The following is a 57671-nucleotide window of genomic DNA, read 5'->3' as shown; positions in this document are numbered from 1 at the left end:
TGTAACGTGAGCAACATATGCTGAACGTGACATGTTTGGAGTATTGAAAAGCTGTGATGTACGAAGTGCATAACATACATTTACATTACAGTTACAGATAGCGAAGATTTTGTTCTCGCCATCGATATTTGTGATCTGGTGAACGAAGCCGTTGTCCTCAGCCTGCTTGAAAATCTCAAGAGCTTCTTCACGAGTGATGTAAACACCACCCTTGTTTGTCTCAACAACGTAGTCTGCCATATCACCAACTGCGATACACCATCCTTCTGGATCATCAGCGCAGCCCTCGTCATATGTCTTTCTAGAAAGACGGCAAGAACATGGTGACTTAGCATACTTTCCTTCGTATTTATCGAGCCAGTAAGAAATCTTCTCAAGTCCGATTGCTTCCTGCTCCATTGAAATAGCGTCCTCTACAGGGATAACGTGCATACCAATACCAGCGCCTCCTGGTGGTACCATGTGTGTAAGTCCCTCAAGTGGAAGACGGCTCATTCTCTCAAAGAAACGTCCCATCTCAGGATGCTCAGCCAAGAAATCCTGATTCATATTTGAGAACTCTGCAGAACCTGGAACGAACATAGGAAGTACCCACTGCTTTTCGTGAGCTTCGTTCTCATAGTTCCACTCTAAAAGACCTGTCCAGCTAGCTTTCTCAAGTCTTTCCTCAAGTGTCTTTTCATCAAGGCCAGTGATTTCAAGAAGTTCCTTGAATGTCTTTGGCTTTCTAATGCCACCCATAGAAAGTGCAAGCTCTGCAATTTCCTTTGTAGGTGCAAGATTTGCTACAGCCCAGTACTCTGGATCGTACTTTGTAATCTTCTGAAGACCAAGCTTGATTTTAGCTCTATCTGTGATTACCTTTCCAAGCTGAAGAATTTCTGGACGTAAATCTTCATCCTTTAAATCATTTACCCAATCAGGATAAAAATCGCCCAAATTGTCTGGTCCGATACCCATATTAATTTCCTCCTTTAATTGCCCTAAAAAAAATAATATTTATACTTCCCTCAAAAAGTCTCAATTCCAAGCATTAAGCCTGCCACTGCTGAACCTGGCCCCTCAACCAGTCAATCCACTCATCGAATCCTTCGCCAGTTTTTGCTGAAACAAAGATAACCTTTGCATTAGGATTAAGACTGTGGATTCGTTCCACAACAGCCTCCTTTGAGAATTCGCTAAACACTGGAAGTGTGTCGCATTTGTTGATAAGCACTACATCACACACTGAAAACATCAGTGGGTACTTAAGTGGTTTGTCGTCTCCCTCGGGAACAGAGAGAATCATGGCGTTCTTTGATGAACCGGTATCAAATTCCGCTGGACAAACTAAATTACCAACGTTTTCCAGGAAGACAAGATCTAAGTCTTCTGTTCCAAACTCATGCAAGCCCTGACGGGTCATATCTGCATCAAGATGGCACATTCCCCCTGTATGTATCTGAATTGCACGTGCTCCTGCCGCAGTAATTGTGGCAGCGTCCACATCAGAATCAATATCTGCCTCCATTACACCGATTTGCATTTCGTCCTTAAGACGTGCGATTGTTTGGCATAATGTGGTTGTTTTGCCAGAACCAGGAGCGGACATCAGATTAACAAGAAATGTTTTCTGTTCTTTAATCTCCTGTCTGAGCTTATCAGCATCTGCATCGTTGTCCTCAAAGATGCTCTGCTTAACTTCGATGATTTTGTAATCTAGCATAAGCTCTCCTAACCAAATTCTGTTAGTAAACTCTAACTCATTTTTTCAGTTTCCTGTATATATAATATACTCTAATTGATAAAAAATTGTCAATAAGTTTTTTCGCCACAAACCGGTATAAATTCTAGGACAAAGCTACTTTATTACACAGGGTGTGTATTATCACTGTGAATTCTTTGTGAACACGGGCTTTGTACAAATTTTATTCACCATTTAAAATTATAATCTGATAATAGGATGATTTTCCTTTGAAAACTACTATTTTGGGTGATGAGATATGAAAAACAGAGTTTGTTCGATTTGTCTTTTAATTACATTAATATTTAGCATACATTCTACCACATTTACCAGCACTGCGCTCACTTCAAGTGAACCTTTATACCCATATTTACAACTTCTTAATTCGGACCAACTTTCCGTATATAATCAGATTTACCAAAATATCATGAACTTCAATGACGAGCTTTTTGTATTGGATACTCCTATATCTGAAAAAAGCCTGGAAGATACAATGAATTCTTTATTCAACGATCATCCAGAGCTTTTCTGGGTGTACACATCTTATCAATATGCCGTAGATTCATCTAATATCGTTCATAAAGTTCGACTAAAATTCTGCATTACAAAGGATGAATTGCCTCAGGCTCAAGCAAATTTCAACGGTGTTTTGAATTCGCTGGTTTCTGGTGCAAAGCAATTCACCAGCCAGGTAGACCAGGAGAAATATTTGCATGACACTATCTGTCAAATGAACACATACGATCCTGACAACCATATGAATCAAAGCGCTTACTCTGCTCTTACAACAGGCACCTCAGTATGTGCCGGATACGCCAGAGCATTTCAGGCAGCCTGCCAGCGCCTTGGCATAACCTGCTATTATGTAACTGGAACTTCCATGGGAAGCACCCACGCCTGGAACATCGTTAAGATTGATGGAAAGTTTTACAACGTGGATTTGACTTGGGACGATTCAATCTCTGAATGCATTGGAGTAACATCCTATGATTATTTCAATAAAAGCGACGCCGCTTTTGCTTCCGACCACAGCCGCTCGAGCCTGTCCGGAAGAATCGTGGCGTGTAACTAAAAAGCCAGCCTGAAAACCAGGCCGGCTTTTGTTATATCACTCGCTCAGCTATGATTACCAAGCGGTGCGTTGCTATGTAAATAGGTGTGCAGGTATAGAGAGTAAGTGTTTCTTTGCCTTCGATAGGTTCTAGAATCTCCACATCTGTAGGGTCCACCACCTGAATGTCTGTAACCACATATGTGTATGTTTCTGTGGCTGAATCCAGATAAATCAAATCATCTATCTCAACCTCATCAAGACGATTAAAATATTTGCCGAAGTTGTAATTACGGTGGCCAGCGATTACGCAGTTGCCTTCCTCTCCTGCAAAAGCAGTTCCCGATTCGTGTCCAAGAGAATCTGATAACACATTCCTTTCTGTACCCTCTCTCACAGGATTTTCTGAATCGATAGATGGAATTCGAAGAATGTAAAGCATATCTCCTGTGACAGCTTCATTGCCATCTGTATCAAGAAATGCGTCACCGCTTTCAATGTATTCCTTGAACTCCTTCACCGTCTTCTTTTTCGAATAGTATTGCTTTAGGTTTAATGCAATAGAACTGAGCAATAAGCCCAGTCCCAATGCGATTAACGTTAAACCTATTATCTTTTTAATAGATTGTTTATTTGTCATGTTCCTTTTTCTTTCCAAGTGTCAAATACAAACCAGCAATGATAAGCGCCACTGCTGTGAGATATCCAAACAATGTACCTACAAAGCCGCCTGTTTTTGCAAGGCGTGGGGCAGTCTCACTTGTGTTTGCCAAATCAGCCCCAGCTTCTATGTCTTTATCCTTCAATACCAATCCATCATCTGTAGTAGATACTGCTGCACTGCCATAGTAGACAGTAGATGTAGCATCGGTTGATTGAGTACCAGATGTTGATGATGACTCTGCTGTAGGAACTATAGGAGTGAGCTGTGGTGTTACCAACGCACCAATTGTTCCAAGTGATGTTGTTGTGTATTCACCGCCAAATGTCTTCGACATAATAACAGGAGTATTCTGTCCATCACTATCCTCTTGGCTATCCATTACCTTAATAGTAAGTGGTGCAACAGGATCATATCCTTCTATTTCGCCCTCTGGCTTGATTACATATTCATCCTGATAATTAAGTTCATATGTATACTCACCAGTTTCTTCGTTATAGCTTGTAGGTTCAACCAGCTCTAACTTGTTAGTAGTTGTATTAAATGTATACAAAGCAAATTTCATTGAAGTGAAAAGTGCAGGATTAATACCTAATGTTTCAGGACTAATAGTAATAGTAGCCTTCGTTGATGAATCATATTCGTCAATCATGGTAATCACAGTATCTTCTGCATCCACAAAATTGCCATCCTCATCTGCAATCTGAAGCTTGTAATCATTTGTAATCTTAAAAGAAATGCTATCAGCCACAGTGTATCCTGTTGGAGCTGATATTTCATACAAATAGTAAGTTCCACTAGGAAGAGCAAATTTCTTTGCTACACCGTCTGATGTCCATTTAGCTACATAATCAGTTTCAGCCTGAGTAGCGTCGGGATTTTCACTTATAATAAGCTCTGCCCCAACAAGCTCATTTCCTTGACCAGCAGAAACTTTGCTGATAGAAACCTCACATGTATCAAGAGGCGCATCTACCATCTCTAGAGAATCTTTTTGTACCCATTTGCCATTTACATACTGATATAATTGACCATCTGTAACCTTGAAATGAATATCCGAAGCATTCGCATATCCAAAAGGTGTTTCTGTTTCTGCTAATGTATATTCAACACCATAACTAGCTGTAAAGCTGTGAGTTTGCGAATTTGATGTCCAGGTATCTGCTGTAATTGTATCACCACTTGAATTAACCCATGTAATCTGTAGTGAAGCGCCTTCTACTGCATTTCCAAGACCATCAGTCTTTGCAATAGAAATATCCTTTGAAAGCTTTTTATTCTCAATTGTGATATTTGCTGCATTATTTGTTATAGTAACCTCCACAGGATCTGACACTAGCACGTAGTCATCCTGGACGGATACCTGAGTTATTGTATATGTTGAACCATTTTTTAGCTTTCCACCAATGGTTCTTGCAGTACCATCAGCCTTTGTAACAATGGTTCTAACCACATTGTCATCTGTATCTTTTATAACAAATGTTGAATTAGCAAGGACTACCGCGTTATCATCTGCATCCACATTTGTTATCACAATCTTTGGCAATGACGATGCCGTTCCACTAACTTTAGCTAAAATCTTTGCCTCAACGTTTACTGTTGATATAACTGTATTAGTATAACCACTTATTGAAACAGCATTTCCATAATCGTTAGCATCAAAATCAGTAGCAGATGCAGAATATGTTAAATAATACGCATCTTTATTTCCTGCTAAGTTTTCAAGCTTTACCGAAAGCACAGTCTGATTGCTGTCATTTACAGCAGTAGAAACTGTATAGCCAGTTGCTTCTGTACCGCTATTTGTAACTTCGCCTGTTGATGCATTTACTTTACCAATATATAGTTTCACGGAAGATAAATCTAAATCCATGCTTGCCCCCAGTGTATCTGTTATTAATACATTTTCTGGAAGCTCAATCTGATTAGCGTTAAAAGTAACTACATAAGCCACACTAAGACTATCTGAATCTACTGAAGCAGATTTAATAATGATATTATCATTAAACGTTGTTGTTTCTGAGTCCGTCTCAGTAAAAGCATCCTTATACTCAGTAGTTGCTGATAATGTTGCAGTATTTTCAATAGTCAACTCCTGAGAATTGGCTGTTGCAGATAATAGTGTTTCATCAGTGACCTTTGCAGTGAATGTAATAGTAGATTTTGCTGCATCAGTTCCCACTTCACTGCTAGAAACATCATCTGCATATACCGTAAGTTTGCCATTTGTATATGAATAACGAGCCCCAGTAGATGTACCGCTTGAAAGCAATGTTCCATCAAGCTTAACCGTTCCATCAACAAGTTCTAAGCCAATAGAAGCTAAGTCATCTGCTACTGAAATACCATTCATGAGCATTTTATTATCGTTAACCACAATAGTATATATTATCTCATGAGTGTCATAATTATAATCGCTTGCTGTTAATTCAATAACCTTACTTGTACAGTCACAGCTTGCTGTTACTGTAAGTCCATCTGTAGAAAGTTCCTTCGCTGTCAAAGTGAATGGATTATAATATGTTTTCTCAACATTCTGTGCCCAGAAATCATCGTATTGATCATCTGTAAGCTGAGTGACTACTTCAAATGTAATAGGTTTTTCATTTGCAGCATCACCTATATCAAATGTAATAGTATTTCCGTCTTCTGTAACTCTGGCTCCACTTACATCATCCGATATTGTAGATGAAACGTAAGTCTGGTCTGATGGTATAACGTCTGTTATAACTGCCCCTGTCAAACCTTGCGCTTCTTTGTTTACTGTAACGGTCCATGTAATCTGATGTGTTGAAGCATCGTATTTGCTACTGGTTCCAGTAGATACTGAAATACCTGCATTTGTAGTGATAGTACTTGCTACCTCCATTGAAGGGCCTTCCACCTGCACCCAAGTTCCTGTTCCTTTTTCATACTCATATGTCATAAAAGCATTATTATATGGGGCTGTGGAATGATTCGTACGAAGATACTGGGTGTAATTTGATAATAATGTGTTGTATGTAATTGTATATTTTTTATCTGCTTGCACACTAGTAAATTCAATATACCAACTATAAGCATTACCATCTGAATTAGTACCAGCTGTTGTTACAAGCTTATAATTCGAACCTTTAGTAAGAGTATTATCTCCACTTTTTACTTCTACAGATGATTCATCCAAAGTAAATTTGTAATCAGTGGAACTATCTCCAAGAACCATATAATCGTAAATTATAAGATTCTGAAGTGCATATCCACCTGAATTAACTGTAATAGTCCAACTTCCAACACCATTATCATTGCTATCTTTTGTGAACCTTCCGTCAGTGTTATTAATAGCCTTTGCAATGATTGGAACAGCCTTTACAGCAGCTACTGCCACACTTCCAGTAGCATCAGCAATATTCTCTGTAGACGTTGTGGATTCAGCAATGCTTACATCATTAGTGACAGTCTTAGAGCTAGAAGCCTTTGCAGCTCCCCCATTTCCTAAGAAGTCCACTGATGTGTTGTATGTAATAACTGTCGAACCACTATTTTTTTTATCAACCTTATCTCCATCTATCACGTAAGTAATAGTGGTTGTGCCATCAGCATTTGGAGTAACCGATAATTTTGATGTATCCGTAACATCCTTATCGTTAGTAGTTATCTTAAAACTGCTCTTATCTAGGATCTGTGACTTATCCAAAACTCCAGTAAATACATAACCCGTACTAGAATAATCAATTGGATTAGCATCATTAGTAATAGTGGTAGTCCATGTAACAGTTTCTGTACCATCTGCCACCGCTCCACTTGTTTTCATTGTTGGCTCTTTAGCAATATTATCACTAATTGATAAGCTGTATGTTTGACCACCAATTTCAAACTTATACTCCGTAGCTGTGCCGATGCTATCTTTATTCAACGAAAATGAAATAGTGAAATCATCAATTTTAATGCTGGTTCCATCAACAACGCCTGATGCTATTTGCAATGTAACCTCTCCAGTAGAAGTATCTACTAATATGTCGCCTATGTGTGTGGTTGTTTTTGTAGCCTCATCTGTTAAATCTACAGATGCAGTTAGAGTACCAGTACCACTAAGCTTTAGTTTTGATACATCAATGGTCGGTAATTTATATGTATTACCTTGTTTTAGGATGACATAGTCACCGTCTATTACGTTAGGGTCTGTTGCAACTACAATATTCTCTTTAAACTTATATGTAACAGACAATCCGTCCGCAAAGCTTACATCATTATCGCCTGATGTAGAAAGTTCTGTTTCACCGTTCTTAACAACCACATTATCTATAAGTGCAGTCTCGTCTAATTTCTGAGAACTGTCCGATTCATTATCCTCAACAGATACAACTACATAAAGTGAAAAATGCTCTGCCTCAAAGCTAACCTGACCATCTCCAATAGAAGAGCTAACTTCCTCAGCTGACGCCAATGTATCTGTAATATGGAATACTTCCATATCCTTGCCGGAATCAGCTTGTGCGCTGGCAGTATCCACATTATTAAATGTTACCTTTACTGTTCCTTTATCAGTATTAGGCTGCACTTCATTGCCATTGGAATCATAAATTGTGATATCGAATGCCTTAACATCTGTAACTGATTTGTCATCAGAAAGCTGAGACTCAATTGAATCCTGAATTTTTGTTATAGAGCTGTCATCTGTGATAGCTACAGCTTGAAAGCTTGCCCCCTCTGGAAGAACTCCTTCTGGTGCTTGGACAAGAATCTCTACTCCATCTACAACCTTAGTCATAGAAAAAGCAACCTCGTTATCCTCTGAAACCTGTTCCTCACTAGTTATTTCTTCTTCACTCTCAGAAATTACTTCTTCAATTTCTGAAGAATCTTCGACAACTGTAGAATCTTCGATTTCTTCCGTCTCCTCCGAATCCACAGTCTCTTCAATAACCCCGTCAATCCCCTCTGCCTGCGACACTAAATCTGAGCTGAAGGTGCTAAATATAATAGCAAAGCCCAGCACTGCCGCCATAATCCTTTTTTTCATTATCTATAGTTCCCTTCTTATGCCACAAAACTCTTGCCTCCCCACCTGGAAACTAAATCATTCCAAACCAGTTTATTATTATAAAATGTAATGTTTTAAAGTCAATACAATCCTTGTTCTAAAATTGTATTTTCAGACATTTAGGCGACAAAAAAATAAGACTGGCAAAAAACCAGTCTTATCCGTTTAATTGTAACTAATTTTGCAATCCAAAACCATTGTTACTTCTGTTCCTAAGTTCTTTTTCGACATAAGTGTGACATAACCGCCCATAAGCTCCACAAGCTTTTTGGTGATGGTAAGTCCCAGGCCGACGCCTGTAAGATTTGCTTCCAACGCATTTTCCTCTTTAGTGAAAGCATCAAAGGCAATGTCTTTAAACTCATCGCTCATGCCAATACCGTCATCCTTGATGGTGAAAGCCATCCTTGCCATGCTCATGTTGCTGCAAGGCTGTTCTTCCACTGTTACCTTTATGGTACCACCTGCACCTGTAAACTTAAGTGAATTATCAACAACCGCTGTTATTGCCTGAGTCAATCGTTCTCGATCAACCATAATATCTTTGGTCTTAATCTTCTTTGTCTTTACAGAATAATTAATACCTTTCGCATCAGCCCGTGGCTGTATATAGCCTTCAATATCTTTTGCAAAGGCCGCCACGTTAACCTTTCCTTTATTAAGAACCAGCCTGCCCTTATCAAGAATACTTGCATCGATAATTTTGTCGGCAGTAGTCTGGATGCCTTCGCTGTCATCCGCAATCTTTTTCAAGCTATCACTTACTAGTTTTTCATCGTCCATCACCTGACTAGCTGTACTTGAAATATTGTGAATTTCAGTAATAGGCTCCTTGATACTTCTTGCAATATTTTCAATCAGAACTAATTGGTTTTTGTTGGAATTGCGAAGGGCAAGTATCACCCTATTCTTTCGAATTGTTCTCACATGTAGGATTATCACCGAAATAACAACAATCAATACAATGACAGTAAGAACGCCCATCAAATAATCATCCAGCCAGTCTATAAATGAATAGTTATATAAATCCTTAGTATATTTGTAAGCAATACTCTCAGAATAATCATCTGCAAGAATATTAATACCTCGGTTTAAAAGACGGAGCAAACCGTCATTACCAATTAATACGCCAAGGCATCTAGCATCTTTTTCTGACAGCTGTCTAACGGATAAGCGATTGTATTTGTAATTCTTAAGAATCTCACCTGCACGCAAACCATTGAGAGTAGTACAATCAACTTCATGCTTCATAACAGCTTCCAAACACTGTTCGATATTGTCGTAATAAACTATCTCTGCCTCTGGATAATATGTCTTTATGTAATAGTACTGCATGCTATTACTGCTATTTACAGCAAATGTAGCAGCGCTAGGATTAACTACAACATTATCGAATACCAGCTCAGTACTGATAGAAACTATTGGCTCTGTCTGGTAAATACCATTTTGCTCAGAGTGATATATACCACCACCTACTGGAAAGGCAACATCAATTTCTTCGTTATTGATGGCAGTCATCATATCTTCGTATGTATCATATCCCACATAGGACACGCTGATATTGTTCACATCAATAGCATTGAAAATGGCAGGCATCAGTTCTCTAATAACACCTGTTACATTTCCATACACATCTGTAGAACTGTATGGAAGATAATTGTTTAAATAGCCAACCGTCAACGAATCATTATTTTCCAGCCAGGCTCTTTCAACTGATGACAATGCCTGTGCTGATACGCTGGAGCCATGATACTTTGAACTAAGTGAGCCTGTATAATATGGCTCGTCATTAAATAAATCAGTCTGCGCAGCATTCAATTCTTTTAGAAGGTCACCTCTGCTGTTGCTGACACAAATATAGTAATCCGTCATTCCGAAGGTCAAAAGAACCTCGTAACCACTTCTCTTATTTGTACCTTCACCTTCGACAGCAAGAACATCTACCACTCCTGCTTCAAAATCTTCTGTGAGCTCGTCAGTATATTCATAACGTACCACATCGGCATCTACATTATATTTATCAAGATATTCATCTAATGCATCTGCCATGGCACTATCAAGCACACCAATAGAATGTCCCGCTAACGTCTCCACATCACTAGTTATTTCATGATTACTTTCATATTTAACCAGATTGTAGGATTCGGTACCCATTGCCATATCCGGATAGCCAATCAAATCAGCTCTTTCATCCTTATAAGCAAGGCCGGCAAGCATATCGATATCGCCATCCAGTAACATCTGATAAAGCTCATTAAAGCTGCCATACACATACTCATAGCGCCATCCTGTGTACTCAGACAGCTTCATATAGTACTCGTAGGCATAGCCTGATTTTATAGCATCTTCGGAGGCTCCTTCCTGGAATATTTCATTCTCATAGTAGCCAATTTTAACTGTCTTAGGTTGAACATTTGAAGCAGACACAAAAAGAGGACCTTGCAATAAAGATATAACAAGGCCCATAACTATCAGATATGTCAAATTCTTCAAATGGTTTCCTATAAAAGAAACTCTCCTCATAAATCAATCCCCTAAATTAATTATTGTTTCTTTTACTTTAACACATTTCGCCAGAAAGTGGATATTTATCTGTAATTTCTTTTATGATTTTGCGAGCTTTTTCTACGCCAGCTTCCTGCTCCTTGATAACAACAGCAATTGCTTCAGCAACTTTGTCGAAATCATCTTCCTTAAGTCCACGTGTTGTAGCAGCTGGTGTGCCAAGACGAATACCAGATGTTACGAATGGCGACTTTGGATCATTTGGAATTGTGTTTTTGTTTGCAGTGATATGTGCATCATCAAGAAGCTTCTCAACAACCTTGCCTGTAAGCTCAAATGGTGTAAGGTCAATAAGCATCAAGTGATTGTCTGTACCACCAGAAACAATTTTAATACCTCTATCCTGGAGGCCTTTGCAAAGTGCCTGAGCATTCTTTACAATCTGCTTACCATATTCCTTGAATGAAGGGTCCAATGCCTCCTTGAAGCATACAGCCTTACCTGCAATAACATGCATAAGTGGGCCACCCTGGATTCCTGGGAAAACAGCCTTGTTGAAATTGTACTTTTCGTTTGCCTCGGCTGTTGCCATAATCATACCACCTCTAGGACCACGAAGAGTCTTGTGTGTAGTGGTGGTAACTATATCTGCATATGGGATTGGGCTCTCATGAACACCTGCTGCTACAAGACCAGCAATGTGAGCCATGTCCACAAACAGAACTGCATCAACTTTGTCACAGATTTCTCTGAAGCGCTTGAAATCAATCTTACGACAATATGCAGATGCTCCTGCAATAATCATCTTTGGCTTGCACTCAAGTGCTATACGCTCTACTTCATCGTAATCGATGAAACCATCATCGTTTACTCCATAAGGAACAATGTTGAAATAGGTACCAGAGAAGTTGGCAGGTGAACCGTGTGTAAGGTGTCCGCCGTGATCCAAATTCATTCCCATAACTGTGTCCCCTGGCTTAAGCACTGCAAACTGCACTGCCATGTTGGCCTGTGCACCAGAATGAGGCTGAACGTTTACATATTCGCAACCGAATAACTCTTTTGCACGCTCACGTGCAAGCTCTTCGATTACATCTACTTCTGCGCAACCGCCGTAGTAGCGCTTTCCTGGATAGCCTTCAGCGTACTTGTTTGTAAGTACTGAGCCCATTGCAGACATTACTGCTGGTGATACCCAGTTTTCTGAAGCGATAAGCTCGATGTGCTCTGACTGACGATTGAACTCCTTAACAATTGCCTCTGCAACTTCTGGATCTGTGTTTTTGATGTCCTGTAGTGTGTACATTATAATCCCTTTCTTTTATAAATATTTCTTTTCAAACTCGCCTCTAGATAGTGGTTTGTCAAAGAAGAATCCCTGCGCTAAATTAACGGAGAATTTTCCAATCATATCTACCTGCTTGTCCATTTCCACTCCCTCAACGCAAACATCCACGTCTAAGGAATCAGCAAGCTCGGAGATAGTCTTTACAAATGCTTCAGAGAAATGATCTGAACCCATTTCTGAGACAAATGCTTTATCGATTTTGATAGTATCGATAGGCATGCTCCTAATATGATTGAGGGAAGAATAGCCTGTGCCGAAATCATCCAGCGCAACTCTACATCCCAATTCTCGAATGGCCTTTAATATCTTAACCATCCATTCCATATCATTTATAGCCAAAGACTCTGTTACTTCTAGAGTCAAGTTTCTAGGATTAATTGATGTAACTTCCAGTACGTTTTTCAGTTTTTCAATGAAATCATTCTGTGTTAACTGAACAACCGAGAGGTTAACATTAACCTTGTATTCAGGATGACCGAAATCATTCCAGTGCTTGCATGCCTTTGCTGCTTCCAAAAGAACATGCTCACCAATGGCATTGATAAGCCTCATCTGCTCCGCCTGACTAATAAATTTGTCTGGCATAACCATGCCATATTCAGATGAATTCCATCTAACCAAGGCTTCGGAACCACAACACTGTGGCAAGCCATTGATAAATTCCATGATTGGCTGGAAATAAACCTCGAATTCCTTACAGTCATCTTCTACAGCTTTTCTCATGGCCTGGTCCATTTTAACCTTTTCTGCCATAACTGCTTCGGATTTTGGACTGTAATACTCAAATCGGTTCTTGCCCTTATTTTTAGCGCCATGAACTGCGATATTAAGTCTTGTTAGAATATCTGTGGAATCTTCCAAATCTGCAGGAGCTTTTACGCATCCCATACTCATTGTGCAATAGTAATCCTGGTCGTTAAGTCGCCATGGATTATCGAAAAGATTCATGATTCTCTTAATAATTAAATCAAGATTTTCATAATTTTCATGGTCAATGAGGACTGCAAATTCATCGCCGCCCACACGGTAGCATTTACCGTGGATATAAGAAATATCATTAATGCTATGAGCAACATACTCAAGCAAGTCATCTCCGATTTTGTAGCCCAGTCCTTCGTTGACGCTAGCAAAATCATCCAGGTCAATCATAAGCACCGCAAACTTGGTATCAAGCTTTTTAGCCACATGGAACTCTAAGGAAATATCCTTTTCACAAGCCTGTCTGTTGTAAAGGCCTGTCAGGATGTCCTCCTGGGCCTGTTTTTCAACCTTCTTTTGATAGATACGAAGATCTGTGATGTCGTAGAAAGTAATCATTCTAACATCTCTTCCATCCACCCACTTGAGAGAGTCGATTGAAATGTCGAACCACTTTCCAGAACCATTTGCTGAATAACCATTTAGCTCAGGAAGTGTATATCTCTCATCGAAAATAATTTCTTCAATTGCCAACCTATCAACTTCATTTTCAAACATGATTTTGAAGGTATCGTTTGTATAAAGGATTTGGTTGTGAGCCAAATCTGCAACAACAACTCCATAGCCAGCATTCTGTAATATTGCTTCAAGCGCATTATAAGAGCTTGCCAGGGAATTGGTAGTAATCTTTTTCACTAGGACAGTATGAATGATACGCTTGATGTCATTTGCAAAACGCAAATCATCCACACTCCACTTTCGCTCCTCTCCAATAGAGAAGAAGCACAAATACATTGCAGCCGAATCATTCACATTGATTGGTAGGAAGATAGCTGCCTTAATTCCATATTTAATGAAGAAAATCTCGAAGGCTTCAGGAAGTGAAGCATCCGATGAAATGGTGTATGGCTTTCCATTCATAAATGGCAGTTCCACCAAAGGAACCTCCTGGAAATTTGAAATCAAAGGCTTGCCGCTTTCAGCACACCACTCCGAAATCATATCCACACCTATTCCGCTGGAATCAATCTGAAGCAAAGCTGTGTGAGTGCAGTCTAAATATCTGCCTGACTCCTTGAGAATATCTTCGGATATCTTTGAAAATGAATTCTCAGACTCCATCAATCGAAGGATGTCTGTCATGATTTCATTTTTCTTTAGCTTGTATGTAATTTCATGCTCAACATCTTTTTCTTTCATCAGCTTTTGACGTAAAAGATGCGATTTGAATTTTTCTGCGAAATAATACTTTGTAAGAGTTTCAATAAGTGAAATTGATTTGTCGAAAGAATCCCTTGTAGTAAGACGAATCGAGGAATCCAATCTGACTTCGATAGGAAGCTGAGTTCTATCAACACCAAAGCAAAGCCATACCCCCATAAGCTCTCCTTCGGAGCCTCTGATAGCTACGCCCCTGTACATGAGATAATCAGTTGTGCCGTATCTTTCCACGATGTTTTCCGCGGAACCATCCACAAAAGAATCAACAATTTCTCTTCTGAGTTCAGGAGAGAAATTAGAGTCAACAAAATCCTCCTCAGGCTTTGAACCTGAGAAGGATGTAATTTGTCCTAAGTTTTTCCCAATACACATGATATACATATCATTAGATTTGCAGAATACGTCCTGTAATGACTGCATATCATCATTATTGATTTCCAATTCAAAATTTAATCTACTAGAGTTGTCCATCCATATTTGTCCTCGAGCCTACCCCACTGGATACCTGTAAGAGTATCGTAAAGCTTCTGTGTAAGCTCTCCGGTTTTACCTCCATTTATTACAACAACATCATCCTTAAAACGGAGCTCACCAACTGGAGAAATAACTGCTGCTGTTCCTGTACCAAAGACCTCCTCAAGCTTGCCTTCGTGGCCTGCCTTCATAAGATCATCAATTGCGAGGCGCTCCTCTCTAACATTATATCCCCAATCTCTTAATAAATGGATCATAGAATCTCTAGTAACACCTGGGAGTACGGTACCAACTGTTGGAGCTGTCCAAATCTCTCCATCAATCTTGAACATGATGTTCATTGTACCAACTTCCTCAACGTACTTACGCTCGTTACCATCCAGCCAAAGAACCTGAGAATAGCCAAGCTTCTCTGCCTTTACCTGACCTGCGATAGAACCCGCATAATTTCCACCACATTTTGTAAAGCCAGTACCGCCTGCAACTGCTCGTACTAATTCATTTTCTACTAAAATCTTTACTGGGTCAAGTCCTGTTGCATAATATGCGCCAACTGGACAACAAAGAATCATAAATTTGTATGATTTTGCCATATGAACGCCAAGAGCAGCCTCTGTAGCAAACATAAATGGTCTGATGTAAAGTGACGTATCTTTCTGAGATGGAACCCAATCCTGCTCTGTCTTAACAAGAGCCTTAACAGCTGCAACAAAGTCCTCAACTGGGAATGCTGGCATGCAAAGTCTTTCATTAGAATTAATCATTCTCTTTGCATTCATTTCAGGTCTGAAAAGCTGGATTTTACCATCCTCACGACGATATGCCTTCATACCTTCAAATGTCTCCTGTGCATAATGGAGAGTCATGCATGCTGGATCCAATTCAATTGGTCCCTCTGGGACAATTCTGGCATCGTGCCAACCGATTTCTCTATCCCAATCGCAGACAAACATGTAGTCTGTCATATACTTTCCAAATCCAAGGTTGTTCCAGTCTGGTTTTTCTTTTAATTGTTCACGCTTTTCAAATCTGATTTCCATTTTCCGCCTCCATGAAATCTATGCTCTGATCTTATTAAATATTAATAGAAATTTTACCCCTTTCATCTGGTACGAGTCAACACTTTAACGCACTAAATTATTAAATTTTTTCGATTGTTTTTTGTCACTTTTTGAACATTCTTTGAACTTTCTGAGTTTTAGGCAATTCCACGTAAAATGAATGCTATAATCAGTTTAAATACTACACATAGGAATGATTTTATGAATATATATACTCAAGTATGCGGCCTGATTATTGTATCCATGCTCCTGTTCTTTTATAAACGTCAACCGACTATGGGGCTTGTTTCAGAGCGCCGTTTTATCGAAACCTTATATGCTATCTTGGCTTGCGTCATCCTAGATATTGCTTCTTGTTATTTCATAGTTTATGGATATCGATACAATCCAATGATTACAACAATAGTAGGCAAATTCTATCTACAGTCCCTACAAATCGTTTCCTTTTTTGCCTTTAAGTACACCGTTTCAGACATTGTAGAAACAAAAGGAAGCCAGGCAGAAATTATTTTGGATAGATTCATCAAGTTTTGCTTTGTTGGTGGAGTTTTATTAACTCTGTATTTGCCTCTCAATTTTTATTACGACGGAATCAAGCTATATTCCTATGGCCCAGCTGCCATACTTACTTATGTACTGGCATCCATTTATATTCTGAGTGTGGCTCTTTCCGCTTTCCTTTTACGACATCACATCAAGCGCCAAAAGATTCATGCCCTTCTTATATGGATGGTTATTTGGAGCCTGGCTGCAATCATTCAGTTTGTAAGACCACAATATTTGATTGTCAGCTTTGCCGCATGTATTGGCGCATTAATAATGTATTTTGAGTTGGAAAATCCGCAGGGAGCTATCTCCAGAAAAACCGGTCACTTCAGTTCCGCTGTTATACATGACTATTTTGATTTTCTATATCAGAACAAAAAAAGTTTTTCATTGATGATGATTTCCTTCAAAACCGTTGGAGATGCTGTTAATGAAAACAAACTACTTAGACAAACAATAGAAAAGCTTTCTGAGTTTCTATTTAGCATTGATACAGCCAAAGTTTTCGATACTGCCGAAGGCTATTTCCTTTTGGTATTCGACAGCACAGATTTTATGGAAAGTACAAAGTTTAAGATTGCCACCTATTTTCAATCCATAGAGGACAATCCAGACATTGCTGATGCCATTACTCTACTAAATCCTTTCTACACTATCATTCCAAACTGCAATGTAGCTGAGGATGCAGATGAGCTTCAAATGCTGCTAACAAACTTCATTCCTAGTAGCCACAACATGACTAACAAAAATGAAGTTGTAGTTAACACCGAAACCATGGCAGAGCTTAGGAAGCATAAGCTTGTTGAAAAAATGGTTGTATCTGCCATGGAAGAAGACAGAATCGAAATGCATTATCAACCTATATACAACATTTCAACTGGCTTATTCACAGGTGCTGAAGCACTTGTTCGAATTAGATTAAAGGATGGTACTTTAGTTTACCCAAATGATTTCATCCCTGTTATGGAAGAAACCGGACGAATCATTCCACTATCGGACGGTATTTACAGAAAAGTCCTTTCCTTTATGAAATCATACCGAGTTGAAAAACTGGGAATTGAAAAAATAGAGATTAATCTTTCTGTTAAGCAAGGTGAAAGTCCTGTATTTGTATCTAGATTTACAGAGTTGTTGGAGCACTACGCTGTTTCACCATTGCTTATAAATATGGAAATCACAGAAACCAGTTCCTTAATCAGTAAGGAAAATATCCTTAACAATATGAAAAAGCTAGAGGAAAAAGGTATTTCCTTCTCACTAGATGATTTTGGTTCTGGCACATCCAATCTGAATTATATAATTGATATGCCTGTAAGCATTGTAAAACTGGATAAGCATTTGACTGATGAATATTTTAAGAATAACAAAGCCCGGGCTATCGTAAAAACTGTTATAGATATGGCTCATTCAATGGATATTAAGATAATTGCCGAAGGAATTGAGACCAAAGAAGCACTTGAAACTATGAAAACTCTGGGGGTTGATTACATTCAGGGATACTATTTCACAAAGCCATTACCTGAGCATGAGTTTTTAAAGTTTCTTCAAAGCAATAACCTTAACTAGCCATCAAATAATAATAGAGAGAAGGAGAATCATATGCATACTTTTCAACCTTATCCAATTAATATGTTGGAATGGAATCCAATCCAAAAGCTTGCGGATGACGGTATTGCAATCGTTGCTGAGGCAGACGGAAAAGTCAATGCCACCTCATCCCACAACGGAGGTGTAGGCCATATTTGGGGTAAACATGTAGTCTACGCTTTTCTTCGCAACACACGATACACAAAAGAATTACTGGATAAATCTGAGTATTTTTCAGCATGTTTCTTCGACATGAGTGACAAAAACAACGTGCAGCTGATGAAGGTACTTGATCAGCTTAGTGGTCGCAATGAAGATAAGCTTCGCCTATGCCACGTAAGTATCGAACACGCTATGAAAGCACCTTACATCGATGATGCGAATTTCATTATCCTCTGCCGAAAGATTGCCGCCGTTCCAATGACAGAGAACACCGTTTTGGACGATGCTATCCTGAATAAACAATATACCGAGCGTCACTTAGACGATTTCCACACCATGTACATCGGCGAAATATTGGATATTCGCGCAAGATAAAATAAGGCTGACCAGAATCCTGGTCAGCCTTATTCTTTTGTAAGAACTATTTCAAATTATATTCGATTGTTATATTTCCCATGTCTGTGCCTACTGTAGCCATAGCTCCAGATATGATTGGCATTGCTGGAGCAATATGTCCTACGTCCGCATCCATCACTATAGGCACATTGTACTTACCAAGAATTCCAGTGACTGCATTATACTGATCAAGTCCCATCATTTCCTCCTGCCATGCTGCTAGAGGACGACCAATTATAAAGCCTTTGGCATTCTCAAACCATCCTGCTCTATCCAGATTCCACAGTGCTCTGCGTATAGACATGACATTTAAGTCGCAGGCCTCTAAAAACCAAATCACACCTTCATCGCTGTATCGCTTATTGAACTCAGCCACCTTATCGTATTTTGTGCCAACAAGATTTGCAAGACAGTCCAGACATCCTCCTGTGATTCTGCCTGTAAACTGAGGCAAACGATTTACTGCTGCATCTCCACTGTAAAGCTTTAATTCTTTTTTCTCTGTGAGATTGTATGAAACAAGGGGATGCTCCTCGTCCTTAAGTGACTCCAGCTCAAACATGTCGTATCCTGACACTTTATCAAGCTCTCCGGTAAATGCCTTTATAGAATCAAGCAAAGCCTGGTGAAGGTACTCTGCTCCAAAAGCTCCTATGCTTGGTCCATAGATAGATGCCACATCGCAGATAGTATTAAGAAGAAAAGTGAAGTTGGTATTGTCTGAGTATCCCATGTACCACTTTGGGGCAGCATTTTTAACTGCATCGAAATCAACATAATCCAAAGTCTCACACATAAGCTCTCCACCGCCACAGCTAATAAGCATATCGTTTTCTGATGAACAATAATACTCTGTAAGCTCGGTTCCACAGTTAAGAGGTGATGAGCTGATTCCTATTCCATCATCCTTTCGGCAGTTAGGCCCTTCAACTATGGAGTAGCCCATGCCTTTAAATCTTTCTATAGCTGCATCCATACAGCTTTTATATGGTTCAAATGTACATCCAAAGGATGGTGCAACAAGCCCTATCGTGCCATTCTTTTTTAGAAACTCAGGATATCTCATTTCATTCTCTCCAATCTGATATTGCTGCAAAAATAAATATGAGGGAGCAAAACTTCCCTCATATTTATTCTACATAATACTATTTACTTTGCAAAGACTTCTAGCGGTATTAAACACACCGCCAACGTAAATGCGATAACACATCCTGTTATCATGCGTAAAGCTAAATTAATCATACTCCCCATCCCCTTTTACTATGAATTATATATATCAATATCAAATAGCTTTTCTGACTTAGCTACAAGCAAAGTACCTGCCATATCGCCTGTTGTGTTGTTCATGGTGTCAAACATATCAACCAAAGGATTAACAGGTAATATCAGTCCAATTGCTTCTACTGGAACTCCAATTTGTCCAAGTAGAACACCGATACAAATTAGTGCTGAACCTGGTACTCCTGGTGCTGAAAATGATAATAGAATTATGGATAATGTCATAGACATAATCATTGGAGCTGTCACTTCCACACCGTATGCTCTTGCAAGGAATATTACAAAAGATGTGAGGAAGATACATGTGCCATCCATATTTACAGTAGCTCCCAAAGGAATTGAGAAGTTGCATACCTTTGGAGATATTCCAAGTTTTTCCTTGCAGATTCTCAAGTTAGTAGGCATAGCTGCCGAGCTTGAAGAAAGGGTTAAGCTTGTAACCATTCCTTCTTTGATATTTCCAAAAAACTTGAAAGGATTAAGATGTCCAATAACTAATACCAAAACTCCATATACACAAATCATTACAAATATGGTTCCCACTTGAACTAATGCTGCTGTCAACACAGATACCAGTGATGCTCCACCCATATCCACAATCATTAATGCGATTGAACAAAATACTGCGAATGGAATAGCTTTTGCAATCATTGTAGTAATTGTCAAAAACAGTGAGTTGCAGGCTTCAAATATATCCTTAAGTATAGTTGAGTACTCGCCAATCATTCCCACAGCTACACCAACTAAAAGCGCCAAAAACATAACCTGCAACGTATCAGCCTCAACAAATGGCTTTACAAAATTGGAAGGAACTATATTTACAAGGGCTGATATAAGTGAAAAATCCGCATCGCTAGTTTCAGCTACAACAGTAGTATCTTGAACAGTTTCTAATGCAAATCCCCACTCCCCTGCTTTGAATAACAAGGAAAATGTAAATCCCAAAGCCGTAGCAATAATTGTGGTAAATGTGTAGAAGCCCATTACCTTTGCTGCTAAACGTCCTAACTCTGCCAGATTCTTAAACTGAGAAATACAAGTAACCAACGAGAAGAACACAACCGGCGCGATGACTATTTTTATAGCGCTCATAAACATAGTCTTTATAGGCCTTAGAAGGTATGTGCAAAGGCCATCTCCAACAGCAGCTGGTATGACATCCTTTAAAAGCAATCCCACAACAAGTCCTAATACCATAGCAACGACTGTGTTGCGCACGGCAGTTTGCTCTGCCTTTACAACCACAATTCTTACTCTGTTCTCGCCATTCTTGTGAGTATATTTGAATTTTTCGCCGTAGGCTCTTAGGAGAATAGAACGAACAGCCTCCTCTTCATCCTCATCAGCTGCAGGCTCAAACTCCTGCCCCTTCATTTTCAGTTCAACACTCACATCTCCCAGGAAGCTGGTGATTTTGATTCTTAATACAGCATCTGGCGCTGCATTCTTAGCAAGCAATATAATTGTCTCTTCTGATAAAAGCTCTGCTCTTATAGCGTTGGCCTTGGAAACTTTTCTTTTTATAAGTGTATCTTTGATATACTTTAATGCCTTTTCTAAGTAGTCTTCTTCACTTGTTTTGATAATTATAGTATCTTTCATAGGAACCTCATCTTAGGCAAATCGCCATCTGTTTTTTCTGACTTATATAAAGCATATTTTCTAAGTTCATCTCTTTGTTGCTTATGCAGATTATCAAAGTATTCTTTCTCTCTCTTGGCGTTGGATGTAGGAATATCAGTAGCCTCCTCTTCCTGCTTCTTTATCATCAATTCCTCACTCAACTGATTGATCTGATGCTGCATTCGCATCATATTGGTAGCCATGTTTTTCATTATCTTTAAAATGTCATCACGGTTTTCCTGAATAAACTGACCCATCAATCCCTCTGTGACGCGCAACAATTTTACCGGTGAATACGTAATAATCGTATAAATCGCAGGTTTCCCAGTAAGAATTCCAAACTCACCAAAGCATGTCCCCGGTCCAATCATTCCTATCAGGATTTCATTCTCAGTTCCATATCCTGTGTACATTTCCGCATGGCCTGAGAGAATCTTATACATATCAAGATTAATCTCGCCCTCTTTAAGAATCATTGTTCCTTCAGGCACCTCATAAATCTTGTTTCTGTTGGTTATACTGTTTCCATCAAAAATATTTGCCATGTGCCACCTCTCATTTCCGCCTATTTATCCTTTGTAAAGCAGGCAAAGCTGAGTAATATCATCAAACTGCATTGCGTCTCCCATGTATTCAGTTATTTCTACCTGAACGCCTGCAAGTGTTTCCTGTGGCGTTTCATAATCATTCTTGTTAAGAGCTGCAAGAGCATTTTCCATTCCCCAGAATTCTTCTTTTTCATTTGTTGCCTCTGTAACACCATCCGTATATACGAAGAATGCATCACCTGGCTCCATTTTGAATTCGTAGTTCTTGTATTTAACGCCCTCCATAGCACCAATAGGAAGACCGTGCTTATCCTTTAAGTACTCATATTTTCCGCCAGCTTTTTTGATTGCTGGATATTCATGACCTGCATTTGTTGCAATAACATCTCCTGTAGTAACATCAAGTATTGCAAGCCATACAGTTACAAACATATCAGCTTCATTTCTTGCACATACCTGGTTATTTACGAATTCCAGAATCTCTGATGGAGTTCCACCCATCAACGCTCTATTCTGAATCATTGTCTTGGTGAGCATCATAAACATTGCAGCTGGAACACCTTTACCTGATACATCAGCGATTACCACTACCAGATGATTCTTATCCATAAAGAAGAAATCGAAGAAATCTCCACCTACCTCCTTTGCGGGAGTCATAGTTGCAAAGATATCGAACTCATTTCTATCCGGGAATGGTGGGAAAACATTTGGAAGCATAGCCTCTTGTATTTTTGTAGCAATACTTAGCTCCGCACCAATTCTTTCCTTTTCCGCAGTTATTTGGGTCACCTCTTGGATGTATTCCTTCATTCGCTTTGTCATGCTTTCAAAGCTCTCTGCCAAATCCTGGGTCTCATCATCAGTGGTCTCATCCCAGGTAAAATCTAGGTTGTCTCCTTTTATCTCAAGGACTTTGCTTGTCAGCTTATTCATTGGTCTAACAATACTTGTTGCCATATGTCCTGCACCGATAAATACAACAACTGCTGCAATAATTCCGATTATTACAAGGGAATAAAGCATTCTTAAAATATACTTAGTTAAAGTTATTTCCAGCTCATCATTTTCATTATTAACCTCTGTCAAAAGAGCATTTGTAGTACTAAACACTTCGCTTTCAGGAAGCATTACTATAAAGGTCCATCCAACGGTCTTCATAGGTGCGAAAGCTGCATAATACTTAACATCATTTAATGTAAAGTTTCTTACTCCTGTATTTCCGGCTACAGCTTCACTTACCATCCCAGCGAAACCAGGATTGGTATCACCTCTCATATCCGTATTTGCGTTTTCATCTGTTACAGTTAAAACACCTGTTATATCCGATGAGAATAATAGCTTGCCTTCATTATTGATAATCGCAGCAATACCGTTTTCACCTATTTCTGTAGAGGAAACCATTTCATCCAAATCATCCAGATACATTCCGGCACAGGCAACACCCATAAACTGGTCATCATAATAGATAGGCGAACCACACATCATACCTACTCTTTTTCCAGTGGATTCTCTAACGATATTTGTGAAATACGTTTTCTTTGCCTCTTTGGTTCCGATATACCAAGGTCTCTCAGAAGCTTCATAATTCAATGGATTTCCATTCTCGTCACATTTTGCAGCTGAGCTATAATCAGCCTCTATAAACAGTCCAGATTCTGTTGCATAATAGCAAGCTGCCATTGCTTTATTACCAGCATGAGCATCTAGTAAAGTCTGTCTGGCATTTCCCAAAAGTCCAGCTTCATCAATAATTGCTGAATCATTGATGTTTGTATTTGCGCTATATGTCATATGAAGAGATAATTCTCCGTTATTAGCAGGGTCAGGAGGATTTATCATATACCTGCCATAATTATCCGAGTTGGCATATAAATACTCAGCATCTGAAGCAAGTAATTCTACCGTATCTCTAAACTTTGCAAACTCCGCATCTGCAGTATTTGCCTGCCCTGTTGCAATGTCCTGCATATGAGCAGTGATTTCGTTCTCCATTGTTTCAGATGTAATACTGCTTATTTGGCTGCCCAGACTCTCGTTTCCATTATGGATTTCCTTCATCATTCCAACCATTCTCAGAATGATATTGACACCAAGAACAACCATAGTTAGAACTATCAGCAGTATCATTGCCTTTAGTATTTTTCCCCTTAATGATTTCTTCTTAATCTCTTTCATTTAACCCTCTTCCCTAAGACTTAATATCTTACGTATCAATGCTTTAGCGTTATCTGTAAGCTCCAATTCTTCTACGTTGAAACGTACATCACCTATATATTGCATAAACATCTGCTCTTTTTTATTACAAAGTGGACGCATTCCGGAAACAAAGAAACCTTCATCCATTAACACTCCTTGAGCCCAAACACTTTCTGGAGCTTCAATAGGAAGAATCAATTGCATTGTCCACAATTCTCCATGATATTTATTTTTTATTTCAACAATTTGCTCTTTGAAATCCACTCCGATTTCATTAACTCTGAGAATTACCTGCTGCTCTCTTGCATTGACCTTTATTTCTATGTCCGACTGAGGTATTTCTGGTTCAGCTTTATCTGTAAAAATCTGGTACTTAACACCCAGATTTTCGTAAATATACTGAGCTAGGCCCTTTGTTCTCTCATCAATGTAAACTCTTTTATTTTCTGGCTTTATCAGTGGCAATAGAAGAATGGCCTGAACGTATTTCTCATTGCTTCCCAAGTGAAAACTGTTATGCATTTTGGAGGTGATATAACTTCCAAAGTTAAAACCGATTGGCAGCATTCCTTCCTTTTCACACATAGACTGGGTAATCTTGTGAAAGGTAACAGCCGTTGCGTATATGCTGTAAAAGCTTTGTTTTCTAGCAATATCGTAGGTGTAATCCACCAGCTTTCTCGACAAGCCAAATCCCCTGTACTCCTTGAAAAAGATTTGGGATGCCCCTTCTACATATTCATCCTCTGGCTTATGACTTATCATAGATTGAAACCCGCAAAGCTTTTCCCCCTCCACTGCAACAAACAGATTCAGGTGGGGCATGTTCTTCCTCAAATAGTCTTCACTATAAAAGGCTCTGCGATAATAGCAATCACCGTACTCTTCCCTTATGCATGAAACGATGCCAGGTATATCCCCTTCTTCTGCCGGACGAAGTATATATTTTTCATCAATTATCATCGGGCTAGTTACCATCAACTATGTCCCTCCATAGTAACAATCACATTATTTAAACCAAACAGCTGGGTATAACGTATATCCGTTGCCATTTTGTCTACCATTCTCATTCCAAACAATTCTTCCGAATCAGAATCTATCTCTTCTTCATGTGCAAACCAGGTAACTGGATTAAACATTTCTCCACCACACCTGGTTCTAACAATAATCGTGTTTCGTAAAACCGATATCTTTACATCGATACCTGTGTAGTCCTCTTTAAGACAATGATTAGCCATTAATATGGATATCTCTTCCACAACCATAGGTATACGAATACCCTTGAAGCTAACCTTGTTATCTCGGCAAAAATCCTCTACCTTTTCAACAAGCACCATGTTGTCATCATATGTACCAGATGAAACTGCACTGAAAAATATCTCATCACTTCTCTTCGGAGTAAGAAGTATTGTTTTTAAATTATGATCCTTAGCTCTTTTATATTTGCTGTATCCCCACAAAATGGCAAAGTCGACAAACTCAACAAAGATAAACTCCACTCCATACCATGTGCTTGCATCAATTCTCAAATGTGCTGAAATCATTAGCACTACCAAAATGAAGCTGTGAAGCACTGTAAATGTCATGGCAGCTACATTTTCGCCTATAGCAGTGTAATAATAGATATATTCATTCATATAGGTAGCAGGAATAAGGCTGATAGCTACGAGCCTAATCATCAATGCAGCCTGGCCTATCAATTCAGGCTCGGTGATACCAAAGGCCCTTGCTACGTTTTCTGCAAAAATACAAAGGACGATTCCAAGGGAAATCATTACCACAGAAGAATTTTTCAAGGAGCCATTCATTACCTTCTTCTGTCCATCTGAATCATGCTCTCCATAAAGGACTCCCACCAGCGGATACATTGCCATTCCAAATCCAGTTACTGCTGCAGAGGCAAAATTTATAATTGCACAACCTATTGCAAGTACACTGACTCCATCTGTTCCTAAAAACCTAAGGACCAAACTATTCAGCCATATTGTTCTAAACACCTTGCAAAGATTGTTAAGTCCCGATGCTGAACCAGCATAAAGTGCACTACCTGTAATTGGCACAATATCCTTTTTCTCCAGCTTGACCATATGAATATTACTTTTCTTGGAAAATATAAAAGCCAAGCCAATAAAATCGGCTATCATCATGGATAAAACATTACCCATTGCCACTCCAGTAAGGCCAAATCCCAATGATAAAAGCACATATACTAAAATTAAATCTAGGACGCCCATTAAACTAAATATCCACATAGAATATTTAGCTCGTCCATCTATTCTTAGAAAATTAAAGGGGAAATACATTAAGGTATTAAAAATGCCACCAACAAGAACTACTTTTCCATAATCAACACTCATCATATAAAGTTCATTGTCAAACCCAAGAAATGACATGAACCAACGTAAATTGATTAAACAAATAGCGCTGATAATTGTTGGTATGATTATAGATAGGCCCAAAGCTACCTTTTCATATTTGCCAGCCATTTCATAATCATGTTTGCCAAGTGCAACCGCAGCCTTAGACGCAGCGCCTACACTGACAAGGCATCCAATCATGGCATACAGAAATGTAAAAGACGATAGAATATTCATTGCTGCCAAAGCAGATTTTCCAAGGAATCTGCCAGCTAGCAATGTATTTCCAAATGTAGAAATTGTCACACCAAGAACAGCAACGATTGTTGCCATCTCGTGCTTTATAAGTGTATTCTGTACATATTTGCCATCAGCAATACTATTTTTCATACCCCAACCCGTTTGTCTCTATAGACAAAATCCCACACCCAATTTAGGATGTGGGAATCAAAAACTTAGTTACTCAATTGTAAGAATATCAGAGAAACCTGTTACATCGAAGATTTCCATCACTTCCTCAGATACATTAGTAATTGTCATCTTTCCTTGCTTATTCATTGTCTTCTGCGAAGAAAGAAGAACTCTAAGGCCTGCACTGGAAATGTACTCTAATTTTGAAAAATCAAATGTTAGCTCTGTAACACCACTAATATCTCCATTAACAGCTTCTTCAAGCTGTGGTGCTGTAGAAGTATCAAGTCTTCCCTCTAAAGCAAATGCTAAACTTGCACCCTCTTTTGTTTTGTTAATGTTCAACATACTTACTCCTCCTTCAATTTATAAACGATAGTCATCTGAACTCTGTTATTTTTAACTCCAACAATTACATCATCCGCAATGCTTGCTACAATAGATTTTTCCAACTCATCCCAAGCATGCATCATTCCTTCATTAGAGTCTTTGTTTTGTTGTAATGCTTTACGATAATCCTCCATTGACCACATAAATCCTGTGGTTGCTATTGGATTGGTGGCTGCAGATACATCAGTATAAACACCTAAGCCACCGAAATTCACGCTTACGCCGTTGTATTCCTGATTCAGCTTCATTACACCTTCGTAATTAAGAATTCCGGTTTCGATTACATCCTTCAGCTTACCCATAAATCCATGAGCCAGCTCATTGTTACCAGATGAAGACATTGATAAAATGTCGTACTTCTTATCTGCATTCATTTGTGTGTTACCAACAATCTTGATTGCACACTCTGATTTGTATTTCTCTATCCAGAGAAGCGCTGTGAAATCTCCGGTCATTGCATCGAACATTCCAATTGTCTCTTCTAAAAGAAGCTTAACTCTAAGAGTATCCTTCTTTTTAAGCTCCAATGCTCCAACGCAATTATCAACTCTGTTATACGCCTCTGCCAGCTTATCTGAATCCGAGGTAAGAAGTATTTGAGCTGATGTTGTAAGAGGTTTTTGAACTCCTATACGGCTAATTGATTCAGTGAAGTCCTTGGTGATAATCATAAGAACGTGATTGTCCTTAACCCCCACCTGAATATCATCCGCCAGGTTTGCTAAAACGGATCTTTCCAAATTGCCCCAGGCATCCTCAGAGTATTTATCTTGAGCCCTCTTTTGTAAAAGCTCCGCCTCATATTCCGCTAAAGACCATGTAGGTGCTTTTGGCTTAATAAAGAACTCTCTTAAATTATCAAAAAAAGTTCTATCTGCACTATTTGTACCTGTTGAGGAAACAGATAAGAATTCCTCCTGCTTATTTGCATCCATATTGCTTTCTAATTGCAAGCATATATGGGAAATTCTTGCTGTACCTTCAAACCATAACTCAACTGTTGATGAATCATTAGCAATTGATTTTACTAACCTGATAGCCTCCTCTGCTAAAAGAGAAAACCTTGAGGCATTTTTGCCAGTGATATTTAGTCTGAATAGATAATCCTCAAGAATGTCTTCTACTCTATCGAAATGCTCTTGTAAATTAGTAATTCGAATGTGTTCAGACTGCATTCTTTACTCCCCTTTCTCTTTATTTAGTCAATTATTAGTATAACCTTTTTCTCCGCTAAATAGCCTACTTTCACAGTTTTTTCATTAAAGTTAGGATGTTTTTTCCATCTTTATTTTGGTATGTAACATCATCCATACTTTTCTTCACCATATAGATACCCAAGCCACCTATTTCACGGTCTTCTGCTGCCAATGTGATATCTGGATCAGGCTTCTCAAGTGGATTGTATGGCATTCCTTGATCTTCAAAAGTAAGAAATACCTTTCCATCTTCCGAATCTACAGTCAGCCTCATTGGACCTGTCCCAGTGTCAGGAATAGTCTTTCCATTTTCATCAAGCTTCGCATATGCGTAATGGGCAATATTTACATATATTTCTTCCAATGCAATAGTAAGCTGCATTATATCTTTTATACCGCAGCCCAATTCCTCCAGCTGCTCTTCTACAAATGCAGTTATCTCATCCAGCTTATCTACTGTGGCTTCACATTCAAAAATTTTTTTCATATATCACTTACCCCAAAAGTGCGATTCGAGTTTACTGTATCTACTATTATTGCACATCCTTTACATTATGTGTTCCTTTTCAAAATACTTTCACAATCATTTCATTTTCTTGGGTTTGTAACTCTTATTTTCTGCTACTCTTTCATTATATCTGTTAAGTGAAAATACATGTCTATCATTTTCCACTTAAAATTTGAAAGCGCGCTTAAGTGAATATCAATTTTTTTCAAAAAAACTTATATTTTTCTAGATGAGTTAAGTGAAATATGGATATCATATTATTCACTTAATAAAAATCTAAGTGAAATATCTAATACAGAAATATAAACTTAACTCACCATCTTTTTGGGTGATTATAATCAGGAAAAAGTAAGTTTTTTTCAAATTAAAAAATATCCACTTAACTGCTATTAGCAGTTTTAAGTGGATATTTGAGAATTCATTTTTCACTTAACTTTTGATTAAGTTTATTTCTAAAAAACTTGATATAAACTTAAGTACTTAACAGAAGCCCTAGAATATCAGGTTACAACATTATTTTGACTATAAAAACTCTTAAATTCTGAGAATTTCTAGATTTCCTCGCTACCCTTCAGTTCCTTGATGCGACCAAGTATCTGCTTTTCATTGAATGTGAAGAAGATACAAGCTCCAATGAAGCAAGTAACAAATGCGATAGCTGCTGTCATACGGTAGCTTCCCTTTGTCTGGGCAACTGTTACCGATGTAAATACTACCATTGCAATAGCCTGACCCATCTTGAATGCAAATGTACGGGCTGCAAAGAACATACCGCTTCTGTCCTCTCCAGTTTCAAGACGTGTAAGCTCAGCAACATCGGCAACACATGCCTGTGGAAGAATTCCAAGGATTGCCATTGGGATAGATGCTGCAACAGCAATAATGAAGCCCCACTGTAATCCCTTGCCACAGAATGTTGTTACAAGGAATACACATGCGTATGCAAAGAATCCAAGGATAATAAGCTGCTTCTTGCCAATTTTCTTAGCTAAGATGTTTACTGCTGGATAGAGGCAAACGCTGATGAATGTCATTGTTGCAGTAAGGACAAATGTCCATGTATCTTCGATTTCCATAAGCTGTGTCTCGTAGAATGCAAGACCTGTCTGGAATAATGTAAGTGCAAAGAAATAAATAACATCACTGTATACGAAGTGTCTGAACTGTACATTAGAGAATGTCTTAACAAGTGATGAAAATGGCTTTGTCTCACTTGGTTTGCTTTCGATGTAGTCTCGTTCATTGATATAAAATGCTGGAATGAGCATTGCAATACAAGCTATAGCTGCCATGATTGCAACTGACATTCTGATGGAACCAGCCTGTCCAAAGCTTCCCTCCAAAGCTCCCGCAACGTTTGGAAGTAAGAATGAAATAGACTGACCTACAATAAATGTAAATGAAATGTATGTTGATACGTTTATACGATGCTGCTGTGTGTCACCTAGCTCTGCAATAAGAGCGTTGTAAGGTGTGCAGAACATTGTCATAAAAAGATAGAACACCATTAAAAGTACAAACAGCACTACGTCATTTACGACTACGTTACTTGTTTGTGGAAGCACAAAAAGACCAATAGTACATAGAGCAAATGGAACTGCCATGGCTCTCATAAATGGAATACGTCTGCCGCCCTTATAGTCAGCTCCATCTGACCAGCCAGCAATAAGTGGATCTGTGATTGCATCGAAAATTCGACCGCAGGCAAGCACAAGACCAAACAATGTTAATTTGAAAAGAATTGGATTTTGAGTGATTCCAGATGCAAAAAGACCTGTGTTAGGATTCTGTGCACTTGGTGTACCTGTGTAGTAGTAAACCATCCAGTTAGATACCACACCAGATAGAAGACTCCATCCAAACTGCCCTAATGCAAAGATCCACAAGAGTTTGTTAGTAATAGGTTTGAGTTGTTTCATTATTCAATTATCCCCCTTTATATTTATACCCAAGTAAGATTATATACCCTTTTTTCAGCAAATTAAAGGGTTAGCCACATGGCTAACCCTTAACAAATCTACAATAAATTTTCCATCGCATCCCAATCGAAACGCTTAAGAGCTTTCTCTAGCTCTTCAAATTTTTTATGGTCCTTATTTGGAAGCTTATACTGGCGAACTTCAGAAATAACCATTTCGGCTCCGTCATAATCCATCTGCTGCACCAGCTCAGATAAAGCTTCATATGCACCACTAAGCTCATCTAAATCAATATCTGGCTTTTCTTCTTCATCCGCCTTTTCTTCCTCTGCCAACCTTGCCAGCTTTTCTTTATAGGCTCTATAATCTGTCAGAAGCTTCTTCGTATTTCCGTTAATGAAATCGATATCATTTTTCTTTCCAGCTTCCTCAAGTCTTTCAGCCAGAGCAGATAATTCTGGTGCACCTACTATTCTTGCAGATGACTTTAGGGCATGAACCTTTACAGTATAAAGCTTGATATCGTTGGCATTGTATGCCTCTTCGATGGTATCTGCATTATAATCAATCGTTCCATAGAAATCTTTTATGGAAATGGTATAAACAGACACACCACCGGAATTTATGATACCTTCATCTGTATTAAGCCCATCCACTTCCTTGAGCCATTGCAGATTATCTGGTAAATCTGTAGGCTCGTTAGCTACCATATCTGTGGCAGGCTTTTCAATAATTTTGTCTCCCAGATGCTGCATAAGTGTCTTTTCCATAACAGCCGAATCAATCGGTTTTGAAAGATATCCCATAAAACCATGGGATTTATAAAACTCATCTGCATCAGCCATATTGTTTGCAGTAAGTGCATACACTGGCAAATCCGGGAAGCGTTCCTTGATAATTGCGTTGGTTTCAATACCATCCATATCCGGCATCATATGGTCTAACAGGACCACATCAAACTTCTTTTTATCAAGAATTTCAAGACACTCCGGGCCACTGGAGGCTGTTGTGATTTTAATCTGCGTTGGACGAAGCAGTCCCTTGAATACATTTAGATTCATTGGACTATCATCAACAACTAAAAGCTCTCCATCTGGAGCTATAAACTGTGGAGCGTAGAAACCTGGTGGCGCTGCATCCTCTCGCTCCTTAAACTCGCCTATAGGAGTTGAATCAATAATCTGCTGGCGGAATGTGAAAATAAATTCTGAGCCTTCACCATACACACTTTCACACCACAGGTTGCCACCCATCAGCTCGCTAAATCTACGAGATATATCAAGGCCAAGGCCTGTGCCCTGAATACCGCTGTTACGCTTTTCATCAAGTCTTTCATAGGCGGTAAATAGCTTATCCAAATCCTCTTCTCTAACGCCTATACCGGTATCCTTTACAGAGATTCTCACATCACAGTACTCTTCAGTTATATCAGTTACCAATACCTTTAAGGTGAAACCACCTTTTTCCGTGTATTTAACAGCATTTGTAAGAAGATTCAAGGTAATCTGTTTTATCTTTCCAGCATCGCCATATAAAATTGTAGGAAGCTTTTCATCTACCTCCACATTAAAGCTCAAATCCTTCTGATCACTTCGCACTCTAATCATTGTAATGATAGAACGAAGCTGGTCCGCTGGCTCATAATCCTGTTCCACCAAATGCATCTTGCCTGATTCAATTTTAGAAATATCAAGAATCTCATTAATCAGGCTAAGCAATGATTCCGATGCTGTTCTAATGTCCATGGCACTATTGATGACAGACATTAGATACTGACGTGGCACACCCTCAGGATTTTCTCTTAGAATAATTTCATCCATGCCCATGATTGTATTGATAGGGGTACGGATTTCATGTGAAATATTTGCAAGGAAGCGTGATTTTGCAGAATTTGCACGCTCTGCCTCATCCCTGGCTGCTTCGATTTCATGGTACTGCCTTCTGATAACAGTCCAGGTCATTATACGCCAAACAACAAATCCACCAAGCACTAAGGTCAATATAGTCATCAACACTCTGATTATAGTTAACTCAAAAAATCTTGGTTCCTTGACTATTTTGTACTGGTCATCAATCAAAACTTCCTTTGTGATACTATCCAGTATTTGAATGTGAAGAGTATAGTGGCCGTACCTAAGTTCTGTAAACTCTAATGTTGGCAAAGCATCCCTGTATACCATAATTCCTTTGTCGATACTTCCCTCCAGATATACCTTTACCAGAGGATTTGTCATGGTGTAATCAAGTACTGCAGGATGAATAGTGATACGGCCCTTTGTGGCTGGAAGAGTATATGTACCATCCTCATTTGGCATCAAAAACTCGTCATCAGATTTTATCTCTGTAATACCAGTCTTTATTACCACATCACCGGTAGTATCAGCATTGATATTATATACTGATACACCGCTCATTCCTGAAATATACAGGTTTCCGTCTTCATCGATGTCGCTATATGCCTGAGTGACAGGCATGCTGGTTAGTCCATTGGCAAAAGTATATAGCTTGTAGGACTGCACATTATCCTCTAGCATTTCAGTAGCTTCAACCCAATACAAGCCATTAGTAGCTAGAATCCACAATCCTCCATGATCATCGAAATAGATACTATCATTATTGCTGTATGGGAATGTGGTCACTGCTGTTATCTCACCATCCTTCATATATTCCATGGAATTTGAAGTGATTATCCAATAAACCTGACGTTGATCATCCCATTTAATTTTTACTATTACATCACTGGTAAGTCCCTTATCCTTGCCTATTTTTTCAATGTATCTATCTTTAATAACGTAGATTCCGTCTCCGTCAGTGGCTGCATAAATCTCCCCATCCTGTCCTTCTTCTACATCCAAAATAACAGTATTTTTTATGCCACTTTCACTATCAATAACATCCGTCACATGACTGTTCTTGATAATGGCAATTCCTCCATTTGTGCCAGCAACAATACTTCCATCTGACATTTGGTTAATACATCGGATTTCATTACTAGGCATACCTTCTTCTGTTGTAAAGCTTGTAATTGTACCATCAACGCTATATTTAACCAGGCCTTCTTCTGTAGCAAAGGTTGCAATCCAAAGATTGTTCTTATCATCTTTAATAATGCAACGGACCTTTGCATTTCCAATATATTCCGTGAGCTCATTTTCCGTAGGAGTTTGGAAATCCTTTAGAATCCTTAAGCCTTCGCTGGTTCCAATATACAAAGAATTTTCGTAGACACATGTGGTATTTACCGCTTCAGCCATTAAACCAGAGCGTTCAGTAATGTTGGTAAAATAATTCAGCACCAACTTCATAACGCCCTGTTTTGAAGACGCTATCCAAAGATTGCCCTGGTAGTCACATGTAAGCATTTCAATTCCACTAGTAACAGGAATATCTTTCACAAGATTAAAATTTAGATTTTCATCCACATATCCAAGCTGAGTTTCGGACGCTATCCACATTCTTCCACAGGCATATTCAATCCACTTAATTGTATTAAGTGGACTTACATTTATTTCTAGCATGTCCTGAAATTTGGCCCCAAAATCCCCGTAATAGAGCTTGTCGGATTTTGTGCCAATGAATACCTTCCCCTGATTATCAGGGTCAGCCACTATGTTTGTGATATTTAAGTTGCCAATTTCATCCCCGTTAAAGAAGGCCGAAATCTGGCACTTATCAATAGAAAAGATTTCACCAGACTTGGCATAACCATACACAGTCCCTCCAAAGCCTGTTGTCATCTTCAAGATTCGTTTTGTATTAAGTCTATCGTCATCAAGATGACATAGATTATTCTCAGTATCGTAATAAGCGATACCCTCAGTTGTACCTATGAAAATATTGCCAGCATCATCCTCTGCAAAAGTACGTATAGACGAAGATGGCAAACCATCATCGGTAGTTAAATGTACAGATTCATAGTCTAGATCAAAATAAACTACACCATTGTCATTTGTTCCAAACCAGATTCTTCCCTGTGAATCTTCAAATAAAGCTCTGCCGCTAGTCAGTCCTTCTGTAGAGGTGAATCGGGTAAAATCAGAACCATCGTATCTGATGATACCACTGTAACCACCAATCCAAATATAACCGTCACTAGAAGCCAAAATATAATTTGCCTCAGAAGTAGGTAGCCCATTTGTGGCATCGTACATTACAGCAGAATATCCCACTCCGCTTAGCTGATTAGATGCGGCATAGCCACCACCCATCTGAACCTTTTCTGACTGTGACACATCAGTCTTAGCTACAGCTGTCCCTACAGCTATATAGCCAAGAAAACCTACTAATGCAACAGCTAATACACCCCTCAAAATTTTTTTACTAATCATAGTCTTTAGATAGTTATTCTTTTGGCACGAAGAATAATTTGAGTTTGCTAAGCAACTCATCCTTTCCTATAGTCTTCAGGAAGTACCCCTCTGGCTTGAGAGCTACTACCGCCATAACACTATCCTTATCATCCCTGCCAGTTAAAAACATAACCGGAATGTCCCTTGTATCATCATCTGCCCTAAGCATTTCAAGAACCTGTGGGCCGTCAGTTACAGGCATCTCGTAATCCAGTAAAATCAAATCCACCTTATTGGCCCCTAGCCACTTGATAGCTCTAAGGCCTGATGTGGCCATTGAAACCTTGTAAGTATCCTTCAACCACTCGCGAACCAAATTCATATAGTTTGGATCATCATCCACAATCAGAATGCTCTTTTTAAGCGCACCTGTGGATGCCTTCATGTAGTAGTTATTAACCACATCAATGTATTTTTCATAATCAAGAGGCCTTGGTAGAATATCGCATATAAATTCCTTTGGTATTCCCTTTGCGACCTCGCTTGTATCGTTAGGCTCACCGATTAAAACAATTTCCATATCCTTATCAGACATTTTATCAACAAGGAAGCGTTCCACTTCCTCATCAAGCCTTTCATCTGGCTCCATATAAAAAGTAATCAGTGATACACCATCAAGATTGTCGTTTATCTCATTTAACTTTGTCACCACAAAGTTTGCATTTATTCTTGCATCTGCCAATTTTTTTAATAATACCCTGATAATAAAGGATTCCTTTTGACCAATTATCAGTACCTTTTCATCCTGCCCCATACATATCCTCCACTTTTTATTTGTCCTTTAAAAGATCTTCCATCTTATCCCAATCAAAAGTTCTAAGTGCCTTTTCAATATCTGCTACCAACACTGCTTCTTCCTTTGGTAGACGATATTCGTGCACTTGTTCAAGCACCATCTCTATTGAATCGTAATCCATTTGTGGAGCTAATTCTTTTATTGCCTGGTATGCTTCCTGCAATTCTGAGTCAGAAATTAATTCCTTATCACTATCATCCTCTACTTCAATTAAATTTTCCAGCTTTTCTTTAAATTTTCTATATTCTTTTAGTAATTTTTCACTATTGTTTTGAATAAACTCCACATTTCCAGTCTTGCCCGCATCCTCCAGCTCTTTTGCAAGATTAGAAAGATTCATCGCTCCTATTATTCTTGCTGTACTCTTAAGTGCGTGAACTTTAACAGTAAAGAATTTTAAATCTTTTTCATCAAAGGCCTTTTTGATAGTGTTTGCATTTTCTTCAAGGGTGTCTACAAACATCTTTAATGCGTCAACAAAGCCTTCTCCACTTCCGCTGTATCTGATTCCGTCTTCCACAGAAATGCCTTCCACATCGTTAATCCAATCGTACTCATCTGGAAGTTCCATCTCTTGAACTGGTAAATCAGCCTCATCTACATCCATTACCACGCTGTTTGGTAAAAACTCTCTGATGGTTTTCTCCAATGTTTCGCCATCAACTGGTTTAGGAAGATATCCATCGAAGCCCTTGGAGGTGTAGAACTCGTCACCATTTGAAATATAGTTTGCAGTAAGTGCAATAACTGGAAGCTTTTTATGCTTCTCCCTTATCTTGGCAACAGTTTCAAGACCATCCATGCCCGGCATCATGTGATCCAAAAGCACTATATCGTAGTTTGCCTCTTCGATTTTCTGTAAACATTCCTCACCAGAGGCAGCTGTTACGATATACATCTTTGTGGCTGATAAAAGTCCTTTGATAACTGAAAGATTCATCGGATTATCATCAACTACAAGTGCACTAACATCTGGCGCAATGAATCTAGGAATATATGCACCCTTTGTTGGAGCTTCATCATAGCTTTCAAAATCTCCAATAATTGTATTTTCAACAACCTTTTGGCTTATTTCAAATGAAAATACCGTGCCATGGCCATATTCACTGGTGCAATCGATTTTGCCACCCATCATCTCAGCAAAATGTCGTGAAATATCAAGTCCCAAGCCAGAGCCCTTGATGTTACTGTTCTTAACCACATCAAGAAGCTCAAATGCTGAAAACAAATCCTCCAGCTCCTCTGGACGCATTCCGATACCAGTATCTTTAACAGTAAATCTGATTTTACAGTCTTCCTGCTTTCTCTCTAAAAGCTCCACCTGAAAATCGATATGCCCCTCTTCAGTATTCTTTACAGCATTGGTCAAAATATTAATAACTATCTGCTTGATTTTATTAACATCACCAAATACCTTTTCAGGAAGGTTTTTATCTACATCCACATTGAAATCTATTTCCTTAGCTTCACATTTTGGTCGAATCATTGCTACAAAGTTTTTCAGAAGCTCATTCAAATCATACTCATGCTCATCAATGTGCATGCTGCCTGATTCGATTTGAGAAATATCCAAAATATCATTTACAAGAATAAGTAGCGATTCCGAAGCTGCCTGTATGTCCTTTGCATATCCAATAACATTTTTATAATAGTCCTGTGGAACATCTGTGGCATCCTCACGAAGAATCATTTCGTCCATACCCATGATAGTATTAATAGGTGTACGTATTTCATGGGAGATATTTGCAAGGAATCTGGACTTTGCAGTGTTTGCTTCCTCTGCTCTAATCTTCGCCTCATTTAATTCATTAAGGTTTTTAATTTCAAAGAAATATAAAAGGACAACCATTCCCACAAGTGTGATATTTATGAGGGACAGTCCGTAAAAAAATATCTGCAATACAGTTGCCACATAAGGCATGGCGCCGAACAAAAATACCGGTATAAACTCATTTCTTCTAAGTGACTTACGGTAAGCAATAATTGAATACAACTGAGTAGTCAGCATTAAAAACGGCATAACATAACTAAGTATGTAGCCACTTCCTCGCTGATATCTATTCATCTCATCAAAGGTGTAATACAGTCCCGTAAACTGAGAGACAATGAGCATTAACATGCCTGATGTAAAAAATATCTCATTAAAGTATAACTGCATTGGCACCCTATTTAACTTATCTGGTCCTCTATACAAATCTATCAAATAAAGATTAAATGAATGGGATGCAGCAAGAGAAAACATATACACACAAAAATTGCTTATTCTCACCATGTAATAGCCTAGCTCACTCACATCTCCTCGATAGATATAAGCGCACCTATCGAACAAAAGCAGCAACATAGCAACTGTCTGCATGTATAAAAGTATTCGTCTTCTTGTTGGTGTCATTGTTCTAGTGAAAGCTGTAAGAATCATCAAAACTCCGCAAGCTCCACTAAAAAACAACATTACACTTAATTGTATTCTTTGTAAAAATTCCATTATCTTGTCCCCTGAAGTAACTCTTCGTCTTTGATACTAATATGTTTCTATTGGGCTACTTCGTTTAATTCCATTACCACATGGTCGCTAAGGTGTTTTCTAATAATTTTTTCTAAAGCTATGCCATCCACCGGCTTAGTAACATATCCATTGAAGCCCCTTGATGTATAGTAATCATCACCTTCAGGCATTGAATTAGCTGTAAAGGCGTAAACTGGTAAATCAGGATACTTTTCTCTAATCTTTGCAACTGTTTCAATTCCATCCATACCAGGCATTAAATGATCAAGAAATACTACATCGTATTCACCATATTTTAGCTTCTCTAAGCACTCCTCACCTGATACGGCTGTTGTCACAAATACTTTTGTTTCCTTCAATAAGCCTTTTACAACAGTAAGGTTCATTTTGTTGTCATCTACTATCAAAACAGATGCGTCCGGTGCTACAAAAAGTGGTGCATAAGGGCCTCTCATTGCCTCGGCAACTTCTTCGTTAAACTCACCAATTGGTGTTTCATCCACGATTTCCTGTTCAATAATAAATTTGAACTCAGAACCTTCACCGTAGACGCTTTCACAGGTAAGTGAACCATTCATCAGCTCTGCAAATTGTTTTGATATATCCAGGCCCAGACCTGTACCCTGAATTTCTGTGTTTCTTTCCTCATCCAGGCGCTCAAAGGCAGAAAACAGCTTGTCGATATCTTCTGCTTTTACACCAATTCCAGTATCCTTAACAGAAAACAGAATCTTACACTTGCCCATTGTCTGCTCCAGAACTGCAATCTTTAATGTAAATCCACCTTCCTCTGTATACTTAACAGCATTGGTAAGAAGATTTAATACTACCTGCTTAATCTTTCCAAAGTCACCATAAAGCTTAGAAGGTAAATTTTCATCAATATCCAAATCAAAGCTTAATCCCTTTTGGTCACTTCTAATGCGAATCATTTTGACCATGCCGCGGATTTGTTCTTCTGTGCGATATTCCTGTTCAACAAGATGCATCTTTCCAGACTCTATCTTTGACAGATCCAAAATATCATTGATAAGACTAAGCAATGTCTCAGCTGCAGAACGAATATCCAACGCATAATTAACTATGGACATATAGTAATTCTTTGAAGCCCCATCTCCATTTTCACGAAGAATCATCTCATCCATACCTAAAATAGTATTAATAGGTGTTCTTATTTCATGAGACATATTTGCCAAGAATCTTGATTTTGCACTGTTTGCTCTTTCGGCTTCTTCCTTGGCTGCCTGGATTTCCTTATACTGCTTGCGAATAACAGTGTTTGTCATGATTCGCCATACCAGAAGTGCAACCAACAAAGCTATTACTGCGCCTATTAAAACTCGCACTATCACAAGTTCAAATACATGTGGTTTCTTTTCTATCGTATATACGGAATCCTGGTATACTCTTTGTGTGTTATCATCAATAATCTGTAGATGAAGGGTGTATGTTCCATAGCTAAGACTTGTATATTCCAGTGCTCCAAGTTCGCTTTGATAATCAGCGATACCTGATTTTGAATCCCCCTCCAGGTAGATTCGTACAAGTGGGTCTGACAAGGTATAGTTCAGGATAGCTGGCTTCATAAAAATTCGGCCGGCATCTGCAGGAATAGTGTATACTCCGTTTTTATCTGGCTCTACCTCTATGCCATCGTACTCAATTTCTTTTAGGCTTATTTTTATTTCACTAGTCTGTCTATAGAACTTGTCTATGTTTACGGAATTTACCCCTGAACGTCCTGCGATATAAAGATTGCCATTCTCATCAATTGCACTAAAAGCATTAGCAGTTGGTATACTTGTAAGCCCAGTTGATGAATTATACAAAGCATACTCTACAATGTTATCTTCTAACATAGACTTAGTGTCCACGCAGAAAATGCCATATGAAGACAATACCCAGTAGTTATCATTATCATCAGCAACAATATCGAAATTGTTGTTATATGGGAAGGTCTTTACGTTATAAATCTCCCCATCTTGGATATACTGAATAGAATTGGATGTAATTATCCAATCAACGCCATGAGCTTCATCATTCTTTACACGAAGAATAACGTCTGATGTGAGACCAGCATCTCTGTCTAGCTTACTAAGTTGTCCATCTGAATAGCAGAACAGACCGCCACCATCTGTGCCAATGTAAATTGTTCCATCAGCACTTTCTTCCACTGTAAGGCACACCTCATTTTCAAGACCGTCAGCTGCGGTAATAGTTTTTACCACCTGACCATTCTTGATAAATGCTGCTCCATCGTTTGTACCAACCAGTATTGTTCCATCCTTGGCAATAGTTGTACATCTAATACCATCACTAATAAAACCATTTTCCTGATTGTAAAATGTCATCTGCCCATTTTCTGAATAACAGATAAGACCAAAGCCATTGTTATATGTTGATATCCACAGATTGTTTTTATCATCAACTGTAAGACATCTTATACGGGTATCTGCTAATAATTCTGTAAGCTCATTCTCTATGGCCTTGTACTTTTTATTAACAATATTTAGCCCTTTATCTGTACCTATATATACATCTTCACCGTACAAACATGTGGCATTAACAACTTGATTTTCCAAGCCTGCTAAATCAGTAATGTTTTGGAAGTTTGTTGTGACAATTTTTGCAACACCCTGTCTTGTAGATGCAATCCACAAGTTTCCTTGATAATCAGAGGTAACCATTTCTATTCCACTACTTATAGGAATGTTTTGTGGAACATGGAAATTGTTTTTTGCATCTAAATATCCCACCTGGTCATCGCTTATTACCCACAACCTTTTACAGACATAAGTAATATTAGCTATCCTTGTAACATAATTGGATAAATCGATAGACTGTAAATCAGAGAAATCATCAGAAAGACTTCCATGATAAAGAACTCCAGTATCACTTCCTATGTAAAATTCATCTTCTGCTTCACTATCTGGATAGATTGTAGAAACTGTGCCTTCTATTATATCTGTACTTAAATAAAAATTTGTGACGGAATCGTTATTTATTACAAAAACATCTCCATCTCTTGTATTTCCAACGATTCTGTCCTTAGAATCGGTATAGAGTCGAGTAATATATTCGTCTTTTAATCTATCATCATCTAACTCAACCACATTTAGTTCTTCATCAATTAAGCATATTCCTCCCGTGGTTCCCACAAAAATATCACCATGAGAATCTTCTGCAAAGCTCCTGATAGATGATGAAGGAAGACCTTCTTTATATGTAATTGGGATATGGTCCTCGCCGTCGATAATTACAATACCATTATCGTTTGTGCCAACCCAAATTCGCCCCTTGCTATCTTCAAAAAGTGCTTTTCCATTTGTCAAACCATCTGAAGAATCAAGTCTTTCAAATGTGGTGCCATCATATTTTATAATTCCACCATAGCTACCAATCCATATATATCCATCACTTGCTGCCAAAATGTAGTTTGCATCGGAAGTAGGAAGGCCATTAGTTGCATCGTATAGTTTTGTAGCATAACCTACATCCCTTAACTGATGTGAAACCGCATAACCTCCGCCATTTTTCTCCAAATTTTCCGTAGCTGAAGAAGATCCATCTACATTTGAATCCTTTGCATAGCTATATGATGTTTGATATAAAGCTGTGACTGATAAAAGCGTTGCCGATGCCATAACTAACGCCAGCATCTTCCCTGCATTTCTTTTTTTCATTTACTCTGCCCCCTAAAGCTGCAAATCAAAAACTATTCCTGGTACTTCTTTAGTACTCTTCTGACTTCTTTTTCAGCTTCTACGAATACTTCAACACATTTTGGATCAAAATGTGTTCCTGAATCCTTCACTATAATATCCATGGCCTTTTCAAAAGGCATTGGATCTTTGTAAACTCTTCTTGCTGTCAATGCATCAAATACATCTGCTACTGCCATTATTCTTGCAGAAAGAGGAATAACCTCTCCCTTCAATCCCTCAGGATACCCTGAACCATCCCACTTCTCATGATGATAGGCAGCCATATTTCTGGCTTCCTTCAAATAACTTTCACCCTTAACTGTACTGATAGCCTTTTCCATAATTGCCTTTCCAGCAGTTGTATGGGTCTTCATAATTTCATATTCTTCGTCTGTAAGCTTTCCAGGCTTATTTAATACAGCATCCGGAATATTGATTTTTCCTATATCGTGCAAAGGTGCTGACATTTCCACATCGGCAATAAATTTTGGTGTAAGTTTCTTTGAATAGTATCCCTTCTTCTTCAATCCTGCCAAAATTATCTTTACATAATCAGCAGTTTTTTGAATGTGATAACCAGTATCAGAGTCACGGTTTTCCACCAAGTCCGCCATGGTTATAATCAAACCTGTCTGCATCTGGTTAATAGCCTTTGCCTGCTGTCTTACATCCTTCATCTTTTCAGATGTGCTCTCTGTCATAGTGCAAAGGGTTCGATAAAGGTTTTCTATTTCATCCCCTGTATGAATATCAAGGGCTTTTATCTTTCGTACGTTTTCTTCAAGTGCTGTCTGATTGTCATCATCAGACATGAAATCATTGGTACATGCAGCCATACTATTTATTGGGTATACCAAGAAATATCTGGATAGCCACATACCATAAGCTAATATCAAAAGGAAGAATCCTGAGAAAATCAATACAACCTTTATTACATAGCCTTTGAAATAGTCAGAAACATAGTCCATCTTTACATCGGCGCAGGCATAGCAAACTGTGTTTCCACTAAAATCCTTAACTGGATAATACTTCGTCACAACCCAACCAGATTTTTCATTCGATTCTATTGGGGCTATTTCTTCTCCAGCAAACAGAGCTGGTAAATACTCTTCAAAAGCCTCCTCAAAAGGAACTATTTCACCTGGTGCATATGGCTCCTCTGTATCTGTTGCCAAATCAAATATGAACTGACAACCATCCTCACGAATACGTACCACATAAAGATACTCTACGCCTTCAAAGTTTGATCTTATGTCATAAAGAGCATTTTCGATTTCAATATAATCTCCAACTTCGTGGCCTTTTTTTGCATAAGCATCTAGTCTATCAGTATTTATTACATTGGATGCCATTTTTGCAGCACCTGTAGCATTGGCGATATATCTATCCTTTGCATTTGTATAGAACAAGTGCATGCTTATTACGCCCATAATGATTGTCATTGTAAATGCTGCCATTACAAGCATTCTTGAAACACGCTTTTGAAGCTTTCCTCCATTTTTCTTGGAAGAAAGCTTAATACGCTTCAGCTCTACAGGAGTAAGTGGGCGCTGTTGCCAGCCAATATCCCATATTCCATCCAGATTCTTTTCTGGTATGAACTTCAATACCAGAAATACTATCCAGACAGAGATGCCTTTATCAACAATATTCAAGCATGTATTTACAAGGAAAAACCAAACATAGAAATTCAGACCAAAATGGGTAGCCATATACTCTGATAGATGGCTAACTTCTACATACTGAGGCTGGCCCAACAGTAAAAACTGAATGATAGCACCCAGCCCGCCTGATATTAAAGCCAATATCAGTATGAATACAAAGTACATGTATTTCTTTTTAAAATATTTTCTGTGTACGAAAACTGCTGTGACTCCAGCCATAAGAACGCTTAGGATAGCGTAATAGATGGCAAAAGGATTATATAGGCTGCAGATAAGATTTGTAAAAACTGCAACCAAAAATCCAGGCAGCATGCCGCATACAGCGGCAACACCAATTGTACCTATACTATCAAAGTACATAGGTAGCTCTGCCTTGTATGAAAGAAATGACAGGGCGAAGTTCAGGAATACTCCTCCAAACATCGCCACATAATTTAAGATTACACTTCGTTCAACCTTTTTTTTCATCACTCTGTCCCCTTATGCGTAGTATATCACAAACTTAATATTTGCTCCATTTTATCCCAGTCAAAGACTTTTAAAGCCTTTTTTAACTCTGCAATAGTTTCAGCATCTGTCTCAGGTAATCGATAATTATCTAACTCCTCGAATAGCATCTCTATAGCGTCATACTCCATCTGTGGAATCAACTCTTTCAAAGCTTCATACGCATCTGAAAGCTCTTCTGGCGCTATAAGTTCTTTTTCAATATCCTCCTCTGTATTTGATTCATCATTTCCATATACCAGCTTCATTTTTTCGTATATGGCTGTGTAAATATCCAAAACCCGATTCGTATTTGCGGTTATCGTATCTACGTTATTCTCTTTGCCTGCCATTTCAAGCTCTAAGGCCTTATTAGACAAGTCATTTGCTCCAATTAATCTTGCAGATGATTTAAGGGCATGAACCTGAATGGTGTAATTCTTAATATCCATACCATCATAGTAATCCTTTATCATCTGAATACGCTCTGGGGCAGTCTCGTAGAAACTTCTACATACAATCAAATAGGTATCTTTATCTCCTGCAGTTGCAATACCTGAATCTACATCCATCTCATCTATCTTTCTAAGAGATGTAAGAATGTCAGTATTTTCACCGTCTTGAGAGTTGTTGATTTTTGATTCACCAGCAAAATTGTATATCTTTTTGTCGTCGGTCAGATATCTTTCAATCATCGCCTCGAATTTAAGTCCATCAATTGGCTTTGAAAGATAATCTGTAAATCCCGCATCTAAATACTCTTCTTTTGCGCCCTTTACTGCATTTGCTGTAAGAACAATAATTGGAGTATCGCTATTTATCGGACAAGAGGCCCTAATAGCTTTCAATGTTTCTTCACCACTCATACCTGGCATCATTGCATCAAGGAATATAATGTCGTACTTTCTTGAATGAGATAAATCAACAGCAAGAGGTCCTGATGATGCTGTATCCACCTGGATTTCAATTCTTTTCAACAGATTCTTGGCTACAATAAGGTTCATTTCCACATCATCCACAACCAAAATATTTGCATTTGGTGCATGGAATGATTCTGCTGCATCCTCAGATTCAACATCATTAGCCTTTTCTCTGTAATCGCCGATCTTCTCATCGCCACGAACTTCCTGAAGAAGAGAGAATGCAAAAGTTGATCCTTCACCGTAAACACTGGAAACCTCAAGCTGGCTATGCATCTTTTCAAGCAAGCTCTTTGTGATACTCATTCCAAGGCCAGTACCTTCAACCTTTTTGTTCTTGTGCTCATCAAATCTCTGATAAGGTGAGAACAGATTTGCAAGGTCCTCTTCCTTAATACCCATACCAGTATCTGAAACACTTACCTTAAGAACAATCTCGGCATCTGACTCATAGGCATAATCCATTTCAAATGTAACAGTACCTTCTTGTGTATATTTAACTGCATTGCTAAGAATGTTGATAATAATCTGCTCAATTCGAACATCATCACCGTACAGGAACTGTGGTATGTCTGGATTAATCTTCACGTCGAAGCTAAGGCTCTTATCATCTGCTTTTGGTTTAATCATATTTACCAAATCGTTTACCATGATAGCCAAATCATATTCGCTTTCAACCAACTGAAGATTTCCAGATTCAATTTTAGAAAAATCGAGAATATCATTTATCAACGCCAGCAAGGTTTTGCTAGCATTTCTGATATCTCTTGCATATTTCTTTGTTGTGTCCTCCTGTGATTCTCTTGTAATCATGGTTCCCATACCAATAATTGCATTGATAGGAGTTCTGATTTCATGAGACATACTTGCAAGGAAAGCAGACTTCATCTTGTTTGCTTCCTCTTCCATTCTAAGGCTTCGCTCTAGGGCTGCTGTCTTTTCATCCTGAAGTTTCTTTACTATCTCTTCGTGTTCTTCGTTCTGCTTCTTTGTCAAAGTAAATACTACACCATTAGCAAATGCTACAATAACGGCAATGAGAATTAACAAAGACTCTGTATAGTAATAGAGTTTGAAGGACAATGTTTCAAAGGCTTCTCGCTCTTTTACTATTGTATAAACCTGTTCCACTAAAAGCTTATTGTCCTTGTTGAGGACCTCTATATGGAATTCATATGTACCAAAAGGTATATGGAAATATGATATAGTGCCTAATTCGCTGGCCTGAACCTTGGTTTTCTCTGTATCCACACCTGCCAGATAATATCTGACATATGGATCAGTTGGTGTAAAGTTGTTTAAATCAAGGTTTATCTCAACTCGCTCAGTACCTCTAGGAATTATTATCTCATCCTTTGTAGTGATTGGTTTATATGTGCCATCAAGAGAAATGCCTGTTATCTTTGCTTTATAGTTATCTATATCCATTCCATATTTATCCAGGTTAAGAGAATAGATTCCAGTACTACCGCAAAGGAACAATATGTGATTTTCGGCTACAAAATTCCATGCATTACTTGTAAGACTTCCAGGTAAACCTTCCTTTGAATCCAGCAATTGGTATACATCTGTAGTAAGGCCAGCCATAAGGTTTTCATAGCGAACTACGTATACACCTGCGCCACCTGTAATATAAACATTTCCATCATCAGCCTGGTACAAATCAAAGTTGTTAAAGTATGGAATACCGCTCAATTCACGAACCTGATATTTAAGATTCATATAGCAGACTCCACTTCCTGTCATAACAAAATAGCCGTTGCCAACTTTATCCTTAACAATTCTAAGAATAACGCTAGAGCATAACCCGTCATTATTTGTTATGTAGCTTTCTACCCTACCGTTTCGGATAATAGCGATACCATCACCGTCAGTTCCTGCAAGAATTGTTCCGTCATCCATCTCTACAGCATTTAACACCGTGGCATTTCGTAGAGCTTTTCCTAATTCAAGGGTTCCATCGATATGTCTATCCTTTATAAAAGCGATTCCACTTTCACTTGATAACAACAATCTTCCATCAGACAGTGTTGTAATAAATCTTTGCTTTCTTTCATGCACCTGCTCACTACCTTCTGTAATGTATGGGAAGAATTCTCCATCCTCAGAAATGGCCATAAGATTCTTGCCATAACCGGCTATAACAAGATTGTTATCAGCATCTGTTGTCATAGAACGGATTCGTGTTTCTTTATAAAAATCAGTTATTTCATTTTGGATAGAGGTTCCATTGTTATAATCTAAAATAACAAGGCCATCATCAGTTCCTATGTAAAAAAGATTATTTTTACTTCTAATTACGTTGGCAACTGAAGGAGAAACATTGCATACTCCAAATAAATCCACAAAAGCCGATGGACTCAAGCAAAGAAGACCTCTACGATAAGAGGTAAACCAAAGGTCTCCTTGATAGTCCTCATATATCTGCTCAACTGAACTATCAAAGCTTCCTGTATTAATGATGCTTGCTTTTCCATTTAAATCTACAAATCCAACTCCTGCATCAGAAGCTATATAAATCATTCCATTTCTATGGAAATATATTTCATTTATGTATGTGAGCCCAGGAGTTTCTATAGTATCCACCTGCACATATTCGCCATCTATGTATTGGTACTTATAGATGCATTGCATATCTGTACCTAAATACAAGGCGCCATCAAAATCATATTCTAATGTTGTTGCCTCATCACACTGGAATGAAGTAACTTCATCATCTGAATCTGTAGAATATACTCTTATCTCACCAACAGTATTCAGCACTGCGATATGACCATTGTTGTCAATATCCTCTTTTGATACATTGCCTACTTCTATGCTGTTCTTTACTATCTTTATCTGTTCATTTTCCACTCGAACTACAGAAAGGCCCGCAGTGGTACCTACATAATAATTTCCATTATCATCTTCAACTATTGCACGAACAGAGTTTGATGGTAAGCCATCATCAGCATTTACTACAGAATATGACAAATCATCATGTAACATTGTCAGGCCAGCACCATTTGTTCCAACCCAAAGTCTATCGCTCTCGTCAGAAAAAAGGCACTGAACTGATCTTATAGAATCAATAGTATCCAGCAATTGAAATGATTGACCATTGAATCTATACAATCCACCATAGGTTCCAACCCACATACTACCGTCAGCAGTCTGAGTCAAGTCATTGGCACATCCGCCTACCAGGCCATTGTCACTATTATAAATACGCTGAACGAAATTTATATTCATTTCAGACTCAGCATCTGCCTCTATTGGACTGGCAAAGGACAGCGCTGTAGATATTGCTAATGCTGTAAGACTAATCTTTGCCCCAAGGGATTTTTTAAGTCTTTTCGCATTTTTCTTTCTAAAATAAAACTTATAAAACCTACGAACTATATATATTGAAACACAAGCTGCTAAAGAATCTGCAAAAGCTATATACATGCTACAAACAAAAATGCATGTAAGTACACTACCACCATGAGTGGACACGTAGGCTGACAAAGCATCAATGTAGTAATTTCCCGATGACTCAGGAAACAGCATGTATGTATTGAAAGTAAGCATTACGCCCTTAATAATCGAGAAAGTTAATGCCAAACTTATTACTGACAAAAATCTATTAAAGAATCTATTTTTCTTGCTTAGTAAATACACGAAAATAGCCATAGCCATATCTATTGGTACATAATATATGTCTATCGCTATATTGAAAGAAGATATGAATCCGCTTATAAGTACAGTAATAACGCCCAGAAGCCAGCCGCCATAATAAGACGCATAAACTATTCCGGTCAAATTTAAATAGCCCGGAAATTGCGTTTTGCTAGCAATAAAGCGTCCGATAACATTTATTAAAATTCCTATCACTAGGATTTTTATCTTCTTTTTGTCTATGTTACTCATTAAAAAACTCCCCAGTTTATTCTTCTATTGAATCTATTATTTTAAGAAAAACATCGATTATAAAAGGATCATACCATGTGCCTGATTTCTCCTTGAAGAATGTCTTCATTTCATCCAAGGTATATTTCTTTCTGTACTCTCTGTCACGGCTAATATCATCATAAGCATCAGCAACAGAAATAATTCTGGCAATAAGAGGAATCTCCTCTCCCTTTTTACCTGTTGGATAACCTGTTCCATCGAATCTTTCGTGATGATAAAGAGTGGCAGAAGGTGCCTGTGGCATAGACTTTACATCCTCCAAAAGTCTAGCCCCCTTCATTGTATGTACCTGAATAATCTTCTCATCTTCTTCTGTAAGCTTCGAAGATTTGCTAAGAATTCTCTCTGGGACAGCATAATTACCAATGTTATGAAGTAATGCCCCATAATAAACTATGTTGCAATCCTGTTTATCCATGCCCATTGCTTCAGCAATCTTCTTAGCATACTTTGCAACTCTGTTAGAATGATCCTTGTGATAGTAATCTTTTTCATCTGCAAGCTTGCTGCAAATAGCAAACATATCATCAATGATCTGGCTCTGATAGTACATTGTGCTTTCAAAGCCAACAACTATCCATGCAATTACAGCAAAAACAAGCATGATTAAAATCCATGCTGGAATGATAACAAGGAATAATGTTCCGAATGTTCCAGAAAAATATGACTGGTTCAAATGATATGTCATTACATAATCCGACAAATCATTATCACCTGAAATGCTATATAAAATCAGACCTATATATGCCTGGCCTGAATATTCATTTGTAGACTTAAGTGGAACCTCTCCCGAATCGTTGCCAGTATATGGCCAATAGATAAAATAGTCTCCACTATTAAGTGGTATAAGAAGATCCTGGCCAGCCAATTGATAGTCAAGAGATATATCACCAATGTTGTAATCTCTAAGATCGATAGTCTGGCTCTTCTCCTGTCCGTCCACAAACTGATGAATCTCTACTGTGCCATTCCAGGCATTATTTATCCAGCAGCTTTCCTTGATATTGACCCTAAGCTGCCAATCAGACAATAGACACTTTGAATTATTAGTGATAACTGCCTCATATATCTTGCCATTAATTACCATATCCTCAAAGGCATCATTCTTTTCCCAAGAGTCAGTAAGCATTCCTCTTGGGTGAATATCAGCAGTAACATCCATAGAAACAGTATCAGAAGTATAATACCTTTCCTGCTGGTTAAATTTATTAATTTGGATTACGTGAAATACAAATGAAATGATTATTATGGCAAACGCAATGCCTAATACAATGAATGTGCGTTTTATAAGCGTTTTGATATTCTCTGGTGAACCCATTTTCCCCTCCCCATGTTACATACAATAACATATCTATTGTACTCAACTTTTGCAAAAATGTGCGTTTTTTTACAAAATATACACAAAAAAATGAGACCGTTGTTATAGGTCTCATTTTTGTATACATTTTAAAGGGTCATGCTGATTGCTCCAAGCAGCTCTTCAACCTCTTCATCTGTGGGAATTCCATCATAGCAAAGTGCATAGTCGATAAGCTGTTCAAATGCACTCTTTCTAGATGATTCCAAAGGGAACAGCTCTGTAATAGGTTGTCTCCATCTGCCAAGCATTTCATTAAGCTCTCCAAGCTTTGGAGTAAGCACCTCTTTTTCTTTATTTCTAAGGAACTGAGTAAGGGCTGGACTATTGCCACTACTTGAAAAAGCTCCTACCAAATTCTGCTCCTTCAAATATGATGGGAAAATAAATGAGCATTTATCCTTGTCATCCACCACATTGACAGGGATACCGCCTTCATTGCACATCATAGAAATCTGAGCATTCAGCTCATTATCGCTAGTTGCAACAACAACCAACTTCCTATCCTGAAGGTCAAGTGGCGTAAACTCGCGCTGCTCTAAAAGAAGATGATCTGTCTCCTCCGATAAAGCTGCAAGCTCCATAGAAATCTCCTTGGCAATTACATGTACCTTTGCTCCAAAATCAAGAAGTACATTTACCTTTCTAAGGGCTACTTCACCGCCACCAACTACCAGGCAGTTAGTATCAGTTATATCTACAAACATTGGAAAATATGCCATATCTGCCTCCTTGATATGTTTTCTCACCATCAGTGTATACACTATAGCAAAAATATGTGAAAAAACTATTCTTCGTAAATAACACTTTTATCAATTTGAGATAAAGCAATATCTATCTCCTCCAGATATTGCTCACCAATCTTACTCATTACTGAGTTTTTCTTGGTGATATAACCTATTTCCATAACGCTGTTTGGGTTTTCCTCATCACCTTTGTAGGGGACAACAACGTATCCGTCACTGTTCAAATCTCCCCAAACAATTCCAGAGCACAGTGTATAACCGTTCATTGCACGAACCAGATTAAGCATTGTTGATCTATCTGTAACTCTTACAGTCTGAGGATATATGTTCTCGCTAAGAATCTCTTCTGCCAAAAACTCGCTGTTCTCTCCTTGTTCAAAGGAAAGACAAGGATAATCCTTCAAGTCATCAAACGTAATATATTCTTTTTGAGCAAGTGGATGCTCTCCCCACAAATAAACAAAAGCACGGCACTTGATTAGTGGATGGAACTCCACTGAATGCTCATTGAAAAGCTTATTTAAAGCTTTGCGATTATGCTCGCTTATGTAGAGAACACCGATTTCACTTTTTAGGGAGCTGACGTCTTTAATAATGTTATATGTGGTGGTCTCTCTCAAGGCAAAATCGAACTGATTCATATCGTATTCTTTTGCCATGTCGATAAAGGCACGAACTGCAAATGTGTAGTGCTGTGTAGACACACCAAACTTTCTTTTGTAAGTACCTTCATCCTTATATTTTTGCATTACAATATCGTATTGACGATAGAAGCCTCTGATGTCATCCAAGAATTCCTGACCCTCAGGTGTTACGATAACACCTTTATTGGTTCTCATGAAAATGGTCAGTCCCACCTCATTTTCCAGCTCTTGAATGGCACTGGTAAGCGTAGGCTGAACAATGTATAGCTTCTCCGCTGCCTTGTTCATTGACCCCATTTCTTCAATAGTTAACGCGTACAATACTTGTTGTAATGTCATAGTTTTATTCCCCTATTTTGTCTCTGCTAAATCCGTTAGTTAAATCCTTTAGTACCTCGCTTGCCAATACAAGTCCTGCAGCTGATGGTGCAAAAGCTATAGACCCTGGAGTTGCTCTTTTTCCAGGATTTAATGGCTCCATATCCTGTGTCTCTATTGGGCTGACTGGCATCTCATCAGAAAATACCACTTTCAAATCCCTAATCCCCCGCTTTTTCATTTCTTTACGCATTACCTTGGCTAATGGGCACATTGTTGTTTTATAAATATCAGCAACTCTAAATCTACTTGGATCAAGCTTGTTACCTGCTCCCATGGCACTTATAACAGGAACTCCAAGCTCCTTACAGCGCATAATTATTTCAATCTTAGCAGTAACAGTATCTACTGCATCAACAACATAATCATAAGTTTCGAACGGAAACTCATTAGCATTTTCTGGAAGGAAAAAGCACTGATGAATACTAATGTCTGCATTAGGATTAATGTCTAGCATTCTTTCCTTCATTACCTCCACCTTTTGTCTTCCGACAGTGGAATGAGTAGCAATAATTTGACGATTTATGTTTGTAAGAGAAACAGTATCATTATCAACCAAATCAAAATGTCCTACCCCGCTTCTCACCAGGGCTTCACATACATATCCTCCTACACCGCCAATTCCGAAAATGGCAACTCTTTTATTCTCCAGCCTCTCCATGGCTTCCTTGCCAAGAAGAAGTTCTGTTCTCGAAAACTGATTTAACATAAATACCTCTATACAAAAAATGAATACCTACCAAATCAGTAGGTATTCATATAATATTTTTTATAATGCTATTTGTCAATATTACAAGCCCAATGTTTCGTTCATACTGCCTGTGCGATAGCCCTTTAAATCAAGTGCCACATATGCAAAACCGTATTCCTTTAGCTTGTCATAAACCTTTAATCTGAATGCTTCATCATACATTCTAGGAAAATCAGAAGGACTCAGCTCAATTCTCGCAACATTGTCTCCATGAATACGTACTCTAAATTGTTTGAAGCCCTCATCCAATAAAAACTGCTCTGCTTTATCAACCATTGAAAGCTTCTTTTCTGAGATTGTCTCACCATATGGAAAACGGCTTGCAAGACAAGCAAATGACTGCTTCTCTGCTGTTGGAAGTCCAAACTCCTTTGAAAGCTGACGAATTTCTGACTTGGTAAATCCGATATCTCGCAGTGGGCTTTTTGCCCCAAGCTCTGCAACAGCCTGTAAGCCTGGGCGATAGTCACCATTATCATCAAGGTTGGACCCCTCGGCCACATAATCTATGCCCTGCTCCTTTGCAAGTGCGAACATCTTTTCAAAAAGCTCCTTCTTGCAAAGATAACATCTATTTGGTGGATTCTGTGCAAATCCATCTATTTCTAATTCTTCTGATTCAACGATAAAATGTCTAACTCCAAGTGATTTAGCATAGTCGATTGCTTCGTTCAGTTCTCTCTTTGGAAATGAACAGGAAGAAGCAGTCACTGCAATAGCATTGTCCCCTATAGCCTCGTGTGCTGCATAAAGGAGAAATGTGGAATCAACTCCACTGGAAAACGCTACCGCAACCTTTCCTAAATCCTTAAAGTATGCTTTTAAGCTTTCATACTTGCTCATCAATTCCTGATTCATAATCTACCTTTTATCGATTGAAAAACTCTACAAATTCCTCGTAGCCTTCACCTGAAAGCTGTTCCTTCTGGAACTTTTTATTTTTGTTCATACGAACAACGAGAACTGTATTGCCTTCAGCACGTGAAGCCTTTGCCTGAGCCATAACCTCAGCAAGCTTCTCTGCTGGATAGCCCTTTTCAACAAGGTAAGCAATCTTCTTACTAGCGCCTGGAACCTTAAAGCCCTGCTCCATAAGAAGAAGGATGATGCGCTCAAATCCGATTGAGAAACCACAAGCTGGTGTGTTCTGACCTGTGAAGTTGCCAATCATCTTGTCGTAACGTCCGCCACCACCGCAGCTTCCGCCGAACTCAGGGATAGCGATTTCAAAAATAGTACCTGTGTAGTAGCTCATACCACGTACAAGTGTAGGATCAAATACAAGCTCAAAATCAGCTTCCTTTGTAGCGTTAACTGCTGCAGCGATTTCTCTCATCCAATCTGCAACTTCCACATCAAGGAAATCACCAAGCTTATCAAGAAGAATGTTCATTCCTTCTGCAACATCCTTAACATTTTCAAGGGCTGCAAAAAGACCAACATACTTGTCGATTGACTCCTGTGAATATCCTGACTCAAGAAGCTCCTTAGAAACTCCATCAAGACCAATCTTGTCCATCTTATCAAGTGTGATGAAGATTGAATCGTAATCTCCCTCTGCAAAACCTGCATAAGCTGCCATCGCCTTAAGGATACGACGCTCGTTGATGCGGATTTCGAAGTTCTTGAAACCGATACGTCCAAGTGTTGTAGTTGTAGCAAGGATAAGCTCTATCTCTGCAAGGTTGCTAGGCTCACCAAGAATATCGATATCACACTGTGTAAACTGGCGATAACGGCCACGCTGAGGTCTGTCTGCTCTCCAAACAGAACCAATCTGAAGTGACTTGAATGGTGATGTAAGCTCATTTGCGTGATTTGAATAGAAACGGCAAAGAGGCACTGTAAGGTCGTATCTCATACCAAAATCTACTACATCATCCTCAGTCTGTGCTTCAGGTATGTTAAGCTTTTCTCCACGCTTCATTACCTTGAAGATAAGCTTTTCGTTTTCGCCACCCTGCTTGTTAGAAAGGTTGCCGATTGACTCCATTGCAGGTGTTTCGATTGGAGTGAATCCGAAAGAACGATATGTGTCCTTGATTATAGAAGTAACGTAGTCTCTAACTTCCATTTCGTATGGAAGGATGTCTTTCATTCCATTAACTGGTTTCTTGTTTAAAGCCATTTTAAATCCTCTCTAAGTCTTTCTCTTTTTCTATCTATCATTTCATCAATTCTGTCAATGTATAATTGAACGTCCTTGACATTTTCACATCTAGTAACTGTCTTGCCATGGTCAGCAACAAACTTGCATGAGCAGCCAGCACCAAGTGCCATTATAGTTTGTTTCTCTTCCATTATCAAGATATTGTAAAGCCCCTCTTTACCTGGCATTGCATAACCAATATTCTCAAGATTTGCAGCCATATTTTTCTGGCGATAAAGGTAATATGCATTCATTCCCATATGATTTGCACAGTCCAGGCAAATATCCATATGAGTCTGTGAGTTCTCTATTAAATAATCGTCATAAGACTCTCTGTCAATGTTGAGACGAGCTGAATGCTTAAGAGCAAGTGAATGAACTGTAAGATTGTCTGGTGCCATCTTCTCAACTTCATCTAAAGTGTACTTTACATCCTCAATTGTCTCGCCAGGAAGGCCAAGAATCAAATCCATGTTGATGTTGTCAAAGCCAAGTTCTCTAGCCCATCCGTATACACGGTGAATATCCTCTACCTTATGGAATCGACCAATCAAATCCAGTGTCTTTTGATTCATTGTCTGTGGGTTGATTGATATACGGCTAACTGGATGATTCTTCATAATCTGAAGCTTTTCGTATGTGATTGAATCTGGTCTGCCAGCTTCGATTGTGTATTCCAAAAGAGACTTTGTATCAAAGTATTTGTCTACCAATGTAAGAAGCTTTTCCAAATGCTCCTCATCCAAGGATGTTGGTGTACCGCCACCAATGTAGATGGTGGTAAGGCTCTTTTCCTTGCAGGACTCTGCTGTAAAAGCCATTTCCTTTTCAAGAGCATCCAGATAATCATCTAGCTTTTTCTTCCACAGCCCAATTGGGTAGGAAGTGAATGAGCAGTACAGACAAGTACTTGGACAGAATGGAATTCCAATATAAACGGAATAGCCATTGTCATAATCTATCTTTGATAAAAGCTCATGCTCCTTGTGTGAAACCTGAAGGCTAAGGTTGATTTTTGCATCGGAAGTACGATAGGTATCCTTCATGTATGAAGCGATGGCCTCATCATCTGCGCCATCTTCTATCATGCCAAGGCTGATTTTAGTTGGGCGTATGCCTGTAAGAGTACCCCATGGCAATTCCTTGCCGGTACGCTTGCTAAGACTTTCATAGATGGCAAGCTTCAGACGATTCTTTGTGTCTGGTCTGTCAGAATAATCGATTTCAATTTCTCTGCCATCCAGGGTGAGAACGTTGTCTGAGTAATTAACCTGCATCGAAAAAAGAAGCCCTGCATCCTCAGGTGTGGGCTCTGTAGAGATTTTGACCTCTTCCTTTGGATAAAAGGCTTTAACTAGTGAATAAATATCATATTCAAAATTATCTTCGTTTAATTGTATGTAAATCATAAAAATGGATTGTATATCCTTTCTGTACCGATAGTGGTTGGCTCGTTGTGACCAGGGTAACAGATAGTATCATCTGAAAGAGTCATAAGCTTTGACTTGATTGAACCTACCAACTGACTCATGGAACCTCCTGGGAAATCTGTACGTCCCACGGAACCACTAAACAATGTATCTCCGGTAAAAACTATATCTTCATTAGGGAAATAGAAGCAGCATCCACCTGGTGTGTGACCTGGTGTGAAAAGGCACTTGATATGAAGTCCTGCTAAATCTATTTCCTCATCGTCCTTCAAAAAAACATCCGCGCTATAGCTTTTGGAATCTCCAAACATATCTCCTGAAAGGTTGATGCTTGGATTTTTAAGCTCCTCTGCCGTAGCCTCGTGTGTGTAAACCTTTATACCATATTCCTTTGCTGTGGAAGCAGCCTCTCCAGCATGATCAAAATGACCATGTGTCAGAAGGATTGCAACAGGCTTTGTGCCAGTGCTTTCCACTGCAGACTTGATACGCTCAAAAGCTGAGCCTGGATCAATTATGATTGATTCATTTGTATCTTCATTTATGGCTATATAGCAGTTTTCTGCCGCTGCTGGCAGAAGTACTTTTCCTACTTTCATCTTATCCTCTAGGTCTTTCTACGTCGATGATAGACTCAACCTGCTTAATCTTTTCAACCAAAGAACGAAGCTGCTCGCGGCTTTGTGTACCAAACTTGATAGTGATGGTAGCAACACCCTGTTTGCTTGTCTTGGAATGGATTGAGTCGATATCTATCTCTCT

General features: G+C 38.6%; 36 protein-coding genes (2 of these 36 cut by a window edge). 3 read left to right on the top strand and 33 right to left on the bottom strand.

Annotated features, from left to right (window positions below; all coding sequences use genetic code 11):
- A protein-coding gene (locus T375_RS08695) for an FAD-dependent oxidoreductase (RefSeq protein WP_044937389.1) crosses the window boundary here: on the bottom strand, window positions 1-960 show its 5' end (the start). Its footprint begins 1824 nt before the window's first position; 960 of the gene's 2784 nt are visible here — the first part of the coding sequence; it begins with the start codon at window positions 958-960; its stop codon lies beyond the left edge, outside the window.
- 73 nt (window positions 961-1033) lie between these two features.
- The gene (hypB, locus tag T375_RS08690; RefSeq protein ID WP_044937387.1) at window positions 1034-1705 is read right to left on the bottom strand and encodes a hydrogenase nickel incorporation protein HypB; all 672 of its coding nucleotides are present in this window, start codon (window positions 1703-1705) and stop codon (window positions 1034-1036) included.
- A 277-nt stretch (window positions 1706-1982) separates the two neighbouring features.
- Between hypB and T375_RS08685 the strand changes: the two genes are divergently transcribed.
- A complete protein-coding gene (locus T375_RS08685; RefSeq protein ID WP_081822012.1) occupies window positions 1983-2795 on the top strand; it encodes a transglutaminase domain-containing protein in 813 nt (270 codons plus the stop codon).
- A gap of 31 nt (window positions 2796-2826) precedes the next feature.
- On the opposite strand, the gene T375_RS08680 is transcribed toward T375_RS08685, so the two are convergent.
- The 6 genes from T375_RS08680 to T375_RS08655 form a co-directional block, all read right to left on the bottom strand.
- Window positions 2827-3414 carry a class D sortase gene (locus tag T375_RS08680; protein ID WP_044937384.1) on the bottom strand — a complete coding sequence of 196 codons (588 nt, stop codon included), beginning with the start codon at window positions 3412-3414 and terminating at the stop codon, window positions 2827-2829.
- Window positions 3404-8434, bottom strand: coding sequence for a SpaA isopeptide-forming pilin-related protein (locus T375_RS08675; RefSeq protein WP_044937382.1), 5031 nt, complete (start codon window positions 8432-8434; stop codon window positions 3404-3406). Before T375_RS08675 ends, T375_RS08680 begins: the two co-directional genes overlap by 11 nt.
- Before the next feature lie 186 nt (window positions 8435-8620).
- Window positions 8621-10978: a transporter substrate-binding domain-containing protein gene (locus T375_RS08670; RefSeq protein WP_044937379.1), complete on the bottom strand. Its 2358-nt coding sequence runs from the start codon at window positions 10976-10978 to the stop codon at window positions 8621-8623.
- 37 nt (window positions 10979-11015) lie between these two features.
- Window positions 11016-12266, bottom strand: a complete 1251-nt coding sequence (gene glyA, locus T375_RS08665) for a serine hydroxymethyltransferase (RefSeq protein ID WP_044937376.1) — start codon at window positions 12264-12266, stop codon at window positions 11016-11018.
- A 15-nt stretch (window positions 12267-12281) separates the two neighbouring features.
- Window positions 12282-14918 carry a sensor domain-containing phosphodiesterase gene (locus T375_RS08660; protein WP_044937373.1) on the bottom strand — a complete coding sequence of 879 codons (2637 nt, stop codon included), beginning with the start codon at window positions 14916-14918 and terminating at the stop codon, window positions 12282-12284.
- The gene (locus T375_RS08655; protein ID WP_044937557.1) at window positions 14897-15961 is read right to left on the bottom strand and encodes a branched-chain amino acid aminotransferase; all 1065 of its coding nucleotides are present in this window, start codon (window positions 15959-15961) and stop codon (window positions 14897-14899) included. The genes T375_RS08660 and T375_RS08655 overlap by 22 nt, the downstream gene beginning before the upstream one ends.
- Window positions 15962-16183: 222 nt before the next feature.
- Between T375_RS08655 and T375_RS08650 the strand changes: the two genes are divergently transcribed.
- Window positions 16184-18094 (top strand): EAL domain-containing protein, encoded by a 1911-nt coding sequence (locus tag T375_RS08650; RefSeq protein WP_044937370.1) that lies wholly within the window; start codon window positions 16184-16186, stop codon window positions 18092-18094.
- 33 nt (window positions 18095-18127) lie between these two features.
- Window positions 18128-18652 (top strand): flavin reductase, encoded by a 525-nt coding sequence (locus T375_RS08645; RefSeq protein ID WP_044937367.1) that lies wholly within the window; start codon window positions 18128-18130, stop codon window positions 18650-18652.
- Between the two features lie 46 nt (window positions 18653-18698).
- On the opposite strand, the gene T375_RS08640 is transcribed toward T375_RS08645, so the two are convergent.
- The 25 genes from T375_RS08640 to T375_RS08520 all read right to left on the bottom strand — a co-directional run.
- The gene (locus T375_RS08640) at window positions 18699-19739 is read right to left on the bottom strand and encodes a S66 family peptidase (protein WP_044937364.1); all 1041 of its coding nucleotides are present in this window, start codon (window positions 19737-19739) and stop codon (window positions 18699-18701) included.
- A 194-nt stretch (window positions 19740-19933) separates the two neighbouring features.
- Complete coding sequence (locus T375_RS08635) at window positions 19934-21553, bottom strand: dicarboxylate/amino acid:cation symporter (protein WP_044937361.1); 1620 nt, start codon at window positions 21551-21553, stop codon at window positions 19934-19936.
- A complete protein-coding gene (locus T375_RS08630) occupies window positions 21550-22119 on the bottom strand; it encodes a Crp/Fnr family transcriptional regulator (RefSeq protein ID WP_044937357.1) in 570 nt (189 codons plus the stop codon). The genes T375_RS08635 and T375_RS08630 overlap by 4 nt, the downstream gene beginning before the upstream one ends.
- Before the next feature lie 24 nt (window positions 22120-22143).
- Entirely contained in the window at window positions 22144-24297 is a 2154-nt protein-coding gene (locus T375_RS13275; RefSeq protein ID WP_049960368.1) for a SpoIIE family protein phosphatase, read from the bottom strand.
- Window positions 24298-25296 (bottom strand): GNAT family N-acetyltransferase, encoded by a 999-nt coding sequence (locus T375_RS08620; protein ID WP_044937354.1) that lies wholly within the window; start codon window positions 25294-25296, stop codon window positions 24298-24300.
- Window positions 25296-27065, bottom strand: a complete 1770-nt coding sequence (locus tag T375_RS08615; RefSeq protein WP_044937352.1) for an MATE family efflux transporter — start codon at window positions 27063-27065, stop codon at window positions 25296-25298. The genes T375_RS08620 and T375_RS08615 overlap by 1 nt, the downstream gene beginning before the upstream one ends.
- A 69-nt stretch (window positions 27066-27134) precedes the next feature.
- Window positions 27135-27431, bottom strand: a complete 297-nt coding sequence (locus tag T375_RS08610) for an STAS domain-containing protein (RefSeq protein WP_044937552.1) — start codon at window positions 27429-27431, stop codon at window positions 27135-27137.
- Between the two features lie 5 nt (window positions 27432-27436).
- The gene (locus T375_RS08605) at window positions 27437-28651 is read right to left on the bottom strand and encodes a hypothetical protein (protein ID WP_044937347.1); all 1215 of its coding nucleotides are present in this window, start codon (window positions 28649-28651) and stop codon (window positions 27437-27439) included.
- A 70-nt stretch (window positions 28652-28721) separates the two neighbouring features.
- Complete coding sequence (locus T375_RS08600; protein WP_044937344.1) at window positions 28722-29159, bottom strand: ATP-binding protein; 438 nt, start codon at window positions 29157-29159, stop codon at window positions 28722-28724.
- Between the two features lie 572 nt (window positions 29160-29731).
- Complete coding sequence (locus tag T375_RS08595; protein WP_044937339.1) at window positions 29732-31099, bottom strand: MFS transporter; 1368 nt, start codon at window positions 31097-31099, stop codon at window positions 29732-29734.
- A 98-nt stretch (window positions 31100-31197) separates the two neighbouring features.
- Complete coding sequence (locus tag T375_RS08590) at window positions 31198-35427, bottom strand: hybrid sensor histidine kinase/response regulator (protein WP_044937549.1); 4230 nt, start codon at window positions 35425-35427, stop codon at window positions 31198-31200.
- 13 nt (window positions 35428-35440) lie between these two features.
- On the bottom strand, window positions 35441-36202 hold the full coding sequence (locus T375_RS13270; protein WP_049960367.1) for a response regulator: 762 nt from the start codon (window positions 36200-36202) through the stop codon (window positions 35441-35443).
- 16 nt (window positions 36203-36218) lie between these two features.
- Window positions 36219-38726, bottom strand: coding sequence for a response regulator (locus tag T375_RS08580; RefSeq protein WP_049960366.1), 2508 nt, complete (start codon window positions 38724-38726; stop codon window positions 36219-36221).
- Between the two features lie 47 nt (window positions 38727-38773).
- A complete protein-coding gene (locus T375_RS08575) occupies window positions 38774-42430 on the bottom strand; it encodes a hybrid sensor histidine kinase/response regulator (RefSeq protein WP_049960365.1) in 3657 nt (1218 codons plus the stop codon).
- A 32-nt stretch (window positions 42431-42462) separates the two neighbouring features.
- Window positions 42463-44583, bottom strand: a complete 2121-nt coding sequence (locus tag T375_RS08570) for an HD domain-containing phosphohydrolase (RefSeq protein WP_044937336.1) — start codon at window positions 44581-44583, stop codon at window positions 42463-42465.
- Between the two features lie 26 nt (window positions 44584-44609).
- On the bottom strand, window positions 44610-49412 hold the full coding sequence (locus T375_RS13265; RefSeq protein ID WP_049960364.1) for a response regulator: 4803 nt from the start codon (window positions 49410-49412) through the stop codon (window positions 44610-44612).
- Between the two features lie 16 nt (window positions 49413-49428).
- Window positions 49429-50772, bottom strand: coding sequence for an HD-GYP domain-containing protein (locus T375_RS13260; protein WP_049960363.1), 1344 nt, complete (start codon window positions 50770-50772; stop codon window positions 49429-49431).
- Between the two features lie 128 nt (window positions 50773-50900).
- Window positions 50901-51533, bottom strand: a complete 633-nt coding sequence (locus T375_RS08555; RefSeq protein WP_044937333.1) for a precorrin-2 dehydrogenase/sirohydrochlorin ferrochelatase family protein — start codon at window positions 51531-51533, stop codon at window positions 50901-50903.
- 65 nt (window positions 51534-51598) lie between these two features.
- A complete protein-coding gene (locus T375_RS08550) occupies window positions 51599-52540 on the bottom strand; it encodes a LysR family transcriptional regulator (RefSeq protein WP_044937330.1) in 942 nt (313 codons plus the stop codon).
- Between the two features lie 4 nt (window positions 52541-52544).
- Window positions 52545-53288, bottom strand: a complete 744-nt coding sequence (locus tag T375_RS08545; protein ID WP_044937327.1) for a tRNA threonylcarbamoyladenosine dehydratase — start codon at window positions 53286-53288, stop codon at window positions 52545-52547.
- 81 nt (window positions 53289-53369) lie between these two features.
- On the bottom strand, window positions 53370-54188 hold the full coding sequence (gene larE / locus T375_RS08540; protein ID WP_044937324.1) for an ATP-dependent sacrificial sulfur transferase LarE: 819 nt from the start codon (window positions 54186-54188) through the stop codon (window positions 53370-53372).
- A gap of 10 nt (window positions 54189-54198) precedes the next feature.
- Window positions 54199-55458 carry a histidine--tRNA ligase gene (gene hisS / locus T375_RS08535; protein ID WP_044937321.1) on the bottom strand — a complete coding sequence of 420 codons (1260 nt, stop codon included), beginning with the start codon at window positions 55456-55458 and terminating at the stop codon, window positions 54199-54201.
- Window positions 55449-56888, bottom strand: a complete 1440-nt coding sequence (hemZ, locus tag T375_RS08530; RefSeq protein WP_044937318.1) for a coproporphyrinogen dehydrogenase HemZ — start codon at window positions 56886-56888, stop codon at window positions 55449-55451. Before hemZ ends, hisS begins: the two co-directional genes overlap by 10 nt.
- Window positions 56885-57508, bottom strand: a complete 624-nt coding sequence (locus T375_RS08525; RefSeq protein ID WP_044937315.1) for an MBL fold metallo-hydrolase — start codon at window positions 57506-57508, stop codon at window positions 56885-56887. The genes hemZ and T375_RS08525 overlap by 4 nt, the downstream gene beginning before the upstream one ends.
- Before the next feature lies 1 nt (window position 57509).
- Window positions 57510-57671, bottom strand: the final stretch of a protein-coding gene (locus T375_RS08520) for a RelA/SpoT family protein (protein WP_044937312.1). 2142 nt of this gene lie beyond the right edge of the window; only the last 162 of its 2304 coding nucleotides appear in the window; its start codon lies off the right edge, out of view; it ends in the stop codon at window positions 57510-57512.

The organism is Pseudobutyrivibrio sp. LB2011, assembly GCF_000701765.1.
In the GTDB taxonomy this organism is placed as follows: Bacteria; Bacillota; Clostridia; order Lachnospirales; family Lachnospiraceae; genus Pseudobutyrivibrio; species Pseudobutyrivibrio ruminis.
Note: the sequence above shows the minus strand (reverse complement) of the source record. Positions and strands in the feature narration are given on the sequence as shown.

Coding starts and splice junctions, on each gene's coding strand:
- T375_RS08630 (WP_044937357.1), bottom strand. CDS start 22,119: ATGGCAAATATTTTTGATGGAAACAGTATAACCAACAGAAACAAGATT.
- T375_RS08605 (WP_044937347.1), bottom strand. CDS start 28,651: ATGCAGTCTGAACACATTCGAATTACTAATTTACAAGAGCATTTCGAT.
- hemZ (WP_044937318.1), bottom strand. CDS start 56,888: ATGATTTACATACAATTAAACGAAGATAATTTTGAATATGATATTTAT.
- larE (WP_044937324.1), bottom strand. CDS start 54,188: ATGAATCAGGAATTGATGAGCAAGTATGAAAGCTTAAAAGCATACTTT.
- T375_RS08575 (WP_049960365.1), bottom strand. CDS start 42,430: ATGAAAAAAAGAAATGCAGGGAAGATGCTGGCGTTAGTTATGGCATCG.
- T375_RS08570 (WP_044937336.1), bottom strand. CDS start 44,583: ATGAAAAAAAAGGTTGAACGAAGTGTAATCTTAAATTATGTGGCGATG.
- T375_RS08615 (WP_044937352.1), bottom strand. CDS start 27,065: ATGAAAAATAGTATTGCTGATGGCAAATATGTACAGAATACACTTATA.
- T375_RS08640 (WP_044937364.1), bottom strand. CDS start 19,739: ATGAGATATCCTGAGTTTCTAAAAAAGAATGGCACGATAGGGCTTGTT.
- T375_RS08655 (WP_044937557.1), bottom strand. CDS start 15,961: ATGGAAATCAGATTTGAAAAGCGTGAACAATTAAAAGAAAAACCAGAC.
- T375_RS13270 (WP_049960367.1), bottom strand. CDS start 36,202: ATGGGGCAGGATGAAAAGGTACTGATAATTGGTCAAAAGGAATCCTTT.
- T375_RS13275 (WP_049960368.1), bottom strand. CDS start 24,297: ATGAAAGAGATTAAGAAGAAATCATTAAGGGGAAAAATACTAAAGGCA.
- T375_RS08680 (WP_044937384.1), bottom strand. CDS start 3,414: ATGACAAATAAACAATCTATTAAAAAGATAATAGGTTTAACGTTAATC.
- T375_RS08555 (WP_044937333.1), bottom strand. CDS start 51,533: ATGGCATATTTTCCAATGTTTGTAGATATAACTGATACTAACTGCCTG.
- hisS (WP_044937321.1), bottom strand. CDS start 55,458: ATGGCTTTAAACAAGAAACCAGTTAATGGAATGAAAGACATCCTTCCA.
- T375_RS08550 (WP_044937330.1), bottom strand. CDS start 52,540: ATGACATTACAACAAGTATTGTACGCGTTAACTATTGAAGAAATGGGG.
- T375_RS08600 (WP_044937344.1), bottom strand. CDS start 29,159: ATGAAAAAAATTTTTGAATGTGAAGCCACAGTAGATAAGCTGGATGAG.
- T375_RS08660 (WP_044937373.1), bottom strand. CDS start 14,918: ATGGACAACTCTAGTAGATTAAATTTTGAATTGGAAATCAATAATGAT.
- T375_RS08590 (WP_044937549.1), bottom strand. CDS start 35,427: ATGATTAGTAAAAAAATTTTGAGGGGTGTATTAGCTGTTGCATTAGTA.
- T375_RS08670 (WP_044937379.1), bottom strand. CDS start 10,978: ATGAGGAGAGTTTCTTTTATAGGAAACCATTTGAAGAATTTGACATAT.
- hypB (WP_044937387.1), bottom strand. CDS start 1,705: ATGCTAGATTACAAAATCATCGAAGTTAAGCAGAGCATCTTTGAGGAC.
- T375_RS08545 (WP_044937327.1), bottom strand. CDS start 53,288: ATGTTAAATCAGTTTTCGAGAACAGAACTTCTTCTTGGCAAGGAAGCC.
- T375_RS08620 (WP_044937354.1), bottom strand. CDS start 25,296: ATGGTAACTAGCCCGATGATAATTGATGAAAAATATATACTTCGTCCG.
- T375_RS08685 (WP_081822012.1), top strand. CDS start 1,983: ATGAAAAACAGAGTTTGTTCGATTTGTCTTTTAATTACATTAATATTT.
- T375_RS08635 (WP_044937361.1), bottom strand. CDS start 21,553: ATGAAAGATACTATAATTATCAAAACAAGTGAAGAAGACTACTTAGAA.
- T375_RS08525 (WP_044937315.1), bottom strand. CDS start 57,508: ATGAAAGTAGGAAAAGTACTTCTGCCAGCAGCGGCAGAAAACTGCTAT.
- T375_RS13265 (WP_049960364.1), bottom strand. CDS start 49,412: ATGAGTAACATAGACAAAAAGAAGATAAAAATCCTAGTGATAGGAATT.
- T375_RS08580 (WP_049960366.1), bottom strand. CDS start 38,726: ATGGAATTTTTACAAAGAATACAATTAAGTGTAATGTTGTTTTTTAGT.
- T375_RS08675 (WP_044937382.1), bottom strand. CDS start 8,434: ATGAAAAAAAGGATTATGGCGGCAGTGCTGGGCTTTGCTATTATATTT.
- T375_RS08595 (WP_044937339.1), bottom strand. CDS start 31,099: ATGAAACAACTCAAACCTATTACTAACAAACTCTTGTGGATCTTTGCA.
- glyA (WP_044937376.1), bottom strand. CDS start 12,266: ATGTACACACTACAGGACATCAAAAACACAGATCCAGAAGTTGCAGAG.
- T375_RS08650 (WP_044937370.1), top strand. CDS start 16,184: ATGAATATATATACTCAAGTATGCGGCCTGATTATTGTATCCATGCTC.
- T375_RS13260 (WP_049960363.1), bottom strand. CDS start 50,772: ATGGGTTCACCAGAGAATATCAAAACGCTTATAAAACGCACATTCATT.
- T375_RS08645 (WP_044937367.1), top strand. CDS start 18,128: ATGCATACTTTTCAACCTTATCCAATTAATATGTTGGAATGGAATCCA.